Origin of the sequence: Croceivirga sp. JEA036, assembly GCF_011882165.1 — a bacterium.
Taxonomy (GTDB): Bacteria; Bacteroidota; Bacteroidia; order Flavobacteriales; family Flavobacteriaceae; genus Croceivirga.
On record NZ_JAATON010000002.1, the window covers coordinates 361,490 to 419,160 of the forward strand.

The following is a 57,671-nucleotide window of genomic DNA, read 5'->3' on the forward strand; positions in this document are numbered from 1 at the left end:
ATTAAAATACGGTCTTCCAATCCACTAGGCCAACCTGTGGATGCATCCACCGGAGTTATATAGTTTCTAGGAGTAGGGTCTGTATAAAGAATGTTTAATTTAAAATCTTCTTCACTTAATTGATAAGCCCCTGTAGAGTAGATGTTCTTCATCATCAAATCCCAAATAGGGTCCTCTACATTGGTAATATTACTTTTTAAAAGCTTCAATATAAGGGTGTTGTTTTCAATAATCGCGTTAGCCCCAGTGCTTACACTTGTAGCATCTACCCCGCCATTGGCAAACTCCCCCACTTGATACACTTCACCCTGATAGGTATACTGAAACGCAACCCCTAAAACCTCATCATTACTAAGTCTTTGATTAAGGGAGATATACCCCAATTGACTGTCAAAAACATAGTCACGATTTACTTCTAACTTTCTAGCATTTTCTAAAATAGCATAATCTGCACCCTGAGACATCTGGTATCCACCAAGTGCTCCCGCATTAAAACCTTGCTCTACGGTAGCAATATCTCTTATAGCGGTATTTAGCGCGCCACCTTCATTAATCAAACCAGGATCAAAATCGTTATTACCATTTTCTGGTAGAATACCGTTACCTATTTCATTAAAAAAACCTGCTGGCGGCGTACCTTCTTTACCTATTTTAGTTCGTTCCTGCCCTTCTGGCCCCATTCTCCCCTCACCCAAATCTTGCAAGGCAACAATATTTCTAACATTTATGTATTGCTGCGTACGATTCGTTACCCATACTTCTAATCTAGTAATCTGTACTTGGCTTTGTATGAAAGGGTAATTGGATAGCGCCTTGTCATAATTATCTCTAAAGTATTGTGCTAAGAAAAAGTGTTTATCTTCATCATAATCCAAGGCCGTTAAGGCAAATTCATTTAAAGTTCCACCACCTTGGGCAACTACAGTATTGTTTTGAGAACGTTGTTCAGAAAAAACAGCCGTTACCGTAGTTTTCCCAAACTGCAGTTGTGTTTTGACCCCGAATAAGCTTTGAGCTCCCGTGATTAAGGAGCTATTTAAGGGCATGTTAACATTACCAATTTCAATTTTTCTTAGAATATCGTCTTCTGTAGGCGTATAATCTAGTTTGATAAGATTCTGAAAATCGAATGTTGCTTCGGTATCATAGTTTGCAGTCACCTGCAAACGCTCCCCAACCTTTCCTAAAAGACTCAAACTAATACGCTGGTCAAAATCAAACGAAAGATTAGTTCTATTTCTGGGAGAAAGTGCAGGATTATCGTTTTTCTGCCAAATAACACCCAAATCCATTGCTACGGAACCTTGAGGAATAACCTCTATAGTGTTACCCCCAAAGATGGATTCGAAAAAATTGTTATTTACATAAAAGTTAGGCAGTAAATTTTTTCTAGCTTCTTCTGAGCCCTCCTTTTTTCCCGTATACGCATCAATCTTCTCTTTAAAATAAGATTTCATGCTTTCCTTGCGGACCAGCTCATAATACTGCTCTGGGGTTAAAAATATAGGATGATTAACATTAAAATCGCCCACACTTTCCGTGTAAACGTACCTATTTATTTTGGGGTCAAAGGTATATTTAGAAATTATGCTATCTGGATTTTCTAGCAATATCTTGCCAAGCGCAACTCCCGTTTGCACAGAATCTTGCACTTGCTCTTGTTCTTGAGCTGTAGCCGAAGTTGCCATAAGCACCAAAAACACCAATACCAGTAAATGCTTAACACCAATGGAATTAAGCACTAGAAACACCCCTCTTTTCAAACTATTTACAAATTTTTAAGCGCCTTTTTAATAATGTCCTCTACGCTCAGGGAGGCATCTGCAGATAGCACTTTTTCTACAACCTTTTCTGATTGTCTTCTTGTGTATCCAAGAACCTCTAATGCAGATAACGCTTCTTCTTTATTTGTATTGTTTGATTTTAGTGAAACTTCATCCATATCATACACCTTTAAGATTTTATCTTTCAGGTCTATGATTACGCGTTGGGCGGTTTTTGCTCCAATACCCTTTACTCCTTGTATGGTAGCAACATCTCCGCTAGCAATTGCATCTCTGACTTGTGTGGGGTCTAGAGATGATAACATAGTCCTTGCCGTACTGGCGCCAATACCATTTACAGATAGTAACAGCAAAAAGATTTCTCTCTCTGCCTTTTGTGCAAAACCAAATAAGGCATGAGAATCTTCCTTTACTTGCAAATGCGTATATAGCATTACGTTTTCATCTGATGGAAGAAGGCCGTAAGTATGTAAGGATATATTTAAAAAATAACCTACGCCATTACAATCTATGATAGCGTAGGTTGGATTTTTTTCTACAAGTTTACCTTTTAAGTATGCGTACATAGCAATGTTGGGTTAGTATTGCCGTAAAGGTAGTAGATTATTTTTGGCTTTTTGCCATTTTACGCTTCTCCCTTTCTTGTGCATCTATAACTGCAACAGCCGTCATATTTACAATTTCATCCACGCTTGCTCCTAATTGCAAAATATGAATTGCTTTTCTAAGGCCGACCATTATTGGCCCAATAGAGCTAGCATTATTTAACTGCTTAAGAAGTTTGTATGTGATGTTTGCAGAATCAAGATTAGGAAAAATAAAAGTATTTACCTTTTTGGTGCTAATTTTAGAAAAAGGAAAAGTACTATCGCCTAATTCCCTACTTAAAGCAAAATCTGTTTGCACCTCGCCGTCTACCACCAAATCTGGATATTTCTCATGTAAAATTCTAACTGCATCGTTTACCTTTTTTGCCTTTGGATGACTACTACTACCGTAGTTAGAATAAGATAGCATAGCAATTACAGGGTCAAAGCCAAAAGTGGACGCTACATTAGCTGTCATCTTAGTAATCTCTGCTAATTCTTCTGCAGACGGATCTATATTGATAGAAGTATCTGCCAAAAACATAGGTCCTCTATCAGTAATCATAATATTAACGGTAGATGCTTTTTGCACCCCACTAGCCCTACCTATAACCTCAAAAACAGGCTTTAAAACCTTTGGATACGCTCGGGAATATCCGGACAACATACCATCTGCTTCGCCCTCCAAAACCATCATAGCACCAAAATAGTTACGCTTACCCATGTTTACATTGGCACTATATTCAGTTTCACCTTTTCGTTGTCTTAACTCATACAACCTACGGGCATATTTTTGGCGCAATTGCTTAGCACCTTCTTCACGCGGGTCGATAATTTTTACATCTGCATCAAATTCCAGCTCTTCTTTCAATTCTAGAATTCGCTCTCTATTTCCTAATAATATTGGAGTCGCTATTCCTTCTTCATAAACAATTTGAGCCGCCTTTAAAACATCCAACAACTCCGCCTCTGCAAACACTATTTTTTTAGGATTTACTTTAGCACGGTTATGCAGCATACGAACCACTTTATTATCATTTCCTGAACGTTGCAGCAATTCCTCTTCATATTTATCCCAATCTTTAATTGGTGAACGTGCCACCCCACTTTCCATTGCGGCTTTTGCCACAGCAGGTGGAATTTTTGCTATTAGTCGTGGATCAAAAGGTTTAGGGATAATGTATTCTTTACCAAACGTTAGCCTAGTAGTATCATAGGTTATATTTACTTGCTCTGGCACTGCCTCTTTGGTCAATTCTGCCAAAGCTACGACCGCTGCCATTTTCATTTCCTCATTTATTTTTGTCGCCCTAACATCTAAAGCTCCTCTAAAAATAAACGGAAAACCCAATACGTTGTTTACTTGGTTAGGATGATCAGACCTACCTGTAGCCATGATAATATCCTCTCTAGTAGCCAAAGCTACGTCATACGCAATTTCTGGGTCTGGATTAGCCATCGCAAAAACAATAGGATTAGTCGCCATGGTTTTTAACATGTCTGGTGAAACCACCCCAGCCATGGAAAGCCCGATAAACACATCTGCATCTACCATAGCTTCATCCAAAGTATCTATCTTGCGAGCCGTAGCAAACTCCGCTTTTTGACTAGTAAGATTATCCCTGTCTTTGCGAATAACACCCTTACTATCTAGCATTACAATATTTTCTAGTTTTGCGCCAAATGCTTGGTACAACCGGGTACAAGAAATAGCTGCTGCACCAGCTCCACTAACCACAATTTTCACATCTTCTAACCTTTTATCAGCAAGCTCTAAGGCATTTAAAAGTGCGGCAGCAGAAATTATCGCAGTTCCATGCTGATCATCATGCATCACAGGAATGTCTAACTCTTCTTTTAACCTTCTTTCTATTTCAAAGGCTTCTGGTGCCTTTATGTCTTCAAGGTTGATGCCACCAAAAGTGGGCGCAATTGTTTTTACAGTTTCGATAAACTTATCTACATCTTCTGTATCTAATTCTATATCTATACCATCTATATCTGCAAAAATCTTAAATAATAAGCTTTTACCTTCCATTACAGGCTTGGAAGCTTCCGGACCTATATTCCCTAAGCCAAGTACAGCTGTACCGTTAGAAATTACAGCAACTGTATTACCTTTAGAAGTGTACTTATATACATCTTCCGTATTCTTATGTATTTCTAAGCAAGGCTCTGCAACTCCAGGAGAATATGCCAGTGCCAAATCTCTTTGCGTAGCGTAAGGCTTAGTTGGTACTACTTTTATTTTACCTGGTTGCGGCTTGGCATGATAAACCAAGGCCTCTCTTCTTTGTTTTTCTTTACTCATACCTTTATTAGGATTTTCGCGGGTAAAGGTAAGAACTCTTAGAATAGAGAACTATGCGCTTTTGGTTAATATCTGTTGAATTTAGAACACCTAAATGTTAACTGTTTTGCAAATTTGCTTCTTGTTTTTCTTTGGGCATTTTAAGTCGTAAAGCAAATACGAAGGCCAGTGTAAAAAGAACGCCTGCAAATAGCATTGCATTTATTGGACTCCCCCCTAATATATTTTTGTATATAGCTCCAAAAGAAACAGTCTGTATCCCCATAGGAATTACAATCATCATATTTAGAATACCCATATAAACTCCTCTTCGGTCCTGTGGCACAATCTTGGAAACCATGCTGTATGGAATCCCCATCATAGCTGCCCAACCGATACCAAACAATACCATAGGCGCTAACACATAAAAAGAATCTGTAATATAAGGGATTGCAAATAATGCTAAAGCGGAGCCTAATAAACTTAAAGCATAGACCTTTTTATTGCCAAATTTTAGCGCTAATGGAACCAAAACCAGAGCCACCAAAGCAGTTGTTACATTATACGTTGTGCTCATCTTAGCAGCTTGTGCTGCAGCTTCTGAAGTATCCATACCCATTGTTTTCCTAAACAAAGGTGTGATGAATTGCCAGTATACGAACAATGCATACCATTGAAAAAGGTATACTATAGCCAACTTCCATAGAAACTTTGGCATTTGCACAATTGCCTTCCAAATCTCTCTGAAAGGAGCAAATAAACGCTCTTCAAAAGGCAATGCTCTGTGTTTTTCTATTTCCACCATCTCTTCTTCTGTAGGAGGTATTTCTGGCGTTGTAAAGACAGACCACAAAATAGTAGCTATAGATAAAAATGCCCCAATAAAAAAAGAATAATACAACCATTTTGGAACTTCACCAGCCACTTCCTCTCCACCACCAAACCAATCTTGAAATAGAAATATGGAAGCGTTTGCCAACAAGATACCAGCACCAACAAATAGACTTTGCATTTGATAACCAATACTAAATTGTTTCTCTGGCAATTTATCCCCAACAAAAGCTCGGTAAGGCTCCATAGCCATATTGTTCCCTACATCCAAAATCCACAATAAACCAACAGCGAACCAAAGCGCTGGACTTAACGGAAAGAAAAACAAACAAATACTGCCCAAAATAGCTCCTATTAGAAAAAATGGTTTTCTTCTACCAAAACGTGGCGACCAAGTTTTATCAGAAATTGCGCCGATAATTGGCTGTACTATGAGACCTGTAATAGGACCTGCTAAATTTAAAATTGGTAGTTGTTCTTCTGTAGCTCCTAAAAATAAGAAAATAGGGTTTATCGCACTTTGTTGAAGTCCAAAGCTGTACTGAATTCCCAAAAATCCAACATTCATGTTAAATATTTGCCAGAAACTCAGTCTTGGTTTAATATTTTTCAGCATCGATATAAATAGTTTAGTTGAAGTTTACTCTAAGTTAGCTTCACAATATACTATTTTACCTAAAACGAGCGCTAAATTTTAAAATTTATAGCCTCACCATTTTCAATTCCTTCAATCTCAAACGTTGTAGCAGACAAATTGGCATTTAGTTGAATATAGTTATCCCCACTAGTCCATTTTAATTTTAAATTTTCTGCGGGAGAATCTAAAACTGCAAAGTCCCCATTAAATGCTTCTACTCTATTTCTAAGCTTCATCAATGCGCTTAAGGATTGAAACAGGCTAGTTTCTTTGTTCTTCGCGATTTCTTCTAAAGTATAGTAATGCCTATTGATATCTCTACCTACATTAGTTTGGGCTAAAAGTTCCATATCATTTTCATCGCCAAATACACCTACATAATATACTTGTGGTACTCCTGGTACAAAAAACTGAATAGCCCTTGCTAAAAGATAGGCTTCATCATCTTTTCCTAAGGCTTCGTAATATGTACAATTGACTTGATATAAATCTAAATTAGATGCTGCTGCTCCAGTTGCCTTAAGACTACGACCTTCACTTTTTTTATGCATCGTTTTTACAATCTCATCTAGCACAGTGTCGGGAATCAAACCAGGCTCGCCATTCTCAGATGCTACATCTACAATGCCAATACCATCGTGAGTGTCTAATACAGTAATAACATTCCTTGGGGCAATAGCTAACCACTTTTTTAAATTTCCCGCATCTTTGTTATAGATAGTATCTAGAACTAAAACAGGTAGTGCAAAATCGTATACATAATCTACCTTTTTAGCTATTTCAATTTGTGTTTTGAAATAAGAATGTATTTCTACCAGCACCTCTATACCTCTTCTATGAGCTTTTTCTGTAAGTTCTGCAATAAAGGCAAAGGTTTCTGGAATCATAAAACAAGAAGTGCCTGCTTTTTTAATAGCATATCCTGCCGCATCTAAGCGAATCATCTTAATATTAGACTCCTCATATATGGTTAATATATCTTCTAAATATGCCTCTCCCTTTTCAGAATACACATCTATATCTATTTGTTTAGGAGTAAACGTTGTCCATATCAATTTCTCACTTCCGTCCTTAAATTTCATTTTATTAAAGGGAAAGCCTGGCCTTGGTCTATAAATTGATACTAATTCTTGCTCAGCAGCACCGTTAGGAAAAACGGAGTTATAGGTTAAAAACAGGGAAGCATATTCAGATTCGTCTCCCTTTTCTAAGTAATCTTGAAACTCTATAGAATCTGCAGACATATGATTCACAATTAAATCTGCCATTACTTCTACAGAGGAGCTCAATTGCTTTATATCTGACCATTCTCCTAATCTAGGGTCTATTTGTTTATGATTAATTGGATCAAAACCTGCATCTTCACCATCTATCGGGTTAAAAAAGGGTAAAATATGCACTCCGCCAAACATACCCTTTAACTCAGTATTTAGTAATTCAGCTAACCCATTGATGTTTTTAACACCTAATCTATCTACATAAGTAATAAGTTGCACCTTATTTTTCATGGACAAATAATATTTTTGATGTTTAAATAAATTTTTCTGGAGGAAACGTCTAAAAACAAAGAGTGGGAGACTTGACCAATACTCCCACTCTTTAAAACAGACTCATAAATACTTAAACCACTGCAAAAAAATGGCTATGTGACCAATACATATATGTGCCATTTTTTAAACAACGCAGGGCTAAAATAGAACATGATTTTTTAATTTTAATAAAATTTAACACTAAAACGTTTTCGTTTTTGTACAAACTGAATTTGTATCTTTATAACGTTATATTTTTTTTAACATAAAATACTTATGAGCAGAACCACATTACAACAGATAGCGCTTAGCTTAGATATCTCAGTGACCACGGTATCTAAAGCTTTAAATGGATACCCAGATGTAAGTAAAAAAACCATTGAAAAAGTTAAGGCGGCTGCAGAAAGACTTAATTACAAACCCAATTCTTTTGCGGTAAACCTTAGAAAGCAACAATCTATGACCATTGGCTTGGTGGTACCAGAAATTGTTCATCAGTTTTTTTCTAATGTAGTTAAAGGCATTATAGACGAAGCGGAGAAACACGGATACGTGGTAATTACCCTTCATACCAACCAAAAATACAATAAGGAAAAGCAAGTAACTGAGTTCTTAATAGATAAACAAGTAGATGGTATTTTGATTGCTTTAGCTGATGAGACTGTTGAGGTAGAACATTTGCTAGCTGCGCAGAAGTTGGATATACCTGTGGTGATGTTCGATAAAATATCTAAAAACGTAGAATGCTCTAAAGTGTTAATTAATGATGTAGAAGCAGCTTTTGAAGCTACCAATCATCTCATTAAAACAGGATGTAAAAAAATTGCGCATTTTAGAGGACCGCAGCATTCACAAAACGCAATTGACCGATTTGAAGGGTATAAAAAAGCCCTGTTGGAAAACAATTTAGAGTTTAAAGAAGAACATGTTTTTCCGTGCCATGAAATGTCTTTTGAAGTAGGTATAGAGAATATTAAAAAACTACTAAATACTACAAAAGGTATAGATGGTATATTTATTAATACCGATTTGATTGCTGTAGGTGCCATGGCAGAATTAAGAGACCAAGGCATTAGAATACCAGAAGACATAAGCATTGTAGGGTTTAGCAATTGGTTTCTATCCTCTGTAACTTCCCCTACTTTAACTACAGTTGCACAGCCTAGTTTAAGTATGGGAAAAATTGCGTTTAACATGTTGTTATCAGAATTAACTAACAAACGTAACAATGTGGCAATAGCGCATGAGACTATTTATTTGCCCACAGAGCTAATCATTAGAAAGTCTACCAGACCCCTCTAAAAACTTAATGTTTCTAAGCAAACCTTGGTATTTAGTTCGCTTAACAGCAGATTTTCTAAACACTTCTTGAAAAACGTCTTGAGTTAGTTCTTTCCACTCTTCTTCAGATAGAGAAAGCAATTTATCATTTGGCTGAAAAGCAGCTTCTTTATGCGGTGTAGCAAATCTATTCCATGGACAGACGTCTTGACATACATCACAACCAAACATCCAGTTATCCATACTATTTTGAAATTCTGTAGGAATGCTTTCTTTGAGTTCTATAGTGAGATAAGATATACATTTGCTGCCATCTACCACGTATGGTTCTATAATAGCCTTGGTAGGACAGGCATCTATACAAGCTGTACAACTACCACAATGGTCCGTTGTAGGCCCGTCATAAACCAAATCCAAATCTATTATTAGTTCTGCAATAAAATAAAAACTACCTACTTTTTGGGTAATTAGATTGCTATTTTTTCCAATCCACCCTAAACCACTTTTTGCCGCCCAGGCTTTGTCTAATACTGGAGCAGAATCTACAAAAGCTCGTCCCTGTACTTCTCCTATTTCTTCTTGAATATATTGTAATAAGGATTTTAACTTGTCTTTAATTACAAAATGATAATCTTGACCATAGGCATATTTTGAAATCTTGTAAGTGTCTGCACGCTGTTTTTCCTCTGGATAGTAATTGAGTAATAAACTAATGACCGACTTAGCCCCATCTACCAGCTTGGTTGGATCCAAGCGTTTATCAAAATGATTAGCCATATATCCCATTTGCCCATTCCGTTTAGCATTTAGCCATTTTTCTAATCTGGGAGCTTCTTCTTCTAAAAAACCAGCTTTTGAAATCCCACAAGACAAAAAACCGAGGCGATTAGCTTCGGCTTTTATTAATTGCGTATGTTTTTCTTTACTTGCCACTAGAATAATCCCCCTTGGACACCACCTTTTATTCTTCCTAAGTGTTGGTAAGCCTTCTCAGTCACCTCTCTACCTCTAGGCGTTCTCATAATGAACCCTTGCTGAATTAAAAAAGGCTCATAAACCTCTTCAATCGTCTCAGCACTTTCCGCCACAGCTGTAGCTAACGTTGTTATCCCTACTGGCCCTCCTTTAAATTTATCTATAATGGTAGATAAAATTTTATTATCCATCTCATCTAAACCAAAAGCATCTACATTTAATGCCTTTAAACTGAATTTAGAAATTTCTATATCTATCTTACCGTTACCTTTTATTTGAGCAAAATCCCTAACCCTGCGTAATAATGCATTACAAATTCTTGGAGTTCCTCTACTCCTACCAGCAATTTCAATAGCGGCCTCATTAGTTATTGGCACATTTAATATATGAGCACTACGTTCCACTATAGTGGAAAGCAACTCTGTATCATAATATTCTAACCTACTAGAAATACCAAAGCGGGCACGCATGGGAGCCGTTAGCAGGCCGGAACGAGTAGTAGCTCCAACCAAGGTAAACGGACTTAAATTAATCTGAACCGTTCTTGCATTAGGCCCAGTCTCTAGCATGATATCTATTTTATAGTCTTCCATGGCAGAGTATAGATACTCTTCCACAATGGGACTTAACCTATGTATTTCATCTATAAACAAAACATCACGCTCATCTAAATTGGTTAACAAGCCTGCTAAATCTCCTGGTTTATCCAAAACTGGACCAGAAGTTACCTTAATCCCAACACCCAGTTCGTTAGCCAATATATGCGCTAAAGTAGTTTTACCAAGACCTGGAGGACCATGAAATAACGTATGATCTAATGCCTCTCCTCTTTGGTTAGCTGCTCTAACAAAAATCTCTAGATTTTCCAATACCTGAGCCTGTCCAGTAAAATCCTGAAAGCTTACCGGTCGTAAAGCTCTTTCAATATCAAACTCTTCATTTGAAAAGTGTTCTGCCGTTGGATCTAAATGTTCGTTCATTAAAACAAAGATACTTTAATTGTCTTTTTTGAGAAGTTGTGCCGTGTCCATAAAATTATTGAGACTTATTTCTGGATTAGCATACAAAAATGTTTTAGACTTACCACTCAAATCTAGATTTACTAAGGTATTGCAATGTATTCTACTAAACGCATCATCTTTAGCTACAAAGTCTAGATTAGCAATAGCCATCATCTCACCCTTATATTTACCATTACCTACAACCGTTAAGCTAACTTCTGAAGCACTACCATCTATGTCTAAATCTGAAGAATCTGCAACCGATACACTTGCCCCATCAGCATTAGTCACCAATTCCAAATCTGCTTTTCCTCTTAAAAATACATTTAAAGAGTCTACATCTGCATTTAGTTTTGCAAAACTATTTTCCTCCATAGTAGTATTCAATAGTATAGCAGAGGTATTTAATTCTAATTTAGAATTACCCAACAAATTGATGTACATGATATCTGTTTTTACCCTATCTACCACCTTTATGTTCCCAGACTTTTGACTAATGGATTTCAACGTTTTAAAACCGATTTCAATCTCCAATTTTTTACTTGATTTTATATCATAATAAGACGATATCACTAACGAACTGTCTTGCACTTCAAGTTCTATAATATCGACTAGATTATCATCTGCGGTAATTTTATACCCTTCGGAAAATGATTTCTTCAAAATGATTTCCAGGTCGTCTCTCAATTCAATTGTATTAAATGCTTCTAAATCGCCGGAAACCTCTGTTACCACTCTATTCCCTTTAATTTTTGGCTTCTTTTGTGCAAGAAGGCTATAACTTGTTAGTAGTAACAAACAGACCGAGTAGGCTTTTAAATTTTTCATACTATTCTATGGTTAATGTGTATAGTTCTATGCATATTACAAAATATAGCGCACAGTAACAATGAATCTAAAATTGTACCAAACAAAAAACCCGTCAAACTAATTGACGGGCTTTTTTATATCTAATATAACTAAGATCAATGGTGCATTTCCTCTTCATTTTCCTGTAAAGGAATTGTTTGTGGAACAAAATCCTGTCCAGGAATTATATATTCACCATTTTCGTACGTCTTACTATAATCATAAGCCCAACGATATACATGAGGAATCTCTCCTGGCCAGTTACCATGGATATGCTCTAAAGGAGTAGTCCATTCTAAAGTGTTAGATTTCCAAGGATTTTGAGAACCTTTTTTACCATAAAATATGCTACTAATAAAATTGTAAACAAAAATAAGTTGTGCAAGAGCTGCGATGATTGCAAACACCGTCATTAAGACCTGAACGTTTGTTAACTCATCAAACATAGGAAACGCAGTATTTTGATAATATCTTCTAGGAACCCCAGCCATACCAACAAAGTGCATTGGGAAGAACACCCCATAAGCACAGACCGCAGTAATCCAGAAGTGAGCATAGCCTAAGTTCTTATTCATCATTCTACCATGGAACATTTTTGGGAACCAGTGATAAACACCAGCAAATAATCCATAGAGTGCAGAAATACCCATTACCAGGTGAAAGTGTGCCACTACAAAGTAGGTATCATGAACATTAATATCTAATGTACTATCCCCTAGTATTATTCCTGTTAAACCACCTGTAATAAACGTAGAAACCAAACCTATTGAAAACAACATTCCTGGATTCATTTGCAAGTTACCTTTCCACAAGGTAGTTATATAGTTAAATGCCTTTACCGCAGAAGGAATGGCAATCAATAATGTTGTAAATGTAAACACAGAGCCTAAGAAAGGATTCATACCAGAGATAAACATATGGTGACCCCAAACAATAGTAGACAAAAAGGCTATTGCTAATATTGAAGCTACCATCGCTCTATAACCAAAAATTGGTTTTCTGGCATTTGTAGACATTACTTCTGAAGTAATACCCAATGCAGGCAACAATACAATGTATACTTCTGGGTGACCTAAGAACCAAAATAAATGCTCATACAGTACTGGTGACCCACCTTGATAATGCAATACCTCTCCCTGAATAAATATGTCTGACAAGAAGAAAGAAGTACCAAAACTTCTATCCATAATTAACAACAAGGCTGCTGATAATAATACAGGGAATGAAATAATACCTATGATTGCTGTTACAAAGAACGCCCAAATGGTTAAAGGTAATCTAGTCATAGACATACCCTTTGTTCTTAAGTTTATTACCGTTACCACATAATTAAGAGAACCTAGTAAAGATGAAGCTATAAAGATAGCCATAGAAACTAACCAAAGCGTCATTCCCATACCAGAACCAGGCTGTGCCATTGGCACCGCACTTAATGGAGGATAAATAGTCCAACCTGCTGCTGCAGGTCCTGCCTCAACAAATAAAGAGATAACCATGATTACTGAAGATAAAAAGAACAACCAGTAAGAAACCATGTTCAAAAATCCAGAGGCCATATCTCTTGCACCAATTTGCAATGGAATAAGAAGGTTACTAAAAGTACCACTTAAACCAGCCGTTAAAACAAAGAATACCATTATGGTACCATGAATAGTTACTAGTGCCAGATAAATGTCTGCATCCATAACTCCTTCCGGTGCCCATTTACCAAGAACCGCCTCAAAAACTGGAAACGATTCTCCAGGCCAAGCCAACTGCATTCTAAATAATAAGGACATTGCAATACCAATGAACCCCATTATAAGACCTGTGATAAGATATTGCTTAGCAATCATCTTATGGTCCATACTAAATATGTACTTTGTTATAAAGGTCTCCTTGTGATGGTGACCGTGATCATCGTGTCCGTGTCCTGTATCTGACATAATCGATAATTTTATTATAATTTTCTTTTTATAGCCTAATTTATTCTGCTGCAGGAGCCATAGACGCACCAAAGGTTTTCTGCTCTGCTAACCACTTGTTGTAATCTTCTTCACTCTCCACAATAATTTTCATCTGCATATTGTAATGAGATTTACCACATATTTTGTTACACAACAAAACATAGTCGAACTCCCAAGGGTCTGTATTTGGTTTACCTTCATCAGCCCACTCTGCTCTAAGCTTATTCGTTCTTTTAACTTTTTCTACCACATCTGGATTCTGTCTCATCTCTTCTGTTGTAATAGTAGGAGTAAAAGAAAACTTAGTAATCATACCAGGAACACAGTTCATTTGTGCTCTAAAGTGTGGCATATAAGCCGAATGCAATACATCTTGGGATCGCATATAAAAATTGACTTTTCTACCCACAGGCAAATGCAATTCTTTAACAATAATATCATCCTGCCCGTTTGGATCCGCTTCATCAATCCCTAAAACATTTGCTCTATCAATATCTATCAATCTAACACTAGCATCTCCAAGTACATTGTCATCACCAGCGTACCTAGCAGTCCAATTAAACTGCTGAGCATACAACTCTACAACCAAAGGATCATCCTCATCGTTAACATCCATAATTGTTGTCCACGAATACAGCCCCCAAATGATTAGTCCTGCCAACACAATAACTGGGATTATTGTCCAGATAAATTCTAATTTATCATTGTCCGCGAAAAACAATGCTTTTCTTCCTTTCTGTCCACGATACTTGTAACCAAAATAGTGTAATAAAGCCTGTGTTATGGTTTGAACGAAAAAGATTATAGCAAAAGAAACCCACATTAGCGTGTCATAATTACCACCATGCGCAGAAGCGGCTTCTGGTAATAACATCTTATAATATTTAGCAAAACTAAAAATAGTTATACCATAGATAAAGATTAAAAACGCGAATAACATGTATCCGTTATTTTTATTATCCTCATCAGTAGCTATCTGTCCGTTTAAACTATCTGCTCTTAGTTGAGACAATTCAAAGATTTTGGTCATCTGCCAAATGGCAATCGCCACCAAAACCAAAACTGTCAATATCAATAATGTTGTCATTTCTAAACTACTTTCGCTTTCTCAATATTAATAATGGAACTGTCTACTCTCTTCTATAAACGGGTTACGTTTAGGCATCAATTCTTCTTTAGTTAAAGCATTAAACACAATTAATATGAATAACCCAGCAAAGAAAAGAATACCACCTATTTCCGGAACACCAAAATGCCAATTCTCGCCAACGGTTGCCGGCATCACCATATTAAATACATCTAAATAGTGACCAAATAGAATTACAATTCCTACCATAACTACAAACCAGTTAACGCGCTTGTAATCACTATTCATCAATACTAATAATGGGAAGATAAAATTAAGGGCAAGCATACCAAAGAAAGGCAATTTGTAATGCTCAATCCTAGAAATATAATAAACAGCCTCTTCCGGAATGTTTGCATACCAAATCAACATAAATTGACTAAACCATAAATAAGTCCAGAAAATTGATATACCAAACATAAACTTGGCCAAATCATGTATGTGACTATTGTTTACCTGCTCTAATAAGCCTTTAGATTTAAGATAAATAGTTATTAAAGCAATTGTTGTAATTCCCGACACAAACATACTAGCAAAAACATACCAACCAAACAATGTACTAAACCAATGCGGATCAAAACTCATTATCCAATCCCAAGACATCATAGATTCGGTGACCAAATAAAAGACCAAGAAACCTGCTGATAATCTGAAATTTTTCACAAAATTGCTGTTATCATCTGCATCATCCTGTGCCAAAGAAAGCTTCTTTGAATAAAAACGATACGCAATCCAACCTGCAAGAAATATTGCAGCCCTTATTAAAAAGAAAGTAGGATTTAAATAACCGCTTTTACCTTGTATCAAAGCATCGTGCGCAACCACTTCAGGATCTGCCCAAGTAAATAAGTGATTAACATGCATAACCGACAATGCCAGAATTACAAAGACAATGATACCTCCTGGCGCTAAATACGCAGTTATCCCTTCCATGACTCTAAACAATATAGGTGACCAGCCTGCTTGAGCTGCTCTTTGTATTGCATAAAAAGCCAACACTCCTAAAGAAATCATAAAAAAGAAGAATGCTGCCACATATAAAGCTGACCAAGGTCTATTTTGCAATTGATGAAAAACATGCTCATCATGAGCTGCTCCATGGTCTTCACCATGCGCTTCTGTTTTAGCATGTGCATTAACAGCATCGTGATCGTTACCGTGTGTATCATTAGTATGCTCCGCTGCTGAACCATGTGCATTTCCATGACCATCGCCATGGGCCGAAGCTACCATTTCTTTTGCCTCGTCTACCGTACTAGGGGCAGAAACAAAGCCAATGCCTAAACAAAGTGCTCCAACTACCATTAGGATGATAGAACCTATTTTTAACTTATTTGAAAACGTGTATCTCATGCTAGTTTCCTTATTTAGATAAGTCTCCCTTTAATTTTATTACGTACTCTGCTACTTGCCAAAGTTCTTTTTCACTACTCATTTGAGAAGCATAAGAACCCATGGAATTAAGACCATAGTACATGGTGTGATACGTACTACCTACGGTAATATTTCTAGCAGCATCTGCATAAGAAGGCACACCCAAAATTTTCTCTCTTTTAACTAAGGTACCCTGACCATCACCTTTAACCCCGTGGCAAATGGCGCAATATATAGCATACAATTCCGCACCTTTAACCATATTATCTTCATATTGCAAAGAATCTAATGGACTCGCTTGTAAGCGAGCTAACTCTTTACCTTCTAGAGTATTATCAAATTGATATGGCAACCACTCTCTATTTACCGTGTTCTCTGGCGGTGTTAAGGCCTCTGTACCATCTTTAAACAAACCATTGTCCACCCCCTCATACGTTTCATAACCAACCGATTCATACATATTAGGCATGTATTGGTAGTTGGGGCTATTCTTATCAAAACAAGAAGAGGCACTAATTACAAGACCTAGTCCTAAAATAATTTTTACTAACTGCTTCATGTTATGCGTCCTTTTCTTTCACAGATACCTCTATTGCACCCGTATCTAATAACAACTCCTTTAACTCGTCCTCGTTACCATGTATACCAATTTCCATTAAGAAATGATCATCGGTAGTTCTCTTGTCTGGATTCTCAGCCTCTTTAAATGGCCACATTCTGCTTCTTAAATAGAAAGTAATTACCATTAAGTGCGCAGCAAAAAATACAGTCAACTCAAACATAATTGGCACAAAAGCCGGCATATTGTCTAAGAAACTAAAACTAGGTTTACCACCAATATCTTGTGGCCAATCTTCTATCATTATAAAATTCATCATAGTGATAGCAACCGTTAAACCTAAACACCCATATAAAAAAGCTGTAATAGCTAATCTAGTATCGGATAAACCCATTGCTTTGTCTAATCCGTGCACTGGAAAAGGAGTATATATTTCCTCTATATGATGATGCTCTGCACGTACCTTTTTTACGGCATTCATTAGAATGTCATCATCCGTGTAGACTGCATGTATAACTTTAGATGCCATTATTGCTTTTTATCGTTTAACAATTTTGCTTGTCCAGCCCAATCGTCTCTAAGCGCTCTGCCCGGAAAACTTCCTGTGATACTGTCTAGCAACTCATATTCTCTTTCTGTCATTCTTGCCACTTGAACAAAAGTATAGATACCTATTTCATTCAAAGAACGCTCCATCTCTGGACCTACACCTTTAATTTTCTTTAAATCATCCGCTGTTTCCGTAGTTGGGTCAAAAGTACCTATCGTGCTTAACAGCTCATTTACTCCTACTTTATCCCCTACCGCAGGCACTACTTCTCCCATAAGAACATCATCAGTAATCAGCTCTTCTGCAATGACAGTTCCTCTTGTAGGCATTTCGTATGCTGGCTTACCTTCTTCTCTTAATCTTTTATAACGCTCACCAGAAGCTTTTAAAATAGATTTCACCTCTGCCTGTGCGATTACTGGAAATGTTCTAGAATACAACAAGAACAATACAAAGAAGAAACCTATTGTCCCTATGAAAATACCTATATCAACAAAGGAAGGAGAGAACATAGTCCAAGAAGATGGCAAGTAATCCCTATGTAATGAAGTTACGATAATCACAAAACGCTCGAACCACATCCCTATATTTACCACAATTGAAATAAAGAAAGAGAACATGATACTTGTACGCAGTTTTTTAGACCACATAAATTGCGGAGAAAAAACATTACAAGTCATCATACACCAGTATGCCCAAGCGTAAGGTCCTGTTGCTCTGTTTAAGAAAGCATACTGCTCATATTCTACACCAGAATACCAAGCAATGAAGAGCTCTGTAATATATGCACAACCCACAATGGAGCCAGTAATCATGATAACTATATTCATCAACTCTATATGCTGAACTGTAATATAAGCTTCTAGATTACAAACTTTACGCATAATGATTAGAAGTGTATTTACCATTGCAAATCCAGAAAAGATAGCACCAGCCACAAAGTAAGGCGGAAATATAGTAGTGTGCCACCCAGGTATTACTGACGTTGCAAAGTCAAAAGATACAATAGTGTGCACGGAAAGTACAAGAGGCGTTGCCAAACCAGCAAGCACCAATGACACCTCTTCAAAACGTTGCCAATCTTTTGCTCTACCAGTCCACCCAAAACTTAACAAACCATAAATCTTTTTCTGGAAAGGTTTCACAGCTCTATCCCTAATCATGGCGAAATCTGGCAATAATCCCGTCCACCAGAATACTAACGAAACTGATAAATAGGTAGAAATTGCGAATACATCCCATAATAAAGGAGAATTAAAATTCACCCACAATGAACCAAATTGATTTGGAATAGGGAGTACCCAGTAAGCCAACCAAGGCCTACCCATGTGTATAATTGGAAAAAGACCAGCCTGCACCACCGAGAAGATTGTCATCGCCTCTGCAGAACGGTTAATCGCCATCCTCCATTTTTGTCTAAATAATAAAAGTACTGCAGAAATTAAGGTTCCTGCGTGACCAATACCTACCCACCATACAAAATTAGTGATATCCCAAGCCCAGTTAACGGTCCTGTTTAATCCCCAAACCCCAATACCGGTAGATACCGTATATAAAATACATCCAAGACCCCACAAAAAAGCCACTAATGCAATGGAAAAAACAATCCACCATTGTTTGTTGGCCTTACCTTCTACTGGCTTGGCGATATCCACGGACACATCGTGGTAAGTCTTATCCCCAAGTACCAAGGGTCTTCTAATAGGTGCTTCGTAATGCGACGCCATATTAACTACTTCTTAGTTTTATATTCTTTGGTTATGCTTCGTTGGTATTTCTAACTTTCACATGATAGAATACATTAGGTTTAGTACCTACATGTTCTAACAAATGATACGCTCTTTTATCTTTTTCCAACGATGCGATTAAGCTTCCTTCTTCGTTTACATCACCGAACTTTATAGCGCCACTACTACATGCAGCAGAGCAAGCTACAGCATCATTAAACTCTCCTTTGGCTACCGGCCTACCTTCTTTCTTCGCATTCAAAATAACCGCTTGGGTTTGCTGAATACAGAAAGAACATTTTTCCATTACACCTCTAGAACGAACAACAACATCTGGGTTTAATACCATTTTACCCAAATCGTTATTCATGTGGAAATTAAACTCATCATTATTATTGTACAAGAACCAGTTAAATCTACGCACTTTATAAGGACAGTTATTTGCACAATATCTTGTACCCACACAACGGTTGTATGCCATATGGTTTTGCCCCTGTCTACCATGAGAAGTTGCAGCAACTGGACAAACAGTTTCACAAGGAGCGTGATTACAATGTTGACACATTACTGGCTGGAATGCTACTTGAGGATTTGCTGAAGGATCTTCCATCTGCCCAAATCCACCTAGAGAACCATTGTCTCCGAATAAACCATCCATGCCATCTTTCTTCTCATTATCGCCTTCAAAGGTTTCTTCAGAAGAATAGTATCTATCAATACGCAACCAATGCATATCTCTAGATAAACGCATCTCTTTTTTACCCACCACAGGAACATTGTTTTCCGCATGGCAAGCAATCACACATGCACCACAACCCGTACATGCATTTAAGTCTATAGATAACTTAAAGTGATGGCCCACAGAACGATCAAAACTTTCCCAAAGGTCAACTTCTGGAGAAGTTACCAATGTTTCTTGATGATCTAAAGAAACGTGCGGAATAGGATTCCATTCACTAGCTTCTTTTGTATTGAATTCATTTAAGGTAGTTTCTTTTATAATATCTCCCCTACCCATTAATGTATTGTGCAACTGAATACAAGCAAACTCATGCGTACCTGCAGCTTTAGCAATACTGGCCGATTGCACATTTGAGAAACCTTTATACAACGGATACACATTAACACCCGTCATCATTTCCTCTTGCATACCAGCTTTTCTACCATAACCAAAGGAAAGTCCTATAGTCCCCCTTGCTTGTCCTGGCTGAATTAAAACTGGCACGTTGCTAACAGTAACACCATCAACAGTTATATTGGCATAACTACCATCTAAACCGCCGTTGGCCACATTATAGTTTTCAAACCCTAATTCAGCAGCATCAGCTTTAGAAACGGTAACATAGTTATCCCAACTAACCCTAGAAATTGGATCCGGAAATTCTTGCAACCATGGATTGTTTGCCATTTTACCATCACCCATACCCGTCTTAGGATAAAGTATCAACTCCATCCCTTCTGCCTTACTAGCAGCTAAAGCACGCAAGGCAGCAGAAATATTAGCCTTTTCAGAGGTTTGCTCAACCTCGGCATCATCAGACATATCTACTACAGAAGCATCACTCTGAGTTCCAACTACCGTCACCGGCATTTCAAAAACACCATCTTGCAATGCAGCATTGAAACTTGCCCCACCTAAAATTGATGATGACCAATTCGTTTTAATATAATCGTAAAAGCTATCTTCCCTGCCCATCCATTTTAAAAGACTTGCTTGTAATTGACGCGTATCAAACAACTCTCTTATAACCGGCTGAGTCAAGCTGTAAAAACCTTTCTTAAGCTGCACGTCACCCCAAGACTCCAAATAATGAGAAGCAGCGGCAACATGTGTTACAGCCTGTGCGGTTTCATCATTATTCAAAGCAAAAGCAACAGAAACATCCACTTTTGCTAAACCATCTAAGAAATCTTGAGCATTAGGCAAAGAGTAAGCAGGATTTACGCCGTCTATCAACAACATACCTACCTTACCAGCTTTCATATCCGCTATCAGCTTATTTACTTTTGACACATTTCCCTGACGCACATATCTAGGCGCAGCAGCATCAAAAGCTTTACTAGCCAACAACTTATTAATTGCAAGCGTAATTAATTGAGCATTAACATCATTTAATCCGCAAACAACTACCGTATTTTGCTTTCCTTTTTTATTTATTTCTGAGGCGATAGAAGCAACAATTCCATCTACATTAGAATTCCCGCCACTGACATTGTTACCACTTAACTTTCCATACAATTTAGCCAAAGCCACTTTCACATCCGAAGGCTTTAAAGCTATTCGCTTATCAGCATTAGCCCCTGATAAAGTCATATTAGACTCTAACTGAACATGCCTAGACATTTTTCCATTCTTAGGAACTCTACCCTTAGCATAACCAGCGTCATAACCACCACCTTGCCAATCCCCTAAGAAATCAGCAGCAAATGATACAATCAAATCTGCTTTTTCGAAATCGTAATCAGCCAAAGCACGCTCCCCGTACATTTTATCAAATGCAACAAGCGCAGCCTCCTCAGTTATAGCATCATAAACAACATGGTTTACACCACCAAACTGCTCAGAAAATTCCGCAATTAATTTTTCTGTAGAAGGACTAGCATATGTTTGCGACAATAACGCCACTTGCTTACCCGAACCCTTTAAAGAATTCAATTTGGCTTTAACTGTAGCATCTAAAACTTCCCAAGAAATAGCATCACCATTTGCCAGCGGACCTTGAACTCGCTTACTGTCATAAAGATTTAAAACTGAAGCATTAACCCTAGCATTAGCACTCCCTAAAACAGAAGCCTTATCATGATTTGCTATTTTAATTGGACGACCTTCTCTAGTTTTAACTAAAACACTTGCAAAATCAAAACCATCAGCAATTGTTGTTGCATAGTAACTAGGAACTCCAGGTACAATATTTTCTGGCAATACCACATAAGGAACAGATTTATTAACCGGACCCTCGCAAGCAGCCATAGTGGCAGCCGCAGTACTAAAACCAACATACTTTAAAAAGTCTCTCCTTGTAGTACTAGACTCTTCCAGAGTTTCCTTATCCCCAAGAAAATCAACCACGGGAATAGGTTGCGCAAACTCATTTTGCTTTAGCGTCTCAACAATGGAATTGTTCGGATCTAATTCCGCCTCACTTTTCCAATATTTCTTGTTTGATGCCATATTTATATTTCGAAATAACTTCTTATGATTAATAGTGGCACTTACCACACTCAAGACCACCCATTTGAGCAGCCGTTAACTTCTCAACTCCATACTTCTTAGACAACTCTTCGTGTATTTTAGCATAATAGCCGTTATCCTTCAACTGAACTTCAGTTTCTCTGTGACAGTTAATACACCAACCCATAGTTAGTGGTGAATACTGATACATAATCTCCATTTCCTCTACAGGACCGTGACATGTCTGACACTCAATTTTCCCAACCTCTACGTGTTGCGAGTGATTAAAATAAGCGAAGTCTGGCAAATTGTGAATCCTCACCCATTCTACCGGCTGACTCTCACCTGTATATTTCTGATTCTCCTCATCCCAACCTACAGCTTTATACAATTTCTTTATCTCACCAGTATAAAACTCGTTAGTATAACCATTAGCAATATCTTCCGCAGAAGGTCCTTCAGGATTACCCTTATACTCGTATATAGATTTATGACAGTTCATACAAACATTAAGCGAAGGGATACCAGAGTGCTTAGAAACTCTTGCAGAAGAGTGACAATATTTACACTCAATTTTATTATCACCGGCGTGTATCTTATGCGAGTAGTGAATTGGCTGTACTGGCGCATACCCTTGATCAACACCCACCTGAGACATATATGCATATGCAAAATAAGCTGCACTTAACAACAACACAACAACCGTTACCAAAACCAAAAATTGATTTTTAGCAAAAGCCTTCCATAAAGGCATACGCTTTTCTACCGCTTCAGAAGCCAATACCACACCATTTGCCTCCGCTATTCTGCGCAATGTTTTATTCACCAAGAACAACATCACCACCAACAGACCAAACACCAATGCAAGCGCCCCGAGTATCACCTCATTAGAAACCCCACCAGAAGCAGCAGGAGCAGCAACAGCATCACCACTTGCCGCAGGTACATCAGCCTTTTTGGGAGGCGCCGCAGTATATGCTAAAATATTATCAATATCCTCATTAGATAACGTTGGGAAAGCCGTCATCGCAGCTTTATTATACTCGTTGTATACTTTATTAGCATACGCATCACCAGAAGCAATCATCCCTGGACTATTTTTAATCCATGAATACAACCACTCCTTATCGAGCCCCTCTTCCTCTGCCAATCTTGTCTCTACATTACCTAACGCAGGTCCCGTCATTTTACGGTCCAATGCGTGACATGCCGCACAATTCTGATTAAACAATTGCTTACCTTTCACTGGATCCCCACCAAGATTGCCTTCTGCAGGCGCATCTTGTGCCGACAACGACACCGATACAAACTGAGTCAACAGTAGTAAACCTAAACTAAAAACCTTTGAAAATTGAATGCGGTTGAACACCTTTTTCATATTAACCTTATTGCTGTCAATTATTTGGCACGATGTTTTCATTTGACGATCAAATCTTTACGTCTACCGTGTTCCAAATTGCTGACAAAAATACGACACAGGCAGGTTTTTTTAAATGTTAAGGTATTTATAATAACTAATTTATAATAATTCTAAATAAATGAAAGCCACGATGTTTAACCAGATTCATTTACTTTTGCCTTCTAAGTTTTTAATGATGAGCAAGAAACACATTTATTTCTCTGTATTAGTAGCCCTTTTTGGCATCACCTCTTCTTTTTCACAAACGCAAATAGGAACCATAAACATTGAACAAGATCCAAAAATCAACAAATTAATTGACGCCTATAAAGAAGCCAATAGTAATAGTGGCTACTATCAAATACAAGTAGGTTTTGGCAATAGAAATGCCGCTTTTGCACTAAAGCAAGAAGTTGATGCCGACTTCCCAGACTGGTATACCAAAATTGAATTTCAAGAGCCCACTTACCGAGTTAGGGTAGGTAAGTATAGAGACAAATTAGAAGCAGAAAGAAAATTCTTAGAAGTACGCAAAAAATATCCCAATGCAATGCTTTTAAAAATAGAAAAGGATTAAGCTAAGCTTAATCCTTTTTTTTATCACTGTTGTAAACTTAATTACAATTTCTTTTTAACTGCCACTTCTTGGAAGGCTTCTAAGACATCATCAATTCTAACATCATTATAATTCTTCACCTGAAGACCACAGTCATATCCTTTTGAAACTTCTTTGACATCGTCTTTAAATCGCTTAAGACTAGACAGCTCACCCGTATACACCACAACTCCATCTCGTATTAATCGGATTTGAGAGTTTCTAAAGATTTTACCGCTAGTTACCATACAACCTGCAATTGTACCCACTTTGGAAATTTTGAACGTTTCTCTAATCTCTGCTGTACCCGTAACCTCTTCTTTCATTACAGGAGATAACATCCCCTCCATTGCATCTTTAAGGTCATTAATAGCATCATAAATAATAGAATAGGTTCTAATATCTATCTCTTCTTTATCTGCCACCATTCTAACATTACCCATTGGCCTAACGTTAAAGCCAATAATAATAGCGTCAGAAGCACTCGCTAATAAAACATCAGACTCTGTTATAGCCCCAACACCTTTGTGAATGATATTTACCTGAATCTCATCTGTAGACAGTTTTTGGAAGGAATCCGTTAATGCCTCAACAGAACCATCCACATCACCCTTAAGAATTATATTCAACTCTTTAAAGTCTCCTAGCGCTATACGTCTACCAATTTCATCTAGAGTGATATGACGTTGCGTACGAACCGATTGTTCTCGCTGCAATTGCGAACGTTTGGCTGCTATTTGCTTAGCTTCTCTTTCATCCTCAAGAACATTAAACTTGTCACCAGCCTGTGGCGCTCCATCTAAACCTAAGATTGAAATTGGAGTTGCCGGTCCTGCTTTTTTAATGTTTTTACCGCGCTCATCTTGCATTGCTTTAATCTTACCGCTACAAGTACCCGCTAGCACATAGTCCCCAATAGAAAGCGTTCCGTTTTGAACCAAAATCGTAGAAACGTACCCCCTACCTTTATCTAAGAAAGCTTCTACTACCGTACCACCTGCTAACCTATCTGGGTTTGCTTTTAATTCTAGCAGTTCCGCTTCTAATAAAACTTTTTCTAAAAGCTCTTTAACACCTTGACCCGTTTTGGCAGAAATATCATGAGATTGGATTTTACCACCCCAATCTTCTACCAACAAGTTCATTTGCGCAAGACCTTCTTTTATTTTATCAGGATTCGCTGTAGGCTTATCCACTTTATTTATTGCAAAAACTATAGGCACACCTGCTGCTTGCGCATGGCTTATTGCCTCTTTAGTTTGCGGCATGATACTATCATCCGCAGCAATAACAATTATAGCAATATCCGTAACCTGAGCTCCACGAGCACGCATCGCAGTAAACGCTTCGTGACCTGGAGTATCTAGGAAAGTTATTTTTTGACCACTCTCTAAAGTAACTCCATACGCCCCAATGTGCTGAGTAATACCTCCACTTTCTCCGGCAATTACGTTCTCTTCACGAATATAATCTAACAAAGAAGTTTTACCATGATCTACGTGACCCATTACCGTTACAATAGGAGCTCTAGGCTGTAAATCTTCTTCCGCATCTTGCACCTCTTCAATAGCCTCTTCTATCTCCGCCGTTACAAATTCTACCTCATATCCAAACTCATCCGCAACAATACTTAAGGTTTCTGCATCCAAACGCTGATTCATGGTCACCATCATCCCAAGGGACATACACGCAGAAATTATTTCCATAGGAGAAACCTCCATCATGGTGGCTACTTCATTAACAGTAACGAATTCCGTTACCTTTAATACTTTGCTTTCTTTTTCTTGCTGTTGTAAATCTTTCTCTGTTTGCTGACGGTGCTGATCCCTTTTCTCCCTACGATATTTAGCACCTTTACCTTTAGAAGATTTACCCTGAAGCTTTTCTAAGGTTTCCCTTACTTGCTTTTGGATTTCTTCCTCTGTAGGCTCCACTTTAGGAGCATTGTTGTTACGCTGCCCACCTTTACGGTTATTATTCCTACCTCGGTTATTATTGTTGTTACCACCAGGACCACCGCCTGGTTTATTACTTACAATACGCTTACGCTTTCTGCGATTGTTATTGTTATCTTTTTTATCGTCTTTCTTATCGTCCTTTTTCTTCTTAGGTTTTTCAAACTTACTTAAGTCGATTTTAGCACCCGTAAGCTTAGGACCAGAAAGTTTCTGATATTTTGTCTTAATGGTATCTGAACCTGGAGTAGGAGCTTCCTCTGTTTTAGCCGCTTCTACCTTTGGCTCCTCTTTTTTTGGCTCGGGCTTAACCTCTGGTTTTGGGGCTTCTTTTTCAGCTACTGGTTTTTGCTGTTTAGGCAGCTCTTCTTTTCTAGGTTGCTCTGGAGTTTTAACTTCAACTTTTGGCTGCTCCACATCCTTTTTAGGTTCCGTTTTAACCACTTCTTCCTGCTTTGGCTGCTCCACCTCTTTTGTAGGCTCTTCTTTAGGCTCCACAGGTGTGCCAGGCTTTTTATCCAAATCTATTTTACCAACAGTTTTTGGACCCGAAAGCTCAACACGCCCCTTAATAACCTCGCGTTGGGACTGTCTTTTTTCTCTTGCAATTCTGCGCTCTTCCTGTTCGCGCTCAATTTGCAATCTAAGCTCCTCTTTTTCCTTTTGCTTTTCTTCAGCAACTTCTTTAGAAGCCACCTTCTTGCTCTTATCGGTCTGGAACTCATCCAACAGCACTTGATACACCTCACTAGATATCTTGGTCGTTGGTCTCGCCTCTATATCATGCCCTTTAGATGAAAGGTAATCAACGGCCCTATCCAATGAAATGTTCAATTCCCTTAGAACTTTATTTAATCGTATTGTTGGGTTTCCTGCCATAAAAATCTTTATACTCCCTTAAAATTAGCTGCTAATATATACTTTAATCTTCAAACTCAGCCCTTAGTATACGCACCACTTCTGCAACAGTCTCTTCTTCTAAATCTGTACGCTTTACTAAATCGCCAACTTCTTGCTCCAATACACTCCTCGCTGTATCTAGACCAATTTTCTTGAATTCTTCTATAATCCAAGTATCAATTTCATCAGAGAACTCTGTCAATTCTACATCTTCTTCTACTCCTTCACGGAAAACATCTATCTCATAACCTGTAAGTTGACCCGCCAACCTAATGTTATGACCTCCCCTACCAATTGCCTTAGAAACTTCTTCTGGCTTTAGGTAAACTTGAGCTGTTTTCTTTTCTTCATTTAACTTAACAGAAGAAACTCTTGCTGGACTTAAAGCTCTTGTTACTAAAAGTTGAGTATTATTTGTCCAATTGATTACATCAATATTCTCATTACCTAACTCTCTTACAATGCCATGGATTCTAGAACCCTTCATCCCCACACAAGCTCCCACTGGGTCAATCCTATCATCATAGGAATCAACTGCTACCTTAGCTTTTTCCCCAGGAATGCGTACCGCTTTTTTAATTGTGATTAAACCATCAAAAACCTCTGGTATCTCTTGAAAGAATAATTGCTCTAAAAACTTAGGTGCTGTTCTAGACATTATAATAGCTGGTTTATTACCCTTAAGCTCTACACTATCTATAACACCACGTACGTTATCTCCTTTTCTAAAGAAATCTGAAGGTATTTGTTTGTCTTTAGGCAAAATAATCTCATTACCTTCATCATCTAACAAAATGATTGCTTTGTGACGAATATGGTGCACTTCTGCCGTATAAATCTCACCTTCTAAATCTTTAAACTGCTTATAGATGGTGGTATTATCATGCTCATGAATTTTTGAAATTAGATTTTGACGCAATGCCAAAATAGCCCTTCTACCCAAATCCATCAACTTCACTTCCTCAGAAACATCTTCCCCCACTTCAAAATCTGGCTCGATTTTTCTTGCCTCTGTCAAGGAGATTTCTTCATTAGGATCCTCTACCTCATCGTCTTCTACAACCACACGATTTCTCCAAATCTCCAAGTCACCCTTATCCGGGTTAATAATGATATCAAAATTATCATCAGAACCGAATTTTTTCTTTAAGGCATTACGGAATACATCTTCCAAAATTGCCATAAGGGTCACCCTATCTATAAACTTATCATCCTTAAATTCACTAAAGGATTCAATAAGCGCCATGTTTTCCATTGCGGTCTACAATTAAAATTTTAAAACAACTTTTGCTTCGTCTATTTCAGAAATTGAAAACTGTTCTTCTTTCTGAACGGTATGCTTTCCTTTACCCACCGGTTTAGGCTCTCTAGCCTTCCAAGCTAAGGTTATGGTATCCGAGTCTGCTGCTATCAGCTTTCCCTCTATTCTATAATCGCCTTGTCTAATCTCTAAACTACGACCAATATTCTTAGTATACTGCCTTGGCAACGTTAAGGGTGCAGTTGCGCCAGCAGAAGTAACTTCTAAAGAAAAATCTTCTTCTTCCCTGTCCAAATTATGCTCAATAGCACGACTAACATCCATGCAATCTTTAAGGTTTACCCCATCATCACCATCCAAAACCACCTTAATGTGTTTATCTGCACCAACAGTAAAAGATAATAAGAAAAGGTCCTTTCTTTGCTCCAAAGCACTATCTAACAACCCTTTAACTTTTTCCTTAAACATAATCTTACAAGTAAAAGAAGAGGGGACAATTAGTCCCCTCATGAATTTTTTATCCTTTCAGCCCTGCAAATATACGATTATTCCACAGTAATCAAAAAGAGGCGTAAAAACAAAATCCCAACTCAAAGGTCGGGATTTTCTTGTTGGCCTACTAGGACTCGAACCTAGAATGACTGAACCAAAATCAGTAGTGTTGCCAATTACACCATAGGCCAGTACCATTTTGAGCGTGCAAATTTAATACAAACTTTTAGGATAGCAAACATTTTTTTTAAATATTAATTTTAATTCTTGCTGAAATAGCCTGTTAAAGCTTTTAGAAAAATACAGTTAGATGTTTTATTAATTTGGTAAATTCGCCCCAATTGGTAAAGAACACACCACATGTTTGCAAAAAATTTTGACAAGTGGAACACCATTTTTGGGTGGACCGCATTTTCTATTGCCTTAATAACCTATGTTTTAACTGTAGAACCCACGGGTAGTTTTTGGGATGCTGGAGAATACATAACCACCTCTGCTAAATTACAAGTTGGCCACCCGCCAGGAGCTCCTTTATTACAAATGATTGGAGCTTTCTTCTCTATGTTTGCTTTTGGAGACAATTCTAAAATTGCTTTAATGGTAAATTTAGTTTCTGTGGTATCTAGTGCCTTTGCTGTATTATTTACCTTCTGGATTATTACCAATATGGCTCGTAAAATGAGCAGCCAAAAGACCGTAATTAGCAATAATAAAGCAATTGCAATTTTTGGTAGCGGATTTGTAGGCGCCTTGGCTTTTACTTTTTCTGATAGTTTTTGGTTTAATGCTGTAGAAACTGAGGTGTATGCTATGGCTAGTTTAATAATGGCATTGTTGTTATGGCTAGGGCTTAAATGGACAGACCGCTTAGATGACCCACGTGGCAACAAATGGTTATTGCTAATATGTTTTGTAGTTGGCCTAGTTTTTGGAATACAGTTTATGGGCTTTTTAGCCATACCCTCCATAGGCCTACTTTATTATTTTAAAAAGTACAAAGACACCACCATTAAGAACTTTTTACTTGCGAATATTGCTGTGGTTGCCATTTTAATGTTGGTTTATAAATTTAGTTTAACCTACGTTTTAAAACTTTTTGGCTGGAGCGAAATTTTCTTTGTAAATCAGGTAGGACTACCATTTAATTCTGGCACCATAATAATGGGACTCATTTTTATAGCGGTATTCTATTTTGGACTTTCTTATACCCGTAAAAACAATTATTACACAGGCAATTTAATTGTTCTTTGTTTTATGTTTTTGATTTTAGGATTTTCTTCTTGGCTAATGCTTCCTATCCGTGCCAATGCCAAAACAGTAGTAAATGAGAACAATCCAGAAGATGCACGTTCCTTACTAGCATACTATAACAGAGAGCAATATCCAAGTCCAGAAAGCCCTTTTTATGGTTCTTATTATTCTAATGCTTATGCCGCAGCAGGGGAAGAATTAGACGACCAACCTAAATATGAAAAGGACGAAAAGTCTGGTAAATACATTATTGTAAACCACTACAAGGATGCAATTCCTGGTCCAAATAAAAAGCATATAGGATTCTTACCGCGTTTATGGAGCGAGCAAAATGCAGAAAACTATATGCGCTATTTTGGCAGGTTAGATTTTAAAATAAAGCCAGAATACATTGCAGACATTCAACTTAGAGATGCCGTAAAACAATTTAAACAATTAGATGCGGAAGGAGAAATAGATACCGAGCAATACATTAAGTTTCTAAATAGTTTTGCAGATTACATAGACGTACAACCACCTACTCTAGGACAAAACCTAACGTATCTTTTGGAATTTCAGTGGAGCTACATGTACATGCGCTATTTTATGTGGAATTTTGTCGGTAGACAAAATGATGTGCAAGGCAGGTATGACGACAATGGACAGTGGCTTAGTGGAATTAGCTTTATAGATAGTATCCGTTTAGGAAGCCAAGACAATTTACCTTCTGAGGTATTGGATAATAAGGCTAGGAACACCTATTTCTTTTTACCTCTATTGTTAGGAATTATAGGTATGGTTTTCCAAATCAGCAGAGACCCTAAAAGTTTCTGGGCACTGTTTGTATTCTTTTTATTTACAGGATTGGCTATTCAGTTTTATACAAATCCATATATTTTTCAACCTAGAGAGCGCGATTATTCCTTAGTAGGCTCATTCTTTGTTTTTTGCATTTGGATAGGTTTTGGTGTTTATGGCTTGTATGATGAATTAAAAAAATTACTACAACCTAAGATTACAGCTCCACTAGTTAGCCTGCTATGTTTAGCAGCTGTACCATTACTTATGGCCTATCAAAACTGGGATGATCATGATCGTAGTGGAAGGTACACTGCCAGATCTAGTGCAAAGGCGTACTTAGACTCATGCCAAGAAGATGCTGGGGCAATTTTATTTACTATCGGGGATAATGATACCTTTCCATTGTGGTATGCGCAAGAAATTGAGGAGTACCGTACGGATGTCCGTATAGTAAACACTAGCTTATTTGCTACAGATTGGTACATTGACCAAATGAAGCGTAAAGCTTATGAAAGCGACCCTATTCCTTCTCAACTAACGCATGACAAATATAGTTTTGGCAATAGAGAGGCAATTTATTATCAAGGGATTACAGAAAATCGTTGGAGCATTAAAGATTTTATGAATTGGGTGGGCAGTGACAAACCCCAAACTAAATTTAGATATCTTTTAGAAAAAGAAGGTAGAGATTTAACAGGTTTCTCAGAAAGCAACTTAGATATTGTTTATTATCCTACAAATAAAATTAGAGTACCTGTAAACAAAAAGAACGTTATAGAAAGCGGCCTTGTTAAAGAAAAAGACTCTGCCCTAATAGTTGATTATATAGATATAGACCTTCCTAAGAGTGCATTGCCTAAAAACCGCATTCTTATGTTAGATATTATTGCAAACAACGATTGGAAACGCCCAATATACTTTTCTGGCGGAAGCTTTGATTCTTCTGAATATATTTGGATGAAAGAATATCTACAGTTAGACGGCTTAGTGTACAAATTGGTTCCTATTAAAACAGAAAATCCAAATTCTTTTGAATTAGGGCGAATAGATACTGATTTGATGTACAACATTGTTAAAAAGTGGGATTGGGGCAATTCTGGCAGCTCGGATATTTATCATGATCCACAGACTAGATCTCAAGGACTTTCTTTTAGAAGTAATCTTGCCAAGCTAACCGAACAACTCATAGCTGAAAACAAGATAGACCGTGCCAGAGAGGTTATAGACATTACCATGACCAACATGCCCGTAGAATATTTTGGCTTTTACGCATTTGTAGAACCCTTCATGGATGGGTATTATAAAGTTGGAGAGCAACAAAAGGCTAGAGCTACTTTTGAAAAATTGAAAAAGATTTATCAGGAACGTTTGGAATATCTAGCAAACATTCCTCAAGACCAGCAATACGAGAAAATTGAAGATATCTTAAATAATCTGGAAAGCTATCAACGAATTGTTTTCATTACACAAGACAACAATGATACTGAGTTTGCAGAAAAAGAGTCGTTGATTTTAAGGGAATATATTGGACTGTTTGATAATTTTATAGATGACAGCGAGCCACAGATGCCATCAAGCACTACCTTAGACACCCCAATGGACTCTATGCCGCTAGACACCATACCTGTAGACACAACGCTTTTATTAGAAGATGGCACCACTGTAGCAAATTAATGCTGCAGTGGAGTCATTACTCTAATTATATTATGTAAGCTTAAAAAGGGCATAAGAAAAACCGATAGCTTTGCCTAGCTACCATAAAAAGCGAAAAAACTTTTAAAACCTTTGGAAAATTAGATATACTCGTTAAGAATTCCTATTAGAGTGTTTGCATCTTGCTCACCACTTTGGCGCCAGACCATTTCCCCTTTTTTGTATATCATTAATGTAGGCAACCCCTTTATACGAAGTGCCTGTGAAAGCTCTTTATTCTTTTCAACATCTATCTTAATCACTTTACCTTTATCACCCAAGGCGGCAGCAACATCCTTCAACACTGGATGCATAGAAGTAGACTGCTCATTCCAATCGGCATAAAAATCCAATAGAACCGGTACATTTAAATCTATAAGTTCACCAAATTTGGACATGGAAAATGATTTTGTTGTAATCAAAAGTAAGAAAAATTGTTAAAGTAATACATTAAGTACATCTCCCTGAGCCTTGAACACCGTTAAATTCAAGTTAAACCTTTCTTCTTTAAACGAATAACTGTAATCTCTGGCCATATACCTACCCTTCCCGGGTAACCAAGAAAACCAAAACCTCTATTCACATTTATAAACTGCCCCATTTCTACGTAAATACCAGCCCAATGCTTATACCGCCACTTTACAGGACTCCATTTAAACCAACCTGGAATTTCTATTCCAAATTGCATTCCATGGGTATGCCCACTTAATGTTAAATGATAATGGTGCTTATCATGGATTACCTGCTGCTCCCAATGAGAGGGGTCATGACTCATCAATATTTTAAAATCTTTCTCTTGAACACCCGCTACAGCCTTCTGCAAGTCACCCATTTTTATAAAACCACCAGCGCCCCAATTTTCCACACCAATTAGCGCAATACGCTGGCCGCCTTTTTCTAAATAATTGGCTTCATTGAGTAAGAGATTAAAGCCCATTTCTTTTTGCAACCCTTTTAAATCCTCTAAATTCTTTGCCTTAGCTGCCTTACTCTCCCATTCCACATAATCACCATAATCGTGGTTCCCTAAAACCGAAAATTTCCCGTCTTTTGCCTCTAAACTTCCAAACAAATCTTTCCAAGGAAGCATTTCTGTTGCCATGTTATTTACCATATCTCCAGTAAAAAGAATAACATCGCTTTGTTGCTTATTTATTAAATCTATGCCGTATTTAATTTTATCATAATTATCAAAACTACCGCTATGTATATCCGAAATTTGAGTGATTTGATAATTATGAAATGCTTCTGGCAAATCATCGAACTCCAAATCATAAGAAAGTACCTTGTAATTATATTTACCCTTATACATTCCATACAACAAGGCCCCAAATGGTAAGGCAGCCAAACCAAGTCCTAATAGACTTAAAAATCTTCTCCTTTCTGGTATGGTAAATGCTTTATTCGCGTTAAACCACTTATTATAAGTACCTACTAATAATCTAAATACATCTTCCCCAAACAAAAAAATGATGGTAATTAATTGAAAAGATAGCATAGCTAAAAGAAAACCGAATGCATAACTCTTAGGCCTACTTAGCACCCTTCCAGAATCTGCTATTGAAAATTGATAGATAAAATTACCTAACACCAAAAGGGATACTACTATAAATGTGTAATGCACCCAAGGCTGTCTAGCGGCAGTGCGGATACCCTGCAATGCATAGAACCCCATTACCAAATAAAGTATAGAAAATATAATCCAGCGTGTCATAGCTTTTTTAACAAATATATTGGTTAATATAGGCTAGCTCTATCATTTATGTATTATTTAACGGCCTTTATCACCGATTGTATGGCACCCCTTTGCGTTACCGACACCTGACTTTCTACTAAATGTTTGAGGGAATTCATGCTAATTTTACCCCTTATATCTAATTGTTGTTCAAAGCTTGTTCCTGATAAATGTATAGCAGCCAAGTTTGCAGCTTTAAAACGTGTGGCATTTGCTGCTGTAATACCCCCGCCCGCCATAATTTGGACATTAGATTGTTGCTGCCACTCTTGCAAGACTGGTATGCCTTTTTCTGCGCTAACTTGTTGACCAGAGGTCAACACCGCATAAACCCCCAAATCCTCTAAAACCTTTAAAGCTTTTTGGGGATTTGGAACCCAATCAAACGCTCTATGAAAAACTAAAGATTTGGCACCACATATTTTTTTTATTTGCTTCATCCTAGTAACGTCAATTGCACCATCTGCCGACAACACTCCTATCACAATTGCATCTGCACCGTATTCCAAACATATCTCTACATCCGCCAGCAACACCTTAAACTCATCTTTACTATAAGTAAAATGACCACTTCTTGGACGAACAAGTACATGCACTGGTATTTGGAGTGATTTCTTTACCAATTTTAATAAGCCAAAAGATGGTGTAATACCTCCTACCCCTAATTCCGAACACAACTCTATCCTATCTGCTCCTGCATTCATCGCTCTCTGAGCGGAGGTAAGCGAATTTGCACAGACTTCTACTAGCATATTTCTATCTTTAGAAAGCTAAATTTAATCAACCACCATGAAACGAAGAAAATTCTTAAAAAATTCCAGTCTAACCACTGCAGGAGCACTTTCTGCACCATTACTAGCCTCTTGCAACAATACAGAAACAAAAAAAGAAACATCCAGCACCGTATCAAATCCAGTAAAACCAATCGTGATATGTACTTGGAATTTCAAAAATGCCACGGCTAAAGCCTGGGAAGTTTTACAAACAGACGCTTCTGCATTAGACGCTGTTGAACTAGGGGTCATGGTAGAAGAAGCAGACCCCACTAATGAAACCGTAGGCAAAGGCGGAAGACCAGATCGCGATGGAAATGTAACCTTAGACGCCTGCATTATGGACAAAGACAGTAATTGCGGAGCCGTAGTATACTTACAAAATATTGCTCATCCTATTAGTGTTGCTCGCAAGGTGATGGAAGAAACGCCCCATATTATTTTAGCAGGAAAAGGAGCTGAACAATTCGCTTATGAAAAAGGGTTTAAAAAAGAAGACCTACTCACCGAAAGCACGCGAAAACAGTACGAAGAATGGAAGAAAAATTCTAAGTACGAAACCATAATTAACATAGAAAACCATGACACCATTGGCATGCTCGCCATTGATAAGAAGGGCGACATTGCCGGCGCATGCACCACTAGTGGAATGGCCTATAAAGTGGCCGGAAGAGTTGGGGATAGTCCAATTATCGGTGCTGGTTTATTTGTAGACAATGAAGTGGGCGGAGCCACAGCCACTGGTGTGGGCGAAGAAGTGATACGAACTGTTGGCAGTTTTTTAATTGTAGAACTCATGAGGCAAGGTAAAAGTCCGCAAGAAGCCTGCGAAGAAGGCGTAAAACGAATTATGGCTAAAAACAAGGACCGTAAAGATTTCCAAATCGGTTTCTTGGCTATCAATAAAAATGGAGAAACAGGTGGGTATTGTGTACATCCAGGATTCACGTACCGCAAGTACGATGCAAGCGGTCATGACAACATACAGGTCAGTAGTTTTTACCGTTAACAAACTTTAAAGCTTTAATTACAAAGCTTAACACCAACCATTCCATGCTTTAGCAGTCCACAGCACTTAAATCTCAGTAGTAATTTTTAAATTCGTGCTTTTAACACTATTCTGATGTCCGAACAAAAAAGACTATTTCTTTTAGATGCTTACGCACTTATCTTCCGTGGTTACTATGCATTAATCAAAAACCCAAGAATCAATAGCAAAGGCATGGATACTAGTGCCATTATGGGATTTATGAATTCTCTTTTTGATGTGATGCGAAGGGAGCAACCAGACCATTTGGCCGTAGCCTTTGATAAAGGAGGGAGTGTGGAACGTACAGAATTGTTTGAAGAATATAAAGCGAATAGAGACGAAACACCAGAGGCTATCAAAATTGCCGTACCCTATATACAAAGCATTTTAAAGGCAATGAAGATACCTGTTGTAGAACTAGAGGGTTATGAGGCGGATGATTTAATTGGTACGCTATCCAAGCAGGCCGAAAAAGAAGGCTACAAGGTGTTTATGGTGACTCCAGATAAAGATTTTGGGCAATTAGTAAGTGAAAACATCTTTATGTACCGCCCTGCCCGTATGGGTAATGGTATAGAGATTTGGGGAATTCCAGAGGTGCAAAAAAGATTTGGAGTAGAACGCCCAGAACAGGTTATAGATTATTTAGGGATGATGGGCGATGCGAGCGATAACATACCTGGATTACCTGGTGTTGGAGACAAAACCGCAAAAAAGTTTCTGGAACAGTTTGGTAGCATGGAAGGCTTGCTGGCCAATACGGACCAGTTAAAAGGAAAAATGAAAGAAAAGGTTGAAGCAAATGCGGAATTAGGTAGACTATCCCGCCAACTTGCTGAAATCAAGACTGATTGCGAGGTAACATTTGATGCAGATGATTATGAAATTTGTCCGCCAGATGCTGAGAAAGTACAAGAGTTGTTTGAAGAATTGGAATTTAGACGCCTAAAAGACCAGTTCTTAAAATTATATGCTGGTGAAGCAGATGCGGGCACTCAAATCAGCAGTACAACAACGGCTAAAAAAGAAGTTAAATTAGCGGGTAGTGGTCAATTTACATTATTTGGTGGCGACCCTGCTGAAGCTGCTGCCACCATTACAGAAAGTAATAGTCGTAAAACTTTAAAAGATGTAAGCCACCATTACCAATTAGTAGAAGAAGGTTTTGCTACTGAAATGTTTCTGAAAAACTTACTTTCACAGACTTCGGTATGTTTTGATACGGAAACCACTTCTTTAAACCCTTTAGAAGCAGAATTGGTTGGTATCGCTTTTAGCTGGGAAGCTGGTAAAGGATTTTACATTCCCTTTCCTGAGAATCAGCAAGAAGCGAAAGAAAAAATTGAACTGGTAAGGCCTTTCTTTGAATCGGATTCAATCGAAAAAATAGGACAGAATTTAAAATACGATATTAAAGTGATGCATCGCTATGGAGTAGATGTTAATGGTAAATTGTTTGATACCATGTTGGCACACTACCTCATCAACCCAGATATGCGCCACAACATGGATGTACTTTCAGAAACATATCTTAATTACACCCCAATTTCAATAACAGAATTGATTGGCAAAAAAGGAAAAAATCAACTGAGTATGCGCCAAGTTCCGTTAGATCAACAAACGGAATATGCCGTAGAAGATGCTGATATAACGTATCAATTGGCACAGCAATTTAAACCAGAATTAGAAGAAGCTGAAACCACAAAACTTTTTGAAGAAATAGAAATTCCTTTGTTGCGTGTCTTAGCAGATATGGAATCAGAGGGTATTAATTTAGATAAAGAATTTCTCAACTCCCTATCTACAGAATTAGATAACGACATAAAGAACTTAGAACAAAAAGTATTTAAGGCAGCCGGAGAAGAATTCAATATAGGTTCCCCGAAACAACTAGGCGAAATATTATTTGGCAAACTTAAGTTGGTGGACAAGCCTAAAAAGACCAAAACTGGACAATATTCTACTTCAGAAGATGTATTATCTTACTTGGCCAAGGAGCACAAAATTATACAAGATGTATTGGATTACCGCGGTCTCACCAAACTTAAAAGCACTTATGTAGATGCGTTGCCAGAACAAGTGGAAGAAGCTACAGGTAGGGTACATACGGATTATATGCAAACCGTAGCCGCCACAGGCCGTTTAAGCAGTAATAATCCTAACTTACAAAACATTCCAATTAGAACAGAACGCGGCAGACAAGTACGTAAAGCTTTTGTACCTAGAGATGAGAACTACGTGCTTTTAGCCGCAGATTACTCCCAGATAGAACTACGTATTATAGCTGCATTAAGTGAAGAAGACACCATGATAGAAGCTTTTAAAAACGGTATGGATATTCACGCCGCTACAGCATCTAAAGTTTTTGGAGTACCTATGGAAGAGGTTACACGTGAACAGCGTAGTAATGCCAAAACAGTAAACTTTGGTATTATCTATGGAGTATCTGCATTTGGGCTTAGCAACCAAACTGATTTGAGTCGTTCAGAAGCCAAAGAATTGATTGACACCTATTACAAAACCTACCCAAAATTACGCAACTATATGAGCGAGCAGGTAGATTTTGCACGCGATAATGGTTATGTACAGACCGTTTTAGGTAGACGTAGGTATTTAAAGGATATTAATGCTGGAAATCAAGTAGTACGTGGTGCAGCAGAACGTAATGCGGTTAATGCTCCTATACAAGGAAGTGCAGCAGATATTATTAAAATTGCCATGATTAATATCCATAAAAAATTAGAAGAAGGCAAATACAAAACCAAAATGTTATTGCAGGTACATGATGAATTGGTGTTTGATTGTCATAAGGACGAATTGGAGGAAATGAAACAATTGATACAGTCTGAAATGGAAAATGCTTATACCATGGCAGTTCCTTTAGATGTAGAAGTAGGCATTGGCCAAAATTGGTTAGAAGCGCATTAATATAACATCATTGAAAAAAAATAAAAACCCTCAAGAATTCTCTTCTTAAGGGTTTTATTTTAAAGATTTGTTGCCTCTAGCGCTATTGCCAATTCTTCATTGGTAGGCACTATTAAAACAGGCACAGAACTTTCTTTAGCTATATTTCGCGTGTTAGCAAGTCGTTTATTGTTTAACACTGCGTCCAAATTTATATTAAAACAATCCAAGCCTTCACAAGATTCCCATCGTACTTCGTCACTATTCTCTCCTACCCCTGCTGTAAAAATCAATGCATCAATTCCGCCTAAAGCCGCTATATAGGCTCCAATATATTTTTTAATGCGATACGTATAAATGGCCAAGGCCAAAGCTGCATCTTTATCCCCATCTTTTCTTTTTTGTAAAATCGTCCGCAAATCGTTATCACCCGCAATACCCAACAATCCGCTCCTTTTGTTAACACTTTCCTTTAAATCGGAAACCGTGAAACCTTTCTCATGCAAATAGAAAAGAACAGAAGGGTCTAAATCTCCACTTCGGGTACCCATCATTAAACCTGGTAAAGGGCCTAACCCCATTGTTGTATCAATACAAACTCCATCCTTAATAGCCGCCATGCTACAGCCATTTCCTAAATGGATAGAAATTACCTTATACTTTTCTCCCAAACCTAGAAAATCTACACCTTTATTTGCAACGTATTTATGGGAGGTTCCGTGAAAACCATATACCCGCACCCCATAATCTGTATACCACTCTTTAGGTACCGGATATCGATATGCCTTAGCAGGTAAATTCGCATAAAAAGAAGTATCAAAAACAGCATATTGTTTAACACCTTTAAAAATCTGTTCGGCAACTTCAATACCTTTTAAATTGGCAGAATTGTGTAGCGGTGCCAAACCAAAAAGTTTTTTAATCTCTGCCTTCACCTCTGGTGTAGCCAACATACTTTTCTTTAAAATCTCTCCACCATGTACTACCCGGTGACCAACGGCAAATAAGTCCGTCGGTTGTTCTATGAGCTTTATGGTACCTTCCATTAACCATTGGGCTACCACAGTAAGACCAACTTCAAAATTAGGTATAGCCATTTCTTTTTGTACTCCTTCCTTAGCATCCGAAGAAAAGGTTACAATGCTTTTTTCTTTTCCGATTTCTTCAATGGCGCCCTTAGCTAAAACCGACTGCTCTGGTAATTGAATTAATTGAAATTTGAGGGAAGAACTACCCGAATTTAAAACTAAGATTCTCAATGTTGTATGGGTTTAGTTGGATATTTTAATCTTCTTGGGCTTGTACCGCAGTAATAATTACCGTGTTTACAATATCATCTACCGTGCAACCCCTGCTCAAATCGTTTATAGGCTTATTAAGCCCCTGTAATACAGGTCCTATAGCCAACGCTCCGGTTTCTCGCTGCACGGCCTTATAGGTATTATTACCTGTATTTAAATCAGGAAAAATCAATACATTGGCTTTCCCGGCAACTAAAGAGTTTGGCATCTTTTTTTGCCCAACTTGTAAATCAACTGCGGCATCGTATTGTATTGGACCTTCAATTAACAAATTAGGATTACTAGCTTTTACCAATTTAGTAGCCTCACGTACTTTCTCTACTTCTTCCCCCTTACCAGATTCACCTGAAGAATACGATAGCATGGCCACTTTTGGCTCCAAACCAAAATTATTGGCCGTTTGCGCAGAAGAAATAGCAATTTCTGCCAATTGAGCCGCTGTAGGATTTGGGTTAACCGCACAATCTCCGTACACCAGTACTTTGTGCTCCAAACACATAAAGAAAACAGAAGAAACTACATTTACATTGGGTTTTGTTTTTACAAACTGCAATGCAGGCCTTATGGTATGCTGGGTGGTATGTACGGCTCCAGAAACCATACCATCTGCGTCTCCTGAATAGACCATCATAGTTCCAAAATACGAAACGTCTCGCATTAAATCTTCCGCTATTTTACGGGTAACGTTTTTGTGCTTACGCGCCTCATAGAGCGTTTCTACGTACTGATCAAATTTTACGTATTCTGATGGATTAATTATGGCCACTTTTTCCAAATCTATAGCCAAGCCACTATTGATAATTTTTTCTGTAATTATTTTAGGGTTACCCAATAAGGTGACTTTAACTACACCATCCCTACTTAATATTTCCGTAGCTTTTAAAATACGATCATCCTCACCTTCTGGCAAAACAATATGTTTTTTATTTGCGGTTGCCATCTCCATGATTCGGTAACGAAACATCTTTGGCGTTAAAACATCGGTTTTAAAATTGGTAAACTTATTAATAAGGTAATCCACGTCTACATGTGAATTAAATTCTCGTATAGCCGCATTGAACTTAGTTCTATATTCTAATTTTAACTTAGGAACTATGCTATCTAGGGCTAAAGCGGTATTAAACGTATTAGTTTTCACCTTTAAAATAGGTACTGTCCGTTTTAAGCCTTCTAGAAGATTAATAACCACCGTATCTACATCATGAATACCCGTTAAGACGATGCCAGATATTGATGGGTAGTTTTTAGATTGGTTGGCCTGCAACGTTCCTAAAATAATATCTAAACGGTCTGCCGGCGTAACCACTACACAGCCTTCGCTCATAAATTCTAGATAATTTTTTAATTGCATTGCTGCTATAGACACCCTATGCATTTGTTTTTGGTTCAACTCTTCTTCTCCAAATAAAACCTGGGCTTTTAAGGTCTCTGCCACCTCTGATAGCATAGGAGCAGAAAGTGTAGGAATTTGCGGAATGGCAGAAAACAATTTCTTCTTACCCGTGCCACCAAGCTTTTCACGTAGCATAGACAGGTAATCGTCTGTATCATCTTCTTTAACCTTATTCACTATAGTACCAATAACTTCACAATTAAACTCTTCAAACTGGTCTAGAGCAATGTGTAGTTGGCGGGCCAATTCCTTAGGTTTTTTATCCTTACCATTACCTATAAGCAATACCGGCGCACCAATATTTTGGGCAATACGTGCGTTTATTTCAAATTCAAAATGACTGTTTTCTCCAACAAAATCGGTTCCTTCTATCAAAACCACATCGTGTTTTTTCTCAAGATTCTTGTAATCCACAATTATCCTTTCTATAACACGCTCAAACTTGCCCTCCTCCAGTAAATCGCTCATTTCACTAGCTTGAAATGAGAAAGATTCGTCATACGTTTGTTTAGAATTTACCATACCTAAAACCAAAGTGATGTTATCATCGTTTTCTTGTGTATCTAGGATGATGGGTTTAAAATACCCAACAGTTCCCGTACGTTTAAGCAAGGTATCTACGATGCCAACAGACACTAACGATTTGCCACTATTTGCCTCTAAACCGGAGATATAAATTGACTTTGTCATTAACTATTCTGATTTCTTTAAAATTAAGGATTGAAGTATAAATTACCCTGTACTTCCCAGTTTTTCTTGCAATCTTAATTAGACTATAGGTGATTAACCCATAATCTAAAGAAAAATACCATTTCAAAATTCTAGTAAATCGCAGAGGTTAACTATGACGATTGTCAGGTTTATACCGAAGCGACAGGAAAGTTATCAACTGGCTTCATAATTAGCACCCAACGTATCCAGGACCTTTAAAAAGTTTGCAAATTCAGTAGGATTCATATCTTTTACGGCCAGCCTACGCAAACGTAAAGCTTCTGGCAAAACCTTGTCCACAATTTCTGCCCCTACAGTGGTTAGCTCTAATTTAAATCGTTTTAAATCCCCTTCAAAACGCGTTTTTTTAATCCACCCTTTTCGTTCTAAACCTCCAATAACCCTAGAAATTGTGGCTCTATTTCTAAAATTAAGCTGGGTTATTTCACTTTGGGAGGCCTCTTCGCCCATGTTATATACCTGGTGCATTATAACCCATTGTTCTATGGTTATGTGTACATCCAAATTATCAAAGGCCCGCAAATAAGCATCTTGTATTTTTCTTAGTACCAAATCTAGGTGTAGGCCTATGCCGTGAATTTCATCAATCTTGTTCAACATACTACCGCAAAATTTAACCTAAAATTTCTACAAAATCCTAGCGTGATTCAATTTTTCTTTTAATTTTGTTGCATCAACAACAATTAATTGATAGTATTAAGCTAAAACTACTGCAATATGGAAGCAAATACACTAGAAAAACAATATACGGAGCAGGACTTTATGCCTATTAACGGAACGGATTACGTAGAACTTTATGTTGGTAATTCCTTACAAGCTGCACACTACTACAAAACCGCCTTTGGTTTTCAATCCTTAGCCCACGCGGGCTTGGCTACTGGCTTAAAAGACCGCGAAAGTTATGTTGTGGTACAAGATAAAATTAGATTGGTACTTACTTCTCCATTAAAAAGTGGTACAACCATTGGCAAACACATAGACCAACATGGCGATGGCGTCAAGGTGGTTGCCCTATGGGTAGAAGATGCTACACAAGCGTACAATACCGCCATGGAAAAAGGTGCAAGGTCCTATCAAGAACCCATTACGGAAGAAGATGCCAATGGCAAAGTAGTGCGTGCGGGCATTTACACCTATGGTGAAACCGTGCACATGTTTGTAGAGCGCAAAGATTACAACGGTACTTTTTTACCGGGCTTTACCAAGTGGGAAACACCAGATTACAACCCGGCCCCAACTGGTTTAAAATATGTAGACCACATGGTAGGTAATGTAGGGTGGAACAAAATGAATCACTGGGTAAACTTCTACGAGCAGGTGATGGGCTTCAAAAACATACTTTCTTTTGACGATAATGACATTTCTACAGAGTATACTGCCTTAATGAGCAAAGTAATGAGTAATGGTAACGGCCGTATTAAATTCCCGATAAACGAACCTGCAGAAGGGAAGAAAAAATCTCAGGTAGAAGAATATTTAGATTTTTATGAGGGTGAAGGCGTACAACATATTGCGGTTGCCACCGATGATATTATTAAAACGGTACGTGACTTACGTTCTAGAGGCGTAGAATTTTTACGAGTGCCAGACACGTATTATGATGTGGTAACCGACCGTGTAGGTGAGATTGATGAGGATATTGCTCCGTTAAAAGAATTAGGCATATTGGTAGACCGTGATGATGAAGGCTACTTGCTACAAATCTTTACAAAACCAGTAGAACCAAGACCTACCATGTTTTTTGAGATTATACAGCGTAAAGGCGCACAATCTTTTGGCAAAGGTAATTTTAAAGCCTTGTTTGAAGCTATTGAGCGTGAACAAGAACTAAGAGGAACCTTACATTAATTTGGTTACCATTGCGCAATTGGCGTTCTAGTTTTCCGTAACTTAATGCCAATTGCCCAACAAAACCTTTTAACTAAAAACATATGCCTATCTATCACAAACTTGGAAAAATACCTCCTAAACGCCATACCCAGTTTACTAAACCAGATGGCAGCTTGTATTATGAGCAACTGTTTGGCACCATTGGGTTTGATGGTATGAGTTCCCTATCCTATCACATTCACCGGCCTACCCAAGTAAAAGAAATTGGTAAAGCTGTAGATGTAGCTCCAAAAATAGCAGTAGCCAAAAACATTACCTCCCGTAAATTTATTGGATTTGATGTTGCTCCCAAGGACGATTATCTAGAAGCTCGTGAACCTTTATTGGTAAATAGTGATGTGCATGTAGGCTTGGCAGCCCCTAAAAAATCGTTAACGGAGTATTTCTATAAAAATGCAGATGCAGACGAAATGCTTTTTATTCATAAAGGTTCTGGAACGTTACGTACTTTTTTGGGAAACATTCCTTTTGAATATGGCGATTATTTAATCATTCCCAGAGGAATGATTTACCAAATAGATTTTGATACGGAAGACAATAGAATTCTTTTTGCGGAATCCTTTTCGCCTATTTACACCCCTAAAAGGTATCGTAATTGGTTTGGGCAATTGTTAGAACATTCGCCCTTTTGTGAGCGCGATTATAAATTGCCACAAGATTTACAAAGTTTTGATGAGAAGGGAGCCTTCACGCTTAAAATTAAAAAACAAGGCATGTTGCATAGCTTAGTCTACGCTACACACCCTTTTGATGTTGTGGGCTGGGATGGTTATAATTTTCCTTACGGGTTTAGTATACACAATTTTGAGCCCATTACGGGCCGTGTTCACCAACCACCTCCAGTACACCAAACCTTTGAAACCAACGCTTTTGTGGTCTGCTCTTTTTGTCCACGTTTGTACGATTATCATCCAAAGGCCATACCCGCACCTTACAATCATTCCAATATAGATTCTGATGAGGTTTTATATTATGTAGATGGAGATTTTATGAGTAGAACAGGTATTGGACCAGGTTATATTTCCCTGCATCCAGCTGGTATACCCCATGGACCACACCCCGGCACGTACGAAGCAAGCATTGGCAAAAAAGGTACTGAAGAATTAGCCGTTATGATAGATACGTTTAAACCCTTAATGGTTACAGAAAATGCCTTAAAGATAGATGATGGGGCATACTACAAGTCTTGGGTGGAATAATTAAGTTTTCCAACAATAGCACAAACACGGTTAAATTAAGTAATGTTTTCTGCAACAGCAGAAATGAATATAAAACTATGATAATAAACATACCCGCTAATTCAGATTTTAGCATTCATAATATTCCTTTTGGCATTTTTTCTACTAAAGATAGAAGCCCTAGAGCGGGCGTTGCCTTTGGCGACCATATTCTAGACTTAGCAGCTGTTGCAGAATTAGATGTATTCAATTTTAATACAGCGGTTTTAGAACGGTCAGACCTAAATGATTTCATTGCTCTTGGAAAAGAAATCACTTCTAAAGTTAGAACCGATATTCAAGCTTGGTTGCAGGACGATAATTCCGTTTTGGCCAATAAGCCTGAGCTTTTTGTGCTCCAAACAGAAGCTCAAATGCACATGCCGGTTTGCGTTGGGGATTATACTGATTTCTACTCAAGCATTGAGCATGCCACTAATGTCGGTAAGATGTTTCGCGACCCAGAAAATGCGCTTTTACCCAACTGGAAACATATCCCCGTTGGGTATCACGGTAGAGCTAGTTCCATTGTGGTAAGTGGGCAACCCATACACAGACCTAAAGGACAAACCCTACCCAAAGATGCCACCCAACCCATATTTGGGCCTACGCAGCGGTTAGATTTTGAGTTGGAAATGGGCTTTATTGTCGGCAAGAACACACAAATGGGCGACGCTATTACAACCAGTGAAGCAGAAGACTATATTTTTGGACTGGTATTATTCAATGACTGGTCCGCTCGTGACATTCAAAAATGGGAATATGTTCCATTAGGACCCTTTTTGGCCAAAAATTTTGCCTCTTCCATTTCTCCATGGATTGTCACTTTAGAAGCATTGGACCAATTTAGAGTCCAAGGTCCAACACAAGAACCCAAAGTACTTCCGTATTTAGAGTATGAGGGCTCAAAAAATTATGATATTCACCTAGAGGTTTCTTTAACTCCCGAAAATGGAGAAGAAACTACTATCTGCCAAAGTAATTTTAAATACATGTATTGGAACATGACCCAACAACTGGCTCACCATACAGTTAACGGCTGCAACCTACATGTTGGGGATATGATGGCATCTGGCACCATTTCTGGAAAAGATGAAAATAGCTACGGATCCATGTTAGAACTAGCTTGGATGGGTACCAAACCTGTACAACTTAAAGATGGTACGGAACGTAAATTTATACATGATGGCGATACGGTAACCATGCGTGGGTATGCAGAAAAAGAGGGGAAACGTATTGGTTTTGGTAAAGTTAGTACAAAGGTTTTACCTACAAAATAAAGAGGTATGGCAATAAAAACTATTGACCCAAACAGCATATCGCAACCAGAGCTACATAATATACTTTTAACAGCAGTTGCACCTAGACCTATTTGCTTTGCTAGTACGGTAGACAAAGAAGGCAAGGTAAATTTAAGTCCGTTTAGTTTTTTTAACGTATTTAGTTCCAATCCGCCTATTCTTATATTTTCTCCAGCACGTTCTGGAAGAGACAACAGTCTTAAACACACACACGAGAATGTAGTTGAGGTACCAGAAGTAACTATCAATATTGTTAATCACGCAATGGTGGAGCAAATGTCGCTCGCCAGTACAGCATATGCCAAAGGTGTAAACGAATTTGAAAAAGCTGGCTTTACCCAATCTCCTTCAGAAAAAATAAGACCACCCCGAGTTGCGGAAGCCCCCGTTGCCTTGGAATGCACCGTACAAGAAGTTATAGAGCTAGCACAAACGCCAGGAGCAGGAAATTTGGTCATTGCCAAAGTAGTAAATGTGCACCTAAACGAAGATTATCTTACCAATGGGCAATTAGATACTACCAAATTAGATTTGGTTGGGCGTATGGGAGGCAGCCATTATGTACATGCCAATGGCGAGGCCCTTTTTGAGATACCAAAACCCATACGAACACTTGGCATTGGCGTAGATGCATTGCCAGAAGGTATACGTAATAGTAGTGTATTAACAGGAAATAATTTAGGACGATTGGGCAATATGGAAGCTTTGCCTACTGCAGATTTGATAAATTCCATAGTTAAAGAAATGGACCTGCCAGCTACCAAAATAGAAATTCACCAACTAGCAAAATCCATTCTAGAAGAAGGTAACACCATCAAAGCGATGGCACTATTACTACATGCCGAAACACTAAACAACTAAGATGAACAACGATATTACGAGCAGTTTTAAACCGTTTTTACAACCCAAGGAGGTATATAAAGGCGGCAAAAACATACCGCCAAGCAACAAAAAAATATACAAACTCTCTTCCAATGAGAATCCGCTTGGGGCATCCCCAAAAGCCGTTAGAGCCGCTAAAGCAATACTAGACAAAGTAGTCCTTTATCCAGATCAAACGGATATACGATTACGGGAAGCACTTACAGCAGATTTTAACAATGAAATTACAGCGGACCAATTTATCACAGGAAATAGTGGCTCCGAGGTTATAGATATGCTTTTACGGGCATTTGTTCGAGAGGGTGATGAGGTAATTTTTTCTAACCCCTGCTTCTTACCGTATGCTGTTTTTTCTAGATGGTACGGTAGCAAGCAAATAGATGTACCCTTGAAAGCACCTAATTACGAGTTAGATGTAGAAGGCATCTTAAATGCCATTACGGCCAAAACCAAGGTTATCTTTTTAACCACACCCAACAATCCTACGGGGACATATATTCCAAAGTTGGTTTTGGATGAATTCTTAAAACGCGTACCGAAAAGCATTCTGGTGGTTATAGATGAAGTATACCGGCATTTTGCAGATGCAGAAGATTATGTTACCGCATTGCACTATGTAAAACAAGGATACAGCGTAATTGGGCTAAACAGTTTTTCTAAGACCTATGGATTAGCAGGCTTACGTATTGGCTATGGGTATACCACGGCAACTATTGCTAATTACCTGCGATTAATTCACAAACCGTTTTTATTGCCCATAACATCCATAGAAGCGGCTATTGGCGCTTTAAATGACCACGAATTCATTTCCGAGACGGTAAAAACGATTAAAGAAGGCAGAAAAATGATTGTAGATGCATTTGAGGAACTCAACATAAAATATTGGCCTAGCCAAGCGAACTTTTTTATCATAGAACCACCATTGCCAGAAATGGAATTTACAGATAAAATGATGCAAGAAGGAATCATGGTAAGACCCGTAACACAGTTTGGCGCTCCAGGCAAAGTACGTATAAGTATTGGCAATAAAGAGGCAAATTTAGCCTTGATCAAGGCACTTGAAAATATAAAAACCCGAGACTAGCTCGGGTTTTACTTTTTCAATTTAGATAGGTTTTATCTATTGCTTTGTAAAAATTATCGTAGCCTCAGTTAAATTTTCATCATCAAATTCATTACCGGCCACAACCATTGTATCACCATCTATTTGCACTGTAATTGTTTCTTCTTCTAAATCTTCATTTATAAAGGTAAGCTGGTCTCCTTCTAAACGCCAAACAGAAGTTTCCGTATCGCTTTGGGTTGGGCAAGGAACATCTAAGCCTGTAGGACCAGAATTTACCTCTAAAAAAGATATCTTATCAGTAGCTGTAACGGAACCTTCAGCATCAAATTCAAAAGTCAACAACGCACAGTTTTCCGCATTCAATTCATCCACGATCTCCTCGAATAAATTCAATTGTGTAGAATTTTCTTCCTCTATTTGCACATCGGTCATTAACCAAGTACCAACAATAGGACTTACAGCCAGGCTGTCCATGCCAGAATCGTCTTCATCATTAGAACAAGAGAATAATACCAAAGCCGCAAAAGCACTCAAAAAGAAGTTCTTTTTCATCTTAAATTAATTTATGAATTGCTCTAAGAACGAAAAAAACTAAGAAAAAGTGCTTAACTACTAAAAAACAAAACGGTAGGTAGCTTTAAGCAAAAAGATATTTTGTGGTGTTTGGCCAAAAACATTGTTGTCCAAGTCGTCTAGTAGACCAGCCATTGGGTCACCAGACCTAGATACATCTTGAGACCAAACCAAGAAAATCTCGGAACCAGGAATATACTCCCAGCGTAATACCAAATTAGACCTAAATTGTACAAAAGAAAAATCAGGATTACCAAAACTAAAATCGGTAGTACCGTCTAAATCCGTATCCACTTGGTAGGTATCATCTACCAAATTAATTTGCTGCGGTGTGTAAGCTTCAAATCTATTTTCAAAAGTATCGGCAACAGGATTGGTAACATTTTTAAAACTAGCATATCTCCCTCTAGAAATAAAAGGTTGTCCCCAATATTGTATGGTTAAGTTAGGGTTAATAGTATAATTTAAACGAAAAGACATGCTTAAAGTTCGTTGTTCTATTGCCCCATTTAGATATACTGTTTCGCCCCCCACTTCTAAATTATCTACAAACTGTAATTTATCATTATTTATTTGGTAAGAAGGATAAGCGGAAATACGTAAAGCATTTATAGGTTGATAGGTAAAGCCCGCTTCTACGTAGTAGGTATTAAGTGAATTATCGAACGCTTTGCGTCCATTATGAAATACGTTGAAACGAATTTTTTTTCTGTTATCCGTATTTATACCATTCCAGAAACTCACCCATGGAGAACGTTTTAACCTTGGACCACCTCTAAGTGCAAAGTTAGAATACTGTATGGGAGCATAGTTAAAACCTACGTTTGAAAACCAATTCCCTTTCCAGTTTTGCCAACTATTGGTATTGAACTGCAAATAATTATGATTGCCCCCAAAATCCCATGCAGACCAATGGTTGTAATTGATACCCACACGCCTAAAAGTACTATCTGGTTTTAACGTTTGATAACCAATCCACGTATAATGCCTAATATCGTCTGATTCTCTTTGAAACCCAATATCATTTAATTCCAATTCAGGGGAGCGCCACGTGCCGCCTGTTTCAAATTTCCAATGGCCGTTACCTACTTTCCCTAACTGAATATTCCCCGCGGTTCCGGTTAATGATGTTCTATTTTCATCTACCTCTAAATGGTCTGCACCAACTCGCTGAAACAAATGCCTAATGGTTTGTTGCGTATTGAGAATGGCTTCCTCGCTTCCTTTTACATGGCTAAAAACAACATTACCGCCAACATACCAATCCCTATTATTCCATTGATGTTTAAAATCTAGTGCTCCCGTATATGCCGAAGTGTGCAAAAAGTTTAAACTTTCTGGTAAATCTGCACGGTTGGTAGCGGTAAAAATACCACCCACATAAGAATTGCGCTCGTTAAAATCTTTTTGTAAACGCCCTACAAAATAATTGGTAAGTGGCTCTACTATCTCCTTTCTTCTATCCCCATTCGCATCTATCGTGGCAAATCTTTTTGCCGTTACGCTTTCTAAAACACCAATAGCCCAACCATCTTTTGTTTTACCACTAAATTTGGCCGCACCTATAATTGGTGTTTTATCTGGCACATTGGCAAATTCACCATCTCCTACATCTGGAAAACCATGTGGTGTTCTACCAATACGTCTAGAGTAAAAAACGTTATCAGAACCAAAAGTGTTACCTGCCTCAGAATTGGAAACCCGAAAGTCAAAGATGTTTTTGTTTTCTACAAAAAACGGACGCTGCTCTTGAAAGAATATCTGAAAACCGTCTAAAGCAATGGCAGATGGGTCTGCTTCTACTTGACCAAAATCTGGATTTACGGTTAAATCCAATGTTAAATCGTTAGTAACTCCAATTTTAGCATCTAGACCAACGGTAATATTGGTATCGTCTCCATCTCTAAACGGATTCCCCTCTTCTGCTTCGTAGGTTTCACCTTTAGCAACGGTGTAAGGCTGTATTTCTAGCTGTTTTTGAGGCTCAAGATTTTTTAATCCATGAAGTTCGCCAAACTCACTTACCCAACCCGGCTGGTCCACAGGTTTTCGTTGCCATAAAGAACGTTCTTCTCCCCTAAAATAACGTCTTGTGGATTGGAGGCCCCATACCTGATCTGGTGCATCTCCAAATTTAAGCTGACTCAAAGGTATTTTTATTTCTGCGGTCCAACCTTCATCATCCACGTTGGTTTTAGTGTACCAAATAGGATTCCAACTCGCATCCCAATTATTACCATTATTCGAAATAAATTCGTCCCCCTTTACCCCTGCAGCGGTTACCGTAAAAGAAAAAGCGGTACGTTTATCATGGTAACTATCTATATTAAACTCTACCCAGTCTCCATCAAAACCATCTCGTCTAGACAAGCGTTTTACAATTTTATCGGGCTCATCGTCTAAACAACGAACACCTATGTAGAGGTATTTGGCATCGTAAATAATCTTAAACTTGGTTTGGTGGCTTGGGGGTGTATTTTCATCTGGTTGATTTTCGATATAATCCGTAGCCCATTCTACAACACCCCAGATGCCCTCATCTAAAACACCATCTATATTAGGTGGGGTTTCTATTGGTTTGGTAACATATATTTTTTTTGTAACTATAGTCTGCTGCAAACTGTCTTTCCTACTTATTGGTGCTTCTTCTTGTTGCTGCGCAAAAGCATGACTGCAGACAAGTGCTGCCAATACAGCACTTTTGAAGTAATTTATCACGTTGTTCGTTTTTTGATTGATGTACCAACAAAGACCCGTTCTGTTTTTGATTGTTACAGCATTTGTAATTCTTTAAGTTTTATTTAACATTAGAACAATTATATCAAACTAAAAAGCTTAGTTTTGTGCGCTTAAAAAATAATTACCTACAAGCATTTGTAATTCAATCTAATAATTGTACATTTGCAGCCCGTTATTTGGGAAGGAATTGAAAACTAATACGATTTCATAGAAGTGGATACATTAAGTTACAAAACAATATCTGCCAATAAGGCCACAGTTAATAAGGAGTGGTTACTGGTAGATGCAGAAGGAGAAACCTTGGGAAGGTTGGCCTCTAAAGTTGCCAAAATCCTTAGAGGAAAGCATAAGACCAACTTTACTCCCCATGTGGACTGTGGAGATAATGTTATTGTTGTTAATGCTGAAAAGATACAATTAACAGGAAACAAGTGGGCTGAAAAAACTTACTTGCGTTACACAGGCTACCCTGGCGGACAACGCTCTACCAGTGCTAGCGAGTTGTTAGAGAAATACCCTGAGCGTTTGATTGAGAAATCTGTAAAAGGGATGCTACCAAAAAACAAATTAGGTGCAGAGTTATTCCGTAACCTAAAAGTATATGCAGGTGCTGAGCACAACCAAGAAGCACAAAAGCCAAGAGCAATTAATTTAAATGAATTCAACTAATGGAGGTAATTCATAAAATAGGAAGAAGAAAGACTGCTGTTGCACGTGTTTACCTTTCTGAGGGTAAGGGCGACATCACAGTAAACAAAAAATCTTTAGAAGAATACTTTACTACTGCTCCATTGCAGTATAAAGTTAAGCAGCCATTTACTTTAACTGAAACCGTAGATACTTACGATGTTAAAGTTAACGTATACGGCGGTGGTATTACTGGACAAGCAGAAGCTATAAGATTAGCTTTGTCTAGAGCTATGTGCGAAATCAATGAAGAAAATCGTACAGTTCTAAAACCAGAAGGCTTACTAACTCGTGACCCAAGAATGGTAGAGCGTAAGAAATTTGGTCAGAAGAAAGCTCGTAAGAAATTCCAGTTCTCTAAACGTTAATATTTCAAGCACGGGAAACCGTGCTTTTTATATACAGTTCATTGAAAATCCCGAGGTTTACCCTTCGGGTATAATTTTATAAAAAACAAAAGTTGTCGTTGTTCCAAAAGGAAAAACAGCTTTTTGGAAATTAGTTTAGCATCTAAATGTGTAGGGCGAAGTATAAATACAGACCACCTAAACATTGCTATCTCAACGGAACGTAAACTAAGAAAACAAAAAATGGCAAACATTGAAGTAAAAGACCTTTTAGAGGCAGGTGTACATTTTGGACACCTTACAAGAAAGTGGAATCCAAACATGGCTCCTTACATCTACATGGAGCGTAACGGTATCCACGTTATCAATCTTTACAAAACTGCTGCTAAATTAGATGAGGCGCAAGAAGCTCTTAAGAAGATAGCCGCTTCTGGCCGTAAGATTCTTTTTGTAGCGACTAAAAAACAAGCAAAAGACATTGTTGCAGACAAAGTATCTGCTGTAAACATGCCATACATCACAGAAAGATGGCCAGGTGGTATGTTAACCAACTTTGTTACTATCCGTAAAGCTGTTAAGAAAATGGCTTCTATTGATAGAATGAAGAAGGATGGTACTTTCAACACTTTATCTAAAAAAGAACGTTTACAAGTAGACCGTTTAAGAGCAAAATTAGACAAGAACTTGGGTTCTATTTCTGACATGACTCGTTTACCTGGGGCTATTTTCATCGTAGATACAATGCGTGAGCACATCGCCGTTAAAGAAGCTTTGAAATTGAACATTCCAATCTTTGCAATGGTTGATACGAACTCTGACCCAAGACCAATTGATTACATCATCCCTGCTAATGACGATGCTGGTAAATCTATTGAAATCATTTTATCAGAAGTAACAAAATCTATCGCAGAAGGTTTAGCTGAGCGCAAGGCAGAAAAGCAAACCTCTAAAGAAGATGCTCCTGCTAAAGAAGGAAAAAAAGCTAAAGCTACAAAAGCTGGTGACGATTTAACTAAAGTAGAAGGTGTAGGCCCTAAAGCTGCAGAAGCTTTAGTTGCTGCTGGCATAGCTACTTATGCTGATTTGGCAAAAGCTGAGCCTGCCCAAATTAAAACCATCCTTACAGATGCAAGCCCAAGATTAGCTCATTTAGAGCCAGCTTCTTGGCCTAAACAAGCGCAAATGGCTGCAGATGGCAAGTGGGACGAGCTTAAGGCATGGCAAGATAGCGTATCTGGAGGTATAGAAGACTCAGAAGAGTAATTTAACATTGTCCTAAAACAAAACACAAAGTTTGTGTTTTACTTTACACATAATATTCAAAAACGAAACACATGGCAAAGATTACAGCCGCTGAAGTAAATAAATTAAGAAAAGCCACAGGTGCAGGCATGATGGACTGCAAAAAGGCATTAGTAGAAGCAGAAGGTGATTTTGACAAAGCAATTGAAATCCTTAGAAAAAAAGGACAAAAAGTTGCTGCCAAAAGAGCAGACAGAGAGTCTTCTGAAGGTGCTGCTATTGCAAAAGTTAATGATGCAAAAACAAGTGGTGTTGTTATCTCTTTGAACTGTGAAACTGATTTCGTTGCTAAAAACGATGGTTTCGTAGACTTGGCTAACCAATTGGCAGAATTGGCATTAGGTTACGATTCTAAAGATGCTTTCCTTGCCGCAGATTTTAACGGTACAAGCGTTGCAGATAAATTAACTGAGCAAACAGGTGTTATTGGTGAGAAAATAGAAATCGGTAGTTTTGAGAAATTAGACGCTGCCTTTGTAGGTTCTTACATCCATGCTGGGAACAAGATTGCTACTTTAGTTGGCTTGTCTAAAAATGTCGATGGTGCGGAAGAAGCAGCTAAAGATGTAGCTATGCAAGCTGCTGCAATGAATCCGGTTGCCTTAAATGAAGATGGTGTTGATCAATCTATCATAGACAAAGAAATAGAAATTGCTAAAGACCAGTTGCGTCAAGAAGGCAAACCAGAAGCAATGTTAGATAATATCGCTAAAGGTAAATTAAATCGTTTCTTTAAAGACAACACCTTGGTTAACCAAGCATTCATTAAAGACAACAAGCAGAGCGTTGCAGATTACGTAAAATCTGTAGATGCAGACTTAACTGTTACTGACTTTAAAAGAGTTGCTTTAGGTTAATAATTACCTATAAAACACATACAAAAGCCTTGGATTGTTCCAAGGCTTTTTTTTGACCTAAATTCTAGGCGAAACACAATAATAATTTTGATTATTTTTGTTCGGATTTTAAAAACCTGTCCATGCAATACAAAAGAATTTTATTAAAGTTAAGCGGTGAAGCCCTCATGGGAGAGCAGAACTATGGAATAGATGCTAAACGCTTAAAAGAGTATGCAGAGGACATAAAAGCTGTTATAGCTAAAGGCGTAGAAGTTGCAATTGTAATTGGCGGAGGCAACATTTTTAGAGGCCTTAAAGGTGCAAGTGAAGGGATGGATCGCGTTCAAGGAGACCACATGGGTATGCTTGCCACTGTAATTAATGGTCTTGCTCTGCAAAGCGCCTTAGAAATTGCGGGTGTAGAAACTCGTTTACAATCTGCTGTTAAAATTAATGAAGTTGCCGAACCTTTTATTCGCAGAAGAGCCATGAGACACTTAGAAAAAGGTCGTGTCGTTATTTTTGGCGGAGGCACTGGCAATCCTTATTTTACCACCGATTCTGCCGCAGTTCTTAGAGCTATTGAAATAAAGGCTGATGTGATTCTAAAAGGAACAAGAGTAGATGGCATATATACTGCCGATCCAGAAAAAGATAAAACCGCTACTAAATTTGATACACTTTCTTTTAACGAGGTTCTTGCCAAAGGACTTAAGGTAATGGACACTACCGCTTTTACATTAAGCCAAGAAAATGAACTACCTATTGTAGTTTTTGATATGAACACGAGAGGAAATTTAATGAAAATTGTTTCCGGAGAAAATATTGGCACCGTAGTAAATAACTAATTTGGTATTAAAGTTGCAAGCCACTTGCTAAAATATATAAATATGAACGAGGAGATTACATTTATTCTAGACAGCACTAAAGAAGGTATGGATGCTGCTATAGCACACTTAGAAAAATCATTAGTAAAAATTAGAGCTGGCAAAGCAAGCCCAGCAATGCTTTCTTCTGTTATGGTAGAATATTATGGATCTATGACTCCATTATCTCAAGTTTCTAACGTAAACACCCCTGACGGTAGAACCATTTCTGTACAACCGTGGGAAAAAAACTTATTGGGAGAAATTGAGAAAGCCATTATGAATGCCAACCTTGGTTTTAACCCTATGAATAATGGTGAAAATATTATTATAAATGTACCTCCTTTAACGGAAGAGCGTAGAAAGGAATTGGCAAAACAAGCTAAGGCAGAAGCAGAAGACGCCAAAGTTGGTATACGAAGCGCTAGACAAGAGGCCAATAAAGAATTAAAAAAGCTAGATATTTCTGAAGACTTATTGGCCAATGCAGAGGTAGACGTTCAAGAACTCACCGATACGTACATAAAGAAAATAGAAGGTATCCTAACCGTAAAAGAGGCAGAAATAATGAAGGTTTAACTTAGGTTAAAACCTTTGCTTCTATAGGCAGCTTACATTACTATTTTCTACCTTTGCCGCTGATTTAGAAAAGCATGGTAAAAAGGATAACGGAAGGATTTTGGTCCGCAGTAGCAAGATTAATACTTCGTAATAGAATTTTAATTTTAATTGCTATCGTTGGGACAACCATTTTTCTTGGTACGCAATGGAAAAATATGCGGTTTTCTAATACAGAAGCCAGCGTTTTACCAGACGACCATCCAGAGACATTACAATATAACGAATTTGTTTCTATTTTTGGCCAAGAGGATAATGCCATCGTAGTTGCGGTTCAAGATTCAGCCCTGTTTACTCCCACTTTTTTTAATAGGTGGAATAAATTAAGTAAACAATTTCAAGCCATTCCGGAAGTTAGCTCAGTAGTTTCCACACAAAATTTACAAGAATTAGTAAAGGACACTACTACTTCTCAGTTTACGCTAAAACCTTTATTTAAAAATCCACCTAAAACTCAAAAGGAAGTAGACCGTATAAAAACGCATTTATTTGAACAAATGCCTTTTTATCAAAACCTTCTTTTTAACAAGGAAACTGGCACCGTACGCTCCGTTATTTATTTAGACAAAGAAATTCTAAATACAAATGTCCGTAATGAGTTTATCCTATCCGATTTAGAAAATTTAGTAACCAATTTTGAGAATGAGACGGGAATGGACATTAAAGTCTCTGGGATGCCTTATATTAAAACATGGAATTCCAAAATAATTATAGATGAAATTGGTAATTTTATTCTTGCTGCGTTATTAGTTACCTCTATTATTTTCTTTTTCTTTTTTAGAAGCTTCCGCGCCACTTTTATATCTATGTTCGTGGTTGTGATTGGGGTTATGTGGGCTTTTGGTATTCTTGGTCTGTTAAAGTATGAAATTACCATACTAACCGCACTGATTCCCCCACTAATTATTGTAATTGGTATCCCCAACTGTA

Annotated in this window: 44 protein-coding genes and 1 tRNA gene (2 of these 45 running past the window's edge); 17 read left to right on the top strand and 28 right to left on the bottom strand. The window is 37.9% G+C overall.

Going from position 1 to position 57,671, the window contains the following annotated elements; genetic code table 11:
• The 5 genes from sprA to gtfA form a co-directional block, all read right to left on the bottom strand.
• Nucleotides 1-1,763: the 5' portion of a cell surface protein SprA gene (gene sprA / locus HCO57_RS06465; protein WP_410492684.1), read on the bottom strand. 5,413 nt of this gene lie to the left of the window's left edge; 1,763 of the gene's 7,176 nt are visible here — the first part of the coding sequence; the start codon lies at nucleotides 1,761-1,763; its stop codon lies off the left edge, out of view.
• A 5-nt stretch (nucleotides 1,764-1,768) separates the two neighbouring features.
• Nucleotides 1,769-2,350: a Holliday junction branch migration protein RuvA gene (ruvA, locus tag HCO57_RS06470; protein ID WP_167988341.1), complete on the bottom strand. Its 582-nt coding sequence runs from the start codon at nucleotides 2,348-2,350 to the stop codon at nucleotides 1,769-1,771.
• A gap of 37 nt (nucleotides 2,351-2,387) precedes the next feature.
• Nucleotides 2,388-4,682: an NADP-dependent malic enzyme gene (locus HCO57_RS06475; protein ID WP_167988342.1), complete on the bottom strand. Its 2,295-nt coding sequence runs from the start codon at nucleotides 4,680-4,682 to the stop codon at nucleotides 2,388-2,390.
• Nucleotides 4,683-4,779: 97 nt separating this feature from the next.
• Nucleotides 4,780-6,060, bottom strand: a complete 1,281-nt coding sequence (locus tag HCO57_RS06480) for an MFS transporter (protein WP_410492685.1) — start codon at nucleotides 6,058-6,060, stop codon at nucleotides 4,780-4,782.
• Between the two features lie 119 nt (nucleotides 6,061-6,179).
• Nucleotides 6,180-7,637: a sucrose phosphorylase gene (gene gtfA, locus HCO57_RS06485; protein WP_167988343.1), complete on the bottom strand. Its 1,458-nt coding sequence runs from the start codon at nucleotides 7,635-7,637 to the stop codon at nucleotides 6,180-6,182.
• A 297-nt stretch (nucleotides 7,638-7,934) separates the two neighbouring features.
• Between gtfA and HCO57_RS06490 the strand changes: the two genes are divergently transcribed.
• Nucleotides 7,935-8,960, top strand: a complete 1,026-nt coding sequence (locus HCO57_RS06490) for a LacI family DNA-binding transcriptional regulator (protein ID WP_167988344.1) — start codon at nucleotides 7,935-7,937, stop codon at nucleotides 8,958-8,960.
• On the opposite strand, the gene queG is transcribed toward HCO57_RS06490, so the two are convergent.
• The 11 genes from queG to HCO57_RS06545 all read right to left on the bottom strand — a co-directional run bounded on the left by queG (nucleotide 8,928) and on the right by HCO57_RS06545 (nucleotide 23,596).
• Nucleotides 8,928-9,872 (bottom strand): tRNA epoxyqueuosine(34) reductase QueG, encoded by a 945-nt coding sequence (gene queG, locus HCO57_RS06495; protein ID WP_167988345.1) that lies wholly within the window; start codon nucleotides 9,870-9,872, stop codon nucleotides 8,928-8,930. The genes HCO57_RS06490 and queG overlap by 33 nt on opposite strands.
• The gene (gene ruvB / locus HCO57_RS06500) at nucleotides 9,872-10,894 is read right to left on the bottom strand and encodes a Holliday junction branch migration DNA helicase RuvB (RefSeq protein ID WP_136949474.1); all 1,023 of its coding nucleotides are present in this window, start codon (nucleotides 10,892-10,894) and stop codon (nucleotides 9,872-9,874) included. The genes queG and ruvB overlap by 1 nt, the downstream gene beginning before the upstream one ends.
• Nucleotides 10,895-10,909: 15 nt before the next feature.
• Nucleotides 10,910-11,743, bottom strand: coding sequence for a GIN domain-containing protein (locus tag HCO57_RS06505; RefSeq protein WP_167988346.1), 834 nt, complete (start codon nucleotides 11,741-11,743; stop codon nucleotides 10,910-10,912).
• 137 nt (nucleotides 11,744-11,880) lie between these two features.
• Nucleotides 11,881-13,689 (bottom strand): cbb3-type cytochrome c oxidase subunit I, encoded by a 1,809-nt coding sequence (locus HCO57_RS06510; protein WP_167988347.1) that lies wholly within the window; start codon nucleotides 13,687-13,689, stop codon nucleotides 11,881-11,883.
• 40 nt (nucleotides 13,690-13,729) lie between these two features.
• Nucleotides 13,730-14,797, bottom strand: coding sequence for a cytochrome c oxidase subunit II (locus HCO57_RS06515; protein WP_167988348.1), 1,068 nt, complete (start codon nucleotides 14,795-14,797; stop codon nucleotides 13,730-13,732).
• A gap of 27 nt (nucleotides 14,798-14,824) precedes the next feature.
• Nucleotides 14,825-16,189, bottom strand: a complete 1,365-nt coding sequence (locus HCO57_RS06520; protein WP_167988349.1) for a quinol:cytochrome C oxidoreductase — start codon at nucleotides 16,187-16,189, stop codon at nucleotides 14,825-14,827.
• A gap of 10 nt (nucleotides 16,190-16,199) precedes the next feature.
• Complete coding sequence (locus HCO57_RS06525) at nucleotides 16,200-16,769, bottom strand: c-type cytochrome (RefSeq protein ID WP_167988350.1); 570 nt, start codon at nucleotides 16,767-16,769, stop codon at nucleotides 16,200-16,202.
• Between the two features lies 1 nt (nucleotide 16,770).
• Complete coding sequence (locus HCO57_RS06530) at nucleotides 16,771-17,298, bottom strand: DUF3341 domain-containing protein (protein WP_136949469.1); 528 nt, start codon at nucleotides 17,296-17,298, stop codon at nucleotides 16,771-16,773.
• The gene (nrfD, locus tag HCO57_RS06535) at nucleotides 17,298-19,046 is read right to left on the bottom strand and encodes an NrfD/PsrC family molybdoenzyme membrane anchor subunit (RefSeq protein WP_167988351.1); all 1,749 of its coding nucleotides are present in this window, start codon (nucleotides 19,044-19,046) and stop codon (nucleotides 17,298-17,300) included. The genes HCO57_RS06530 and nrfD overlap by 1 nt, the downstream gene beginning before the upstream one ends.
• Before the next feature lie 31 nt (nucleotides 19,047-19,077).
• On the bottom strand, nucleotides 19,078-22,218 hold the full coding sequence (locus HCO57_RS06540; RefSeq protein ID WP_167988352.1) for a TAT-variant-translocated molybdopterin oxidoreductase: 3,141 nt from the start codon (nucleotides 22,216-22,218) through the stop codon (nucleotides 19,078-19,080).
• Between the two features lie 28 nt (nucleotides 22,219-22,246).
• Nucleotides 22,247-23,596, bottom strand: coding sequence for a cytochrome c3 family protein (locus HCO57_RS06545; RefSeq protein WP_167988353.1), 1,350 nt, complete (start codon nucleotides 23,594-23,596; stop codon nucleotides 22,247-22,249).
• A 217-nt stretch (nucleotides 23,597-23,813) separates the two neighbouring features.
• On the opposite strand from HCO57_RS06545, the gene HCO57_RS06550 reads away from it, so the two are divergent.
• Nucleotides 23,814-24,194 (top strand): SPOR domain-containing protein, encoded by a 381-nt coding sequence (locus HCO57_RS06550; RefSeq protein WP_167988354.1) that lies wholly within the window; start codon nucleotides 23,814-23,816, stop codon nucleotides 24,192-24,194.
• Between the two features lie 41 nt (nucleotides 24,195-24,235).
• On the opposite strand, the gene infB is transcribed toward HCO57_RS06550, so the two are convergent.
• From infB to HCO57_RS06570, 4 genes are all read right to left on the bottom strand, one after another.
• A complete protein-coding gene (infB, locus tag HCO57_RS06555) occupies nucleotides 24,236-27,046 on the bottom strand; it encodes a translation initiation factor IF-2 (protein ID WP_167988355.1) in 2,811 nt (936 codons plus the stop codon).
• A gap of 43 nt (nucleotides 27,047-27,089) precedes the next feature.
• Nucleotides 27,090-28,322, bottom strand: a complete 1,233-nt coding sequence (gene nusA, locus HCO57_RS06560) for a transcription termination factor NusA (RefSeq protein WP_136949464.1) — start codon at nucleotides 28,320-28,322, stop codon at nucleotides 27,090-27,092.
• 12 nt (nucleotides 28,323-28,334) lie between these two features.
• Nucleotides 28,335-28,796, bottom strand: a complete 462-nt coding sequence (gene rimP, locus HCO57_RS06565) for a ribosome assembly cofactor RimP (protein WP_167988678.1) — start codon at nucleotides 28,794-28,796, stop codon at nucleotides 28,335-28,337.
• Nucleotides 28,797-28,939: 143 nt separating this feature from the next.
• A tRNA-Gln gene (locus tag HCO57_RS06570) sits at nucleotides 28,940-29,011 on the bottom strand.
• Between the two features lie 169 nt (nucleotides 29,012-29,180).
• Here HCO57_RS06570 and HCO57_RS06575 point away from each other — a divergent pair.
• Entirely contained in the window at nucleotides 29,181-32,525 is a 3,345-nt protein-coding gene (locus tag HCO57_RS06575; protein ID WP_167988356.1) for a DUF2723 domain-containing protein, read from the top strand.
• Between the two features lie 119 nt (nucleotides 32,526-32,644).
• On the opposite strand, the gene HCO57_RS06580 is transcribed toward HCO57_RS06575, so the two are convergent.
• The 3 genes from HCO57_RS06580 to HCO57_RS06590 all read right to left on the bottom strand — a co-directional run bounded on the left by HCO57_RS06580 (nucleotide 32,645) and on the right by HCO57_RS06590 (nucleotide 35,030).
• Nucleotides 32,645-32,941 carry a thioredoxin family protein gene (locus HCO57_RS06580; protein ID WP_136949461.1) on the bottom strand — a complete coding sequence of 99 codons (297 nt, stop codon included), beginning with the start codon at nucleotides 32,939-32,941 and terminating at the stop codon, nucleotides 32,645-32,647.
• Nucleotides 32,942-33,030: 89 nt separating this feature from the next.
• A complete protein-coding gene (locus HCO57_RS06585) occupies nucleotides 33,031-34,257 on the bottom strand; it encodes a metallophosphoesterase (protein ID WP_167988357.1) in 1,227 nt (408 codons plus the stop codon).
• Between the two features lie 53 nt (nucleotides 34,258-34,310).
• Nucleotides 34,311-35,030: a copper homeostasis protein CutC gene (locus HCO57_RS06590; protein WP_167988358.1), complete on the bottom strand. Its 720-nt coding sequence runs from the start codon at nucleotides 35,028-35,030 to the stop codon at nucleotides 34,311-34,313.
• 37 nt (nucleotides 35,031-35,067) lie between these two features.
• Between HCO57_RS06590 and HCO57_RS06595 the strand changes: the two genes are divergently transcribed.
• Together HCO57_RS06595 and polA are read left to right on the top strand one after the other, a co-directional pair.
• Nucleotides 35,068-36,060 (top strand): isoaspartyl peptidase/L-asparaginase family protein, encoded by a 993-nt coding sequence (locus HCO57_RS06595; protein ID WP_167988359.1) that lies wholly within the window; start codon nucleotides 35,068-35,070, stop codon nucleotides 36,058-36,060.
• A gap of 114 nt (nucleotides 36,061-36,174) precedes the next feature.
• On the top strand, nucleotides 36,175-39,009 hold the full coding sequence (gene polA / locus HCO57_RS06600) for a DNA polymerase I (protein WP_167988360.1): 2,835 nt from the start codon (nucleotides 36,175-36,177) through the stop codon (nucleotides 39,007-39,009).
• A gap of 59 nt (nucleotides 39,010-39,068) precedes the next feature.
• Here the strand turns inward: polA and HCO57_RS06605 are convergent, their stop codons facing one another.
• From HCO57_RS06605 to HCO57_RS06615, 3 genes are all read right to left on the bottom strand, one after another.
• Complete coding sequence (locus HCO57_RS06605) at nucleotides 39,069-40,247, bottom strand: acetate/propionate family kinase (RefSeq protein WP_167988361.1); 1,179 nt, start codon at nucleotides 40,245-40,247, stop codon at nucleotides 39,069-39,071.
• 25 nt (nucleotides 40,248-40,272) lie between these two features.
• Nucleotides 40,273-42,372: a phosphate acetyltransferase gene (gene pta, locus HCO57_RS06610; RefSeq protein WP_167988362.1), complete on the bottom strand. Its 2,100-nt coding sequence runs from the start codon at nucleotides 42,370-42,372 to the stop codon at nucleotides 40,273-40,275.
• A gap of 195 nt (nucleotides 42,373-42,567) precedes the next feature.
• Nucleotides 42,568-43,014, bottom strand: a complete 447-nt coding sequence (locus HCO57_RS06615; protein ID WP_167988363.1) for a MarR family winged helix-turn-helix transcriptional regulator — start codon at nucleotides 43,012-43,014, stop codon at nucleotides 42,568-42,570.
• A 117-nt stretch (nucleotides 43,015-43,131) separates the two neighbouring features.
• Between HCO57_RS06615 and hppD the strand changes: the two genes are divergently transcribed.
• The 5 genes from hppD (at nucleotide 43,132) to hisC (ending at nucleotide 48,788) form a co-directional block, all read left to right on the top strand.
• Nucleotides 43,132-44,262 carry a 4-hydroxyphenylpyruvate dioxygenase gene (gene hppD / locus HCO57_RS06620; RefSeq protein ID WP_167988364.1) on the top strand — a complete coding sequence of 377 codons (1,131 nt, stop codon included), beginning with the start codon at nucleotides 43,132-43,134 and terminating at the stop codon, nucleotides 44,260-44,262.
• An 83-nt stretch (nucleotides 44,263-44,345) separates the two neighbouring features.
• Nucleotides 44,346-45,503 (top strand): homogentisate 1,2-dioxygenase, encoded by a 1,158-nt coding sequence (locus HCO57_RS06625; protein WP_167988365.1) that lies wholly within the window; start codon nucleotides 44,346-44,348, stop codon nucleotides 45,501-45,503.
• Nucleotides 45,504-45,580: 77 nt separating this feature from the next.
• The gene (gene fahA / locus HCO57_RS06630; RefSeq protein ID WP_167988366.1) at nucleotides 45,581-46,801 is read left to right on the top strand and encodes a fumarylacetoacetase; all 1,221 of its coding nucleotides are present in this window, start codon (nucleotides 45,581-45,583) and stop codon (nucleotides 46,799-46,801) included.
• A 6-nt stretch (nucleotides 46,802-46,807) separates the two neighbouring features.
• A complete protein-coding gene (locus tag HCO57_RS06635; RefSeq protein ID WP_167988367.1) occupies nucleotides 46,808-47,683 on the top strand; it encodes a flavin reductase family protein in 876 nt (291 codons plus the stop codon).
• Between the two features lies 1 nt (nucleotide 47,684).
• Nucleotides 47,685-48,788 carry a histidinol-phosphate transaminase gene (gene hisC / locus HCO57_RS06640; RefSeq protein WP_167988368.1) on the top strand — a complete coding sequence of 368 codons (1,104 nt, stop codon included), beginning with the start codon at nucleotides 47,685-47,687 and terminating at the stop codon, nucleotides 48,786-48,788.
• Between the two features lie 36 nt (nucleotides 48,789-48,824).
• On the opposite strand, the gene HCO57_RS06645 is transcribed toward hisC, so the two are convergent.
• The gene (locus HCO57_RS06645; protein ID WP_167988369.1) at nucleotides 48,825-49,322 is read right to left on the bottom strand and encodes a lipocalin family protein; all 498 of its coding nucleotides are present in this window, start codon (nucleotides 49,320-49,322) and stop codon (nucleotides 48,825-48,827) included.
• Between the two features lie 60 nt (nucleotides 49,323-49,382).
• Nucleotides 49,383-52,058, bottom strand: a complete 2,676-nt coding sequence (locus tag HCO57_RS06650; RefSeq protein ID WP_167988679.1) for a carbohydrate binding family 9 domain-containing protein — start codon at nucleotides 52,056-52,058, stop codon at nucleotides 49,383-49,385.
• 237 nt (nucleotides 52,059-52,295) lie between these two features.
• On the opposite strand from HCO57_RS06650, the gene rplM reads away from it, so the two are divergent.
• The 7 genes from rplM to HCO57_RS06685 all read left to right on the top strand — a co-directional run.
• Nucleotides 52,296-52,751 (top strand): 50S ribosomal protein L13, encoded by a 456-nt coding sequence (rplM, locus tag HCO57_RS06655; protein WP_136949446.1) that lies wholly within the window; start codon nucleotides 52,296-52,298, stop codon nucleotides 52,749-52,751.
• Nucleotides 52,751-53,137 (top strand): 30S ribosomal protein S9, encoded by a 387-nt coding sequence (gene rpsI / locus HCO57_RS06660; protein WP_136949445.1) that lies wholly within the window; start codon nucleotides 52,751-52,753, stop codon nucleotides 53,135-53,137. The genes rplM and rpsI overlap by 1 nt, the downstream gene beginning before the upstream one ends.
• A gap of 222 nt (nucleotides 53,138-53,359) precedes the next feature.
• On the top strand, nucleotides 53,360-54,379 hold the full coding sequence (gene rpsB, locus HCO57_RS06665) for a 30S ribosomal protein S2 (RefSeq protein ID WP_167988370.1): 1,020 nt from the start codon (nucleotides 53,360-53,362) through the stop codon (nucleotides 54,377-54,379).
• A gap of 71 nt (nucleotides 54,380-54,450) precedes the next feature.
• The gene (tsf, locus tag HCO57_RS06670; RefSeq protein ID WP_136949443.1) at nucleotides 54,451-55,275 is read left to right on the top strand and encodes a translation elongation factor Ts; all 825 of its coding nucleotides are present in this window, start codon (nucleotides 54,451-54,453) and stop codon (nucleotides 55,273-55,275) included.
• A 122-nt stretch (nucleotides 55,276-55,397) separates the two neighbouring features.
• On the top strand, nucleotides 55,398-56,105 hold the full coding sequence (gene pyrH / locus HCO57_RS06675) for a UMP kinase (protein ID WP_136949442.1): 708 nt from the start codon (nucleotides 55,398-55,400) through the stop codon (nucleotides 56,103-56,105).
• A gap of 42 nt (nucleotides 56,106-56,147) precedes the next feature.
• Nucleotides 56,148-56,702: a ribosome recycling factor gene (frr, locus tag HCO57_RS06680; protein ID WP_167988371.1), complete on the top strand. Its 555-nt coding sequence runs from the start codon at nucleotides 56,148-56,150 to the stop codon at nucleotides 56,700-56,702.
• 74 nt (nucleotides 56,703-56,776) lie between these two features.
• A protein-coding gene (locus HCO57_RS06685; RefSeq protein WP_167988372.1) for an efflux RND transporter permease subunit crosses the window boundary here: on the top strand, nucleotides 56,777-57,671 show its beginning. The gene runs 1,502 nt beyond the window's last position; the window shows 895 of its 2,397 coding nt (coding positions 1-895); it begins with the start codon at nucleotides 56,777-56,779; its stop codon lies beyond the right edge, outside the window.

Bases quoted from the DNA above. Each gene is read 5' to 3' on its own strand.
- HCO57_RS06520 (WP_167988349.1), bottom strand. From the start codon at position 16,189: ATGAGATACACGTTTTCAAATAAGTTAAAAATAGGTTCTATCATCCTA.
- frr (WP_167988371.1), top strand. From the start codon at position 56,148: ATGAACGAGGAGATTACATTTATTCTAGACAGCACTAAAGAAGGTATG.
- HCO57_RS06505 (WP_167988346.1), bottom strand. From the start codon at position 11,743: ATGAAAAATTTAAAAGCCTACTCGGTCTGTTTGTTACTACTAACAAGT.
- HCO57_RS06545 (WP_167988353.1), bottom strand. From the start codon at position 23,596: ATGAAAAAGGTGTTCAACCGCATTCAATTTTCAAAGGTTTTTAGTTTA.
- gtfA (WP_167988343.1), bottom strand. From the start codon at position 7,637: ATGAAAAATAAGGTGCAACTTATTACTTATGTAGATAGATTAGGTGTT.
- HCO57_RS06595 (WP_167988359.1), top strand. From the start codon at position 35,068: ATGAAACGAAGAAAATTCTTAAAAAATTCCAGTCTAACCACTGCAGGA.
- tsf (WP_136949443.1), top strand. From the start codon at position 54,451: ATGGCAAAGATTACAGCCGCTGAAGTAAATAAATTAAGAAAAGCCACA.
- HCO57_RS06525 (WP_167988350.1), bottom strand. From the start codon at position 16,769: ATGAAGCAGTTAGTAAAAATTATTTTAGGACTAGGTCTTGTAATTAGT.
- HCO57_RS06510 (WP_167988347.1), bottom strand. From the start codon at position 13,689: ATGTCAGATACAGGACACGGACACGATGATCACGGTCACCATCACAAG.
- ruvB (WP_136949474.1), bottom strand. From the start codon at position 10,894: ATGAACGAACATTTAGATCCAACGGCAGAACACTTTTCAAATGAAGAG.
- HCO57_RS06625 (WP_167988365.1), top strand. From the start codon at position 44,346: ATGCCTATCTATCACAAACTTGGAAAAATACCTCCTAAACGCCATACC.
- rpsB (WP_167988370.1), top strand. From the start codon at position 53,360: ATGGCAAACATTGAAGTAAAAGACCTTTTAGAGGCAGGTGTACATTTT.
- nusA (WP_136949464.1), bottom strand. From the start codon at position 28,322: ATGGAAAACATGGCGCTTATTGAATCCTTTAGTGAATTTAAGGATGAT.
- HCO57_RS06575 (WP_167988356.1), top strand. From the start codon at position 29,181: ATGTTTGCAAAAAATTTTGACAAGTGGAACACCATTTTTGGGTGGACC.
- infB (WP_167988355.1), bottom strand. From the start codon at position 27,046: ATGGCAGGAAACCCAACAATACGATTAAATAAAGTTCTAAGGGAATTG.
- HCO57_RS06530 (WP_136949469.1), bottom strand. From the start codon at position 17,298: ATGGCATCTAAAGTTATACATGCAGTCTACACGGATGATGACATTCTA.
- fahA (WP_167988366.1), top strand. From the start codon at position 45,581: ATGATAATAAACATACCCGCTAATTCAGATTTTAGCATTCATAATATT.
- hppD (WP_167988364.1), top strand. From the start codon at position 43,132: ATGGAAGCAAATACACTAGAAAAACAATATACGGAGCAGGACTTTATG.
- rpsI (WP_136949445.1), top strand. From the start codon at position 52,751: ATGGAGGTAATTCATAAAATAGGAAGAAGAAAGACTGCTGTTGCACGT.
- HCO57_RS06475 (WP_167988342.1), bottom strand. From the start codon at position 4,682: ATGAGTAAAGAAAAACAAAGAAGAGAGGCCTTGGTTTATCATGCCAAG.
- HCO57_RS06515 (WP_167988348.1), bottom strand. From the start codon at position 14,797: ATGACAACATTATTGATATTGACAGTTTTGGTTTTGGTGGCGATTGCC.
- HCO57_RS06580 (WP_136949461.1), bottom strand. From the start codon at position 32,941: ATGTCCAAATTTGGTGAACTTATAGATTTAAATGTACCGGTTCTATTG.
- HCO57_RS06490 (WP_167988344.1), top strand. From the start codon at position 7,935: ATGAGCAGAACCACATTACAACAGATAGCGCTTAGCTTAGATATCTCA.
- rimP (WP_167988678.1), bottom strand. From the start codon at position 28,796: ATGTTTAAGGAAAAAGTTAAAGGGTTGTTAGATAGTGCTTTGGAGCAA.
- HCO57_RS06590 (WP_167988358.1), bottom strand. From the start codon at position 35,030: ATGCTAGTAGAAGTCTGTGCAAATTCGCTTACCTCCGCTCAGAGAGCG.
- ruvA (WP_167988341.1), bottom strand. From the start codon at position 2,350: ATGTACGCATACTTAAAAGGTAAACTTGTAGAAAAAAATCCAACCTAC.
- HCO57_RS06645 (WP_167988369.1), bottom strand. From the start codon at position 49,322: ATGAAAAAGAACTTCTTTTTGAGTGCTTTTGCGGCTTTGGTATTATTC.
- HCO57_RS06480 (WP_410492685.1), bottom strand. From the start codon at position 6,060: ATGAATGTTGGATTTTTGGGAATTCAGTACAGCTTTGGACTTCAACAA.
- nrfD (WP_167988351.1), bottom strand. From the start codon at position 19,046: ATGGCGTCGCATTACGAAGCACCTATTAGAAGACCCTTGGTACTTGGG.
- HCO57_RS06615 (WP_167988363.1), bottom strand. From the start codon at position 43,014: ATGTTGAACAAGATTGATGAAATTCACGGCATAGGCCTACACCTAGAT.
- HCO57_RS06540 (WP_167988352.1), bottom strand. From the start codon at position 22,218: ATGGCATCAAACAAGAAATATTGGAAAAGTGAGGCGGAATTAGATCCG.
- pyrH (WP_136949442.1), top strand. From the start codon at position 55,398: ATGCAATACAAAAGAATTTTATTAAAGTTAAGCGGTGAAGCCCTCATG.
- pta (WP_167988362.1), bottom strand. From the start codon at position 42,372: ATGACAAAGTCAATTTATATCTCCGGTTTAGAGGCAAATAGTGGCAAA.
- polA (WP_167988360.1), top strand. From the start codon at position 36,175: ATGTCCGAACAAAAAAGACTATTTCTTTTAGATGCTTACGCACTTATC.
- hisC (WP_167988368.1), top strand. From the start codon at position 47,685: ATGAACAACGATATTACGAGCAGTTTTAAACCGTTTTTACAACCCAAG.
- HCO57_RS06585 (WP_167988357.1), bottom strand. From the start codon at position 34,257: ATGACACGCTGGATTATATTTTCTATACTTTATTTGGTAATGGGGTTC.
- HCO57_RS06550 (WP_167988354.1), top strand. From the start codon at position 23,814: ATGAGCAAGAAACACATTTATTTCTCTGTATTAGTAGCCCTTTTTGGC.
- HCO57_RS06635 (WP_167988367.1), top strand. From the start codon at position 46,808: ATGGCAATAAAAACTATTGACCCAAACAGCATATCGCAACCAGAGCTA.